The sequence below is a fragment of the Rathayibacter sp. AY1C7 genome, assembly GCF_002931865.1.
GTDB lineage: Bacteria > Actinomycetota > Actinomycetes > Actinomycetales > Microbacteriaceae > Rathayibacter.
Map to the genome: position 1 here is coordinate 1 of NZ_PSWB01000027.1, position 48,344 is coordinate 48,344.

Sequence of the window (48,344 nt, forward strand, 5' to 3'; positions counted from 1 at the left end):
CTACGCCAACAAGGCCGTCGCCGTGCTCCTCATCGTCATCGGCGTCCTCGTCATCACCGGGCTCTGGAACTCCGTGTCGCTGTGGATCGTGGACAACTCAAGCTGGTTCCCCACCCTCTGACCCTCGGGCGGGATCGCCACGCAGCAACGTATGAAGCAAGGCGCCGGCCCCTCCGGTGAGTACACGGCGAACACGCGACCACCTGTTTCAGGGTCTGATTTGTCGCGCACTGCGCGCATTCGCCCTTTGCAAGAAGAGCACCACTATGCAAAAAGACGACGGGGTGCCAATGATTAGCAAGAATGGTATTATCAGAAACCCAAAAGCGCTGGCAAGGGTTGCGGGAATTAAACAGACCCCAAATGCAACTAACGAAATAAGCCAAGCGTTTCTCGTGATACTCAGTGGTTGATGAGAACCCCCATTAGTGCTGCCACTAATAGACCTCGATATCTTCGCGGTCAAGGGCGACAGCGCGAGAAGAACTACAGCAACTAAAGCAAACGGCCACGCGTATTCAAAAACTGCATCTGCCAGCGTGTATTGCACTCCCGAGGCCGCTTCACGCATCGGTCCAGCAATCATAAGAGCAGATACCGTGTAAGAAACCCCTACAAGCAGGGCTATCCACGCGTGCGCAAGAAAACTTGCTCCTATTGTTGCCGAAGCGGAAAGGTCACTTGGTCGACTCGAAGGCACGAGTTGAACCTAGCCGAACCTATGACCGGCGACGGCGAGAGTTGTCCGGGCCTGCGTCGCGCGCGTTCGTCCTCAGACGCGCACTCGGGCTCGGTCCGCTACGGGCGACGGAGACCCCCGATCGGCGCCCTCAGCCGGCCGCCGCCATCCGCTGAACGATCCCCTACCGGACGCATGGTTGACGGTCCCATGGAGGGCGGCCGCCTCCACTAGACCTCTTTATCCGACTGGGGTAGCTACCCTCGAGCCCATGACCGACCAGCAGAACGATGCACGGTTGCGCGCGAGGCGGATCGCCGGTGCGACGGCGATTGTTCTCACCGTTGTCGCCGCGCTTCTCGTTCAGGCCGGCGCGAGCTTGCTGACCCTCGCCTCACCAGCCATGACGGACTGCCGGCCGCGCGAGATCCCGCTGAGCGCAGCAGCCTGGTACCTCGGCGCCCTGCTCGTTATCGGAGGATCCGTCTATGCGGCGGCGAAGACCGCGCGTGCGCTCACGTCGACCGCGCTCCCCTACGCCCTCCTCCTCACAGCGATCCTCGGAATCGTGACGTTCTCGGGACTAGCGATCCTCATCGCCGGGCTGATGGGCTTCGCGGAGATGGATGACCCTGGACCGCCTCCGACAGGCGGACCCGTCCTGCTCCTCATCGCCGCACTCAGCACACCTGCCTGGGCGCTCGGCGCATCCAGCATCCTCATGCTGTCCAAGAGACGCAGAGTGCCGTCTCGTCCGGCGGCGTCGCTCATCGCGTTCGCTGCCATCACTGCGACGAGCGTTGGTCTCCAGCTCGTCAGGTTCACCCTGACCTGCTGACGGTGATCACAGAGGTCCTCTACGAAAGGGGCAACGACGGTACCGCCACACGGCACCGATCATCGGCACCGCGGGACTCGAGAAGTTCCTGCTCAGCGACCCCCTTACGGGACGCCAGAAGCGATGGAAGCACGGCGGAGCGCGCGACGGCGTGGCGATGCGCTCGCTACGCTCACGGGATGTTCGGCCTCTCGCGTTGGCGCCCGCGAGCTGACGCGCGCCGTTCGCGCCGCGCTCGGTTCCGCTCCCTGCTCGCTGAGGCCTGTTGCGCGTGCTCTCACCCGTGGGTGGAGCACGTCGCGGATGCCGGACCGGCCGGCGGTCACGTCTGCTCGGAATGCGTCTACGAGCTCGAGCACGGGTTCAGCCACGGGCCGACCTGTCACCGACCGGTTCCGATCGACGTGTCGAGTCGCGCTGACGCCGCCGCCGCGACAGCAGCGCGGGGCGGCAGCGAGCGACTGGTCGGAGGAGGTCGGATGCGAGACGATGCAGAAGACCGTGATGACCCTTCGATCCCGACCCTGCGCGAAACGACAGCCGCTCTCTTCTTCGGGCTGGTCCAGCCCCGAGACGTGATCGCTCTGGCAGCGAATCTCGTCGCAGCAGGGAGTGACAGCGAGTCCCTTGTCGCTCTCGCGTCCCTCTACTCCAGCGCCACTCCCGCCGACGTCTTCGACCTCAGCTCGGCGGCACTCATCGAAGCGGGCGCGCGGCCATTGGATCGGGACGGTGAGGAGATCCCGCTTCTCGCGCTGCGCGTCGCATGCCGTCGTTTCCTCACCGGCGACTGGGATCTCCGCTCCTTCTCATCCTGGGTGCACGACCGGATCGGTCACGACGGACCGGCAGCTGCGCAGCCGCTTGTCGAGGTCGATGACGAGCTCGACGCGCGAGGCATCGGAGCCTGCGAGCGATACCGCCAGAAGGTCGCTCGACTCGCCGCCGCCTTCCTCGCTGACACAGAAGGGCCGGCGAGCGAGAACCCCAAACGAATCCGTCCGGTGCACGATCGGCTATCGAGACTGAAACTCCTACCGCCTTGGTACGCGACTGGTTCCCCCGCATCGACCGCGACGCCTGCTGACATGATCGTGGTCATGCCCTCAATTCGTTCGGCAAAGTTTCGGGCAGAGTCGTCGGTGGACGCTGTGCTCCTGCGGGTACTCGCCGGGCACGAGTCGAAATCGGTGCGCATCGCTGTTGCCGAGAACGCCGCTGCGGATGACCTGACGATCGGGCGTCTCCTCGCTGATGACGTCGACGCCGTGCGCCTCGCCGCCGCCACCAGCCTTCGTGAACGCCCGCAACTCCACGAGATCGCGGCGAAATCAACGGACAAGTGGGTCCGTGCGATCCTTGCCCACCTGTACGCGGACGACGACCAAAGGTCGCTCGCCCTTGCGATACAGAGAACACTCGCGGCGGATCCCTTCGGGGAGACTCGTGGCCGGACGGCTCAGACCACCGACGACTTGGAGATCTTCGAGTCGCTTCTCACCGACCCGTCACCGGTTGTCCGCGGCATGTGCGCGCGCAACCCCCGCATCTCCCTGACACAGATGGAGCGTCTCATCACCGACCGCGATCGCGCCGTCCGCGCCGGAGCCGCAGAGGGCGGACTCCAGTACCCCAATGACGAGCAGTTGCTCCGGCTGGCGCGCGACCGGTCGGTCGAGGTGCGCTGGGCAGTACTATTCCGCGCCGACCGACCCAGACGAGCAATCGAACTCATCGCAGAGGACAGCGACGAGATGAACCGACACCACGCGCGGATCGCCCTCCACGACGAACACGACATCATCGCGCCAGCGGTGACGCACCGTGCACGCGCAGAACGTCGACGGGCACAGCTTGTTCGCTCATTCGGTGAGTGAACGGCGGGGAGTGAAGCGCGCCTTGTACGGCACGCGGTCTCGTTAGCCGATCCCCATATGGGACGGAGCTGAGCGGGTAGCGTCACCGGCATGACCTCGGGTTCGCGTAACCGCATTCGAGTTGCTGCCGCACTCACAACCGGAGCGGCGCTGCTCACCGCCGCCGGCTGCGCGCCGGCGGTGCAGACGTCGGGATGCCCGGGCTGGGCGTATTTTGGATCCGCGGAAGCCCGCTACGAGGTCGCCGAAGCGGTCATCACGACCGCCTCCCCTCGCGCCTCGGGAACTCAGAGCGTCTTCAGCGTCGCAGCATCCGCATACATGGTCACCGTGGATGAGACAGAGAAGGGACCGTTCATTGCAGGAGAGACAATCCGCGTCGTGTCGATGCCTGATGCGTGCAGCGGCACCGACCTCTACCCGGACGGAGACCCGATGGACACCGACCAGCCCCTCCGCCTGTACCTCAGTTCCGGGAACGGATTCTGGGCGACGCTGACTCCGCTCGAGGGCGCTGAACCGATCGAGGAATAGCCCGCCAGTCGATCCTCTTACGGGACGTAACGCCTTCCGTGGGATGGCTCAGTCGGCAGATGCCGCGAGTGCCGGCGCTGCCAGGCCGAGTCCTTCGCAGAAGGGGCCAGTGGGCTGGCCCGCTCTGTTCGGGAAGACGCCGAGCCTGGTGTCCGCGAGGACGCAGACCGTCGGGTTAGGTACGTTGATGGGTCCGCTTCCCGGGTAGGGCTCGTCGGGGACGGCGCTCCAGCTCGCTTCGCATCGTTCGAGGGCGGCGGCGACCCGCTCGGACAGTGGAAGCAGCTCGAATGCGTTGCGGTCGTCGTCCACGAGGATGCTCGTGGTGTGGTCAGCGCGGACGTCGGCGACGGAGTAGCAGTCGAAGCTCGTGTTTGCTTCGTCGTTGCTGGCCTGCGTTACGGTGATCGCGGCGGCGCTGGTGCCGATCGCGACGACGGCCGCGAGGCCGAGCCCGACGAGGCGGCGGCGCTTGGTGGAGCGGTGGCGGGCAGCGATGTCGGTGAGGATGGTGGCGCGCATCCTGGTGAGCTGTTCCGTGGTGGGGCCGAGGTCGTGGGTCATCAGTTCTCCCTTTCGAAGGGGCGCAGGGTGGTGCGGAGCGTGATCCGCAGCCGGCTGAGCCGGTTGCGGATGGCGCCGTGGGTGGAGCCGAGTGCTTTCGCGGCGTCGGCGTAGCTGCTGCCCTGTTCGATGCACAGGTAGTACAACGCTTGATCGGTCTCGGAGAGCTCGGAGACGGCTTCCTCGATCGCCGCGGCGAGCTGGCGTCTCGTGACTTCCTCGTCAGGGGTGCCACGTCGATCCGGGTGCAGCGACAGGTCCGCGTCCTCGGTGCGGTTCCGTGCACGGGTCTTGGTTCGGAGGAGGTTCAGCGCGGTGAACCGGGCGGTGGTGAGCAGCCACGGGAGGGCGGACGCGTCCACGATCGCGACGTCGTTGATCCGCGTCCACGTGGTGAGGAACACGTCTTGCACGACGTCTTCGGCGTCGGTGGGCGTGCGGACGATGCTGAGGGCGTAGCGGTAGGTCGTCGCCGCGTGCCGGTCGTAGAGCCGGCCGAACGCAGCCCGGTCGCCTCGCCTCGCGCCGTCCATCAGGGCGGCGTCATCGGTGCGCGCCGCAGCGTCTCGCGCGAGTGCTGCTGCTTCCGGTGGCGTGCTCATGCCTAGTGGTGTCCGATCCGAGCCGATCGTCTCAGACGAGATCCGCTTTGCAACTCTCCGCTCGAGGATCCCCAAACGGGACTGGCTGACGTCTCCTCAACGCCCTGCCGGTTTCACGTCGAGTTGTATCACTTGAGTTTGATTTGGAACCAACTCGATCAAGCGGACACTTCTAGGCATGGGTGTGGAATGGGAGACGGATCGCGAGGTCTGGCGGCGCGCGACGGGGGCTGATCCGCGGGCATTCGCGCTGATCTTCGACCGGTATCACCTGCGCGTTCGGGCCTACTGCCGTCAACTGCTCGGGGAGTCCGTCGACGCGGAGGATGCCGCGGCCGTCGTGTTCCTTGAGGCGTGGCGTAAGCGCGCCGACGTCCGCTTCGTCAACGACTCGCTCGCCGCGTGGCTGCTCGTCGTCGCCCTGAACGTCACCCGGAACATCGGTCGCGGTCGACGCCGATACGAGCGGATGCTGCGCACTCTTCCACCTCCTGTCAACGCGCCCGATCCAGCAGTGACGGTGGCAGCCGCAGCGGCATCCGCCGAACGCAGCCGCACCATCAGAGCTGCACTGACGATGCTGCGGCCGGCGGATCAGCAGATCCTCGCGCTCTGCGTCATTGAGCAGCTCACCCTCGAGGAAGCAGCCGCCGTGCTGCGCATTCCGGTCGGGACGGTGAAGTCCCGACTGTCCCGCGCCCGAGGTCGCCTACGCGATGAGTTCACCCGCAGGCGGACACTTCCCCACACCTTCCGACCCGCGGAGTACTGACATGACAACACCAGAGCACGACCGCACCATCGCCCTCCGAACGGTGATCGCGCAGGCCGCAGAGAACGACCCAGGCAGCGGGCGCCACCGACGCCACCGGATCGCGATCGCCGCGATCCCCGCGGCAGTCATCCTCGCCGCGGTCTCGGGCGGACTCTTCTTCACCCAAGCGCCGGTGTCCGACACCATGACGGTCGCTTGCTTCGCGCGAGCAGAACGCAATGGGTCCGAGTTCCCCGGCACCACAGGAGCCCTCGCAACACCAGACGGAATACCCGGTAGCGGCGATCAGGTGCCGATCCCAGACGCGATCGCGTTCTGCTCCGACCTGTGGAGGCAGGGCGCACTTGACGTCGGCACGGCGAATGGCTCACCAGTCGACCTTCGACCAAGACAGATTCCTTCCGAACTGACCGTCTGCGTCATGCCCGACGGCATTGCAGCTGTCATTCCCGGTACCTCCGACGTCTGCGGGCAGCTCGGCCTCGCCAACCGCGTCAAGTGACTACCAGCGCACCCGATGAACCATCCCCTACCGGACGCCCGCTGGATAATCCTCCGATGAAATACCCGTGCGCCCTCTTCGGCACTGCTCTGGGAGGCGCCGAACTACAGCTAGGGAGAGACTTGAGGCATGTGGTTAGAGGGAATCGCGCTTGAGCGGCGGTTGCGCGAGCTGGACATCCCTGGGCCCGGCGATGAGCCGGTTGACTTCGACGGTCAGCGACTGGCGGCAAAGGTGGACGCCCTCGTCGCACTGCTCGATGAGAGCTTTCCCAGTGCTGTAACGGCGGATCGTCCCTGGGAATGGCAGGACTCCGCGACCTTCACGCACGTCACGGTCGACGGTGCAGCAAACCGCACTTCGGCGAACCTCGTCATCTGCATCAGCCGACACGGGGACCTTTGCTTCATTGCCCTCGAAGCCCAGGAAGCGTATACACGCGAGGAGTTCGATGCGCTGGTCGAACCAGAGGACTTGTCACCGATACTGGCAGCCCTCGACACCGTGAACTTCACAGTCACTGCCGAAGAAACGCTCTGGGCCCGATACGACGGACCGCGCGTGATGAGCAACTCGAGCTGGATCGAACGCTACTTCGGGTATCCGATTTGAGCGCGCCCGGCGAGCAGGTCCGCGCGCCGAAGCTGCGCTGACCGGTAACCCATCCCCGTACGGGACATGTCGAGCTACACCGCCCACTGCTTGGGTCCAACTCCACGCAGCTCATCAGGCGTGCCGGAAGAGCTAGGTTTTCCCACGACCAGAACTGCTGGCGGTGAGCGGGCGGCCGGCAACAGAATCGCCGCTTCGGGTTTCTCCTGTGGCGACGAGTGCGTTGTCCCTACGAGCAGAAGAGAAGTATAACCAATGGACGAACGATATATTCAACTAGTAGCAGGCATTATTTTCATTACCGCCGCAATATTGCTGACATGGAAAGGAAAGGCTTACGCGCGCTTCAACGCGAGGATGATACGGAGAATTTACGGGAACAGGGCGGAACGTGTCGCCAGGTCATCAACCCCGGCCACCGTATTATTTGTTTCTATAGCAATGCTTGTTCTCGGGATTTCTTTCTTAGTATCATCTATTGTTAAAATCAGCGCCTAGTCGAAGCGATGCTTAGACAGCAAATTCCGAACGACTCAACGGTGCGGATCCACCCCGACGACGCTGTACTGGACGATGCCACAGGAGACCGCTGGACGCAGCCCGGCAATACCCTGTCCTGCACCGACGCAGCCAGCGAGACCTCGCCAGAGATCACGATCCACCACTACAGGTGGGACGCCACCGCCCTCTTCACCGTAGCCGCCGCCCTCGCTCTCGCGGGAACCGTCGTCGCGCTCAGAGCCGAACGCAAGCAGGAGCTCATCACCGAGTCGCAGGAAGATCGAGCGAGGACATAGCGGAGAGCCCCTCTGCCGGTCAACGATCCCCTTACGGAACGGGGTGCGTTCGACGTCGCCTAGCTCGCTGGTGCCGTCCGTGACGAGCTCGTTCTCTGTGAGCAGTTCGCGGAGAGCTGTGCGGGCGCGTTGGTATCGTCCGCGGGCGGTGCTGGCGGAGAGGCCGAGGATGTTGCCGGCATCGATGACGGTGAATCCGTCCCAGAGCACGAGCTTGATGAGCTCCGCCTGGTCGGGAGCGATCGCGTCGAGCGCTCGTCGGACGTCGAGATGCTCCGCGGTGGGGTCCTCGAGTGGCATCGCCCGCAATGTCCCGGCGAATTTCATGGCCAGATCGGAGCGGCGGGCATTTCCCCGCTGAGCGTTGGCGAGGGTGCGGCGGGCGACGCCGAACAGCCACATTCGTGCTTGCTCGGGATCCGTTGGGATGGAGTCGACTTTGCGCCAAGCGACGAGGTAGGTGTCGCTGAGTAGATCCGCTGCATCCGCGACGGGCGAGACGCGTCGCTCGAAGTAGCTGAGCAGGTCGGAGGCGTTGGCGAGGTAGACGGCCTTCAAGACGGCGGTCCTCTTCGCCTTCACGGCGCCTGCTCCTCGGTAATGTTGCAGCCGCCAGCCGATTCAATGGACACGCCTTCGCCGTATCCGGCCTCTCTGAACTGCTCGATGATGCGGTCCGCGATCAGCCGGGTCACCGCGATCCCAGGATCCGCCGTGAAGCCACGGGTGTCTGCCTCTGTTTGCTCCTGCTCGATGACGGTACGTCTGGCTTCGGCGTCGACGCTCGCGATCGTCGGGTCCCAGTCGTGGGTACTGAGGAAGACGCGCGCTTCGCGCGCCTCACGCTCGACGTCTGCGCCCTGGCCGGCGGAGTAGTCCGGCTCGACGCGAATCGCGACCTGGCAGAGAACGTTGCCCTGCCCGTCTCCGAGGTCGAAGGAGCGCTGCACGGCTGCGTCGGGGGTGAAGCCTGCCCAGTCGAGGATCGCGGGGCCTGCCACCGCGCCCGTGATGCCTAGGCTCAGGCCGGCGACGCTCAGCGCGCCGACCAGCCACAGGTTGCGACGTCGCCGCGGACGACGGGTGCTGTCGCCGACCTCCTCGATCGTCAGGCGAGCAAGACGGTCCGCATCGCCGCGCAACGCGGGATACGACTGGCGGGTGGGTGGTGCGGCGCGGCGGATCAGGTCGTCGAGTGGGTCGGCCACGGGTGCTCCGTTTCGGGTGCTCATACCGAGTACATGTCCGGCACCAGCCCGAACGTAATGGGAGCCGTACGAAACGGCCCCATCCGCCCGGGTGGCAATCCCCTAACGGACACCACCCGGAGCAAGGCAGCGTGAATGAGCGACGACTCCTTGGCACGACCACGGACACAGGCTTGGATGAGCACATGCAGACGCTCATCCCTCTGTCAGGCCGCGAGCTGTGGACCACGACTCATGGCGCCGGCACCGATGAAGACACGACGATCGCGATCGATCGCGGACTGCACGTCGCGCGTTGCTCGGTCCGCACTATGGTGCGACCCGGGACTCGCGTCGGACCCCGCGGTCACGTACGCCATCAGGGGTGCAGGGTTGAGCCAAACTGGCTGAGTGTCAGCACTGCGCCATTGGGCGCCACTCCCCTTCGTCGCAGTCGCCATCGTCGCGACGGTGATCCTCACCGCTCTCCACCTGGTCGAGCTGTATGTGCTGACTACCCAGCAGCTCGCGCAGGACGGGACTGGGCAAAATTCCGCAGGAACAGTCGCGTTCTTCGCGGTCTACCTCATTCCGTCCGCCCTGATCGAAGGTGTGCTCATTGGGCTGGCCGCGTTCGCTGTCGCTCGGCTCCTGAAGCGCGGCCACCGAGTCTCGCAACGCGCGATCGCACCGCTCGTCGGCCTGGTCGCGGCGGTCGTCGCCCTCTGCCTGATGGTGGTGCCGTTGATCGGGTACGCCACAGGTGGGCTTCTCCAGCTGGGCGCCGGGATCGCGGCCCTCCTCTCGGGCGAAGCTGGAAGCGGACCGGCGAATCTGATCGCAGCCATCGCGCTCGCCCTCGTCCTCTAAGTCGGAGCCTTCACCCTGAGCGCACGCCGCCTCTTCAATACCGCTGCGGCCGGGGACCCTCACGCCCGCTGACATCTACAGCTCCTCGGATGATCCCGCTGGAAGATCCCCGGTTGGGACGACTGCGGATTATGCAGTCGGTGGAGATACTCCGTGACGCAGAGTATGTTTCGGGCATGGAAGAGATACGGGAGCCGCGGGTGTGGATCATGACGGTCCTGGCCAACGGACGAGCGCACGGCTACGGCATCGTGTCGGCGGTGCGCGAGCTCTCCGACGGCGCGATGACGATGAAGATCCCGACCCTCTACGCCGCCCTGGACCGTCTCGAGCGCCAGGGCCTTGTCGCCGCGGATGGTGACGAGGAGGTCAATGGGCGGCGGCGCCGATACTTCCGGCTGACCGACGCCGGTGCCGCTCGTCTCGCGGTCGACGCTGAACGCTTGGCGCAGCTCGAGCGCGCCGCGTCCAGCGCCGCACACCGCCTCGGCCGGATCGCGCCAGCATGAGCGGGTCCGGCCTCGACGGCTACCGGCGGGCGCTGCGCTGGTACCCGGCAGCATGGCGAGAAGCTAACGCTGAAAGCGTGGTCGGCGCTTTCCTTGACCGGGACGACGCGACCGGAGCAACCGGACCGACACCACGTGACCGGGCCGAGCTCGCCCGAGCCGGCATCCGCGAGACCCTGACCGCCACGAGTCGGCCCGGACGACGCGCAAGCAGCGCGATAGGCATCGCGTTTGTCCTCGCCGCCTGGTCCTACGGATCGGTTGTCATTGAGGTCGGCGGGCGGGTCATGACCCTCGCGAGCGGCGGCAACGTTGACGCGATGGGACGCAGCTACGGAGCCCCCGTCCTCCTCGCGGCGGCACTCGTCGCTCTGGCCTGGCTATGCACGGCTATCACCGCATCGCGGAGCGGCCGACCACTCCTCGCCGCCGTCATCGGACTCTGCGGTCTCGGAGCCGCATGGACCACCTTCCACCTGTCGTGGCCGAGCCTCGTCCCGCCGCTCGAGCTCGGATCACCCCTCCTCACGATGGGGGTACTCAGCGTCACGGCTCTAACGGCAGCAGTCCTCGCTACCGTCTCGGCAGTGCGCGCCGGACTCCTCCAGAAGCCTGCGTCTTGGATCATCGGCGTGGCCGCCGCAGTCCATGTCGCCGGCGCGGCGCTTCTTGCGGCGCTCGACCGCCCGCTCACCGTCCCGGAGGTCCTTCTCGTCGTCGTGTGCGCACTTCTGACGCCGGCATACCTCGCTGTCACCGGCGTCGGCTTCGTATTCCTGAGCACAGGCACCACTCGCCAGCAGCGAGCATCACGACAAAGCGCCCGCACTACTCCCTAAGCGGCGGGGTCGAGGCAACTGCTGTGTCCAGCGACCGGTGACCCATCCCCTTACGGAACACGACCGCGCTCTATTTCCGAGGCTCGGCTACCGACGTCGAAACGCTGCATACAGCGCGCCGGTGATGATCCGAACACCGATCCCAACGAGGACCCAGGTACGAGGATCCTCATGGACGCTGGTGCAGACGCCCGACGAGTTCACGTACTCCGCGCAGCTCCCCGACCGATCACCGGCAAGAAGGACCACCGCGACTAGAGCGACGAACGCAACCGCGAGCCACCACCACCGCACGCGACGCCGAACCAGTGCACCCATGACGAGACTGTACGACGGCAGCGCTTCGTCGCGGGGGCTGCCAGGTCTCGATCGTCGATCGATGTGATTGCCCGCCGCTCCCCCTCTCATCGGGGCCGACCGCCCCGATGCCAGCAGGCCAGAGGAGCGTCCGAGTGCCCCGGAGCGAGAGCGACCCGCTCAACCATCCCCATACGGAACGCTCCATCGACTCTCCCGTGGGTGCGAGACTCGGAAGAAGACCCATCGTTACAGTGCCAGCGCTCCTCTCCTTCGCAGCGCGGTACGTTGTGCTGACGAGGCACAGGGGGATGCGGTGGAATCGACAACGCGCCTGAGGTGGGTGACCGGAGCCGCAGTGATGGCGCTCACGACGACGCTCATGGCCGGGTGTTCCGGCCCCGACACCGAGGCCTACTCCGATTTCAAGCGGGCACAAGACGAGCGAGACGCTCTTCCCGACGTCGGCACTGTAGGAGACGGCTACGACCCCGCCTCGATCCGTTACGTCGGCTCAGCCGACGGATTGGACGTCTGGATCGGGTCGCAGATCACGACCGGAGGCCGGTGCGTGATCGTGGACGGAGAAGGCGACAACGAAGACGGAAGCGGCTGCGGGGATGAGTTGTCGCTGGGCGGAGCATGGGTCGTTCAGATACACACCGATGGCGCCGGTCCGGACGACGCTGATGGCCTCGACTGGACGAGCCTCGGTGAGAACGTCTCTATCCGCCGGTACTAACCACCCCGTTCCTCACGTCGACCGCGCGGACGAGCATGTGAGAACGACCCCTACCGGCCGTCCGGTCGACCATCCCTTAACGGGACGCTGATCAGTCAACCTTTCAACGATCTGATGACGTTCGCGGTTGTCAGTTCTCGAGGTCCTCTGCACAGATCTTCAAGGTCGTCTGCACAACTACCGGAGCCGTCTTTCGGAGCGTACGCCGACGTCGGCCAGCTGCGTCTAGGTGGTCTTCCGCCCGAGGACGCGGAGGCCGTCTGGTCGCACCTCACCCGTGGGCGAGACGTGGCGGTAGAGCGTCTGGCGGGAGATGCCGAGTTCTGTGCAGAGAGCCCCGATGTTCGTTTCCGGCTTGCCCATCGACGCCATTGCGAGTCGCACCTTGGCGGGCGTCATGGTGAACGGGCGCCCGCCGACCCGACCCCGTGCTCGAGCGGACGCGAGGCCCGCGATGGTTCGTTCGGAGATGAGCTCGCGCTCGAACTCGGCGAGGGCCGCGAAGATCCCGAAGACCAGCTTGCCGGCCGCGGTGGTCGTGTCGATCGCCGCCCCCTGACCCGTGAGCACTTTCAGCCCGATGCCGCGCGCGGTGAGGTCATGGACCGTGTTCACGAGGTGGTGAAGGTCGCGTCCGAGCCGGTCGAGCTTCCACACCACGAGCGTGTCGCCCTCGCGCAGTGCTTTCAGGCACGACAGCAGGCCCGGGCGATCATCCTTCCGGCCGGATGCGAGGTCGGAGTACAGCTGAGCATCCTCGACGCCGGCCGCGAGCAGCGCGTCGCGCTGCGGATCGGTGGTCTGCGTCCCGTCGGTCTTCGAGACGCGCATGTACCCGACGAGCACCGCTGACTCCTGTCACTTATACGGCCGAATACGTGACGTGATGCTGGCAGGATGGCGCGCCGAGTAAAGGTGTCACGTAACTGGTCACTCATTCTAGGTGTCGTGAACGGCTGGGATCACGTTCCGTGACGATGGGTAGTCGGGTACGCAGCCTGGGCGGCACGAGCCAGAGCGTCGTACGGTGGGCGCATGCACGCGCGACCTGACTTTGGCCGTGAAAGCCGACTTCGCTGGCGGGGTTCGCTCGCTCTTGCAGCCGTTGTGACCTCGCTCTGCGGTTGTGCCGCTGACGTTCCCGGCCCGTCACCAACCTCGCCGATGGTCGCGGCAGCGCGGCAAGACACGCGTCCGCTGTTTGACGAGGCGATGGCGGTGGAGGCCGTGCCGGGCGTGCGAGAGGTGGCACGGGCGACGGAGGACTGGTGCTTTGGCGAGGGAGGATCCGATCAGATCGGCGAGTCAGGGTCGGTGATCACGACGGTCTGCAGATTCGGCGGTGGAATCGTCTATGCGGTGGATGGCACCGATCAGCTCGCAGCGGCCGAAGCCGTCGACAGATTCCTCGCGACCAACGGAATACACGGCGCAGGAGGAAGAGTCGTTGATTCCCTGGTCGGCGTCGACTTACTGCAGAGCGGTGACATCTCCGGTGGTGGTGGTCGTGGTCTTCCCGGTGGAGGAGCCAACGAGACGGCTACCGTCCGGTGGACTCTCGTCGCCGCATCGAGACTTCAGGTCCATGACCTCCCGCTCCCTCAGGGCTTCAACCGCCAGTCCTACGAAGGGTCGATCACCGAGTCGACTCCCGCGGACGTCCGCGCAATGGATGCGTCCTTCGCCCTGACCGTCGCTTTCGGCTGGCGGTACTTCGCGGGCACCGGCAATGGATCCGTTTCCTCATCCTGACGGTAGTGGTGGTGCGCTCCGATCCGCGCTCTTTGAGCTTTCTACCTAGAACAAGTTTGTGCTAGCTTCCTCGCACAAGGCGAAGTCGTCGCCGCTGGTGTCCGCTGTGGAGGTCGCATGTCCCTGTTCATTCCTCGAGAGGTGTATCAACTCCTCTCGGCCGTCGCCGCTCCGGCGACCATCGGGCTCATCTGCTTCGTGCTGTCGTGGGCGTACCCGCGCCGGATTATCTCGCTGCCCGCCAGCGGACGTCGCGCGTCGACGCTGACGTGGGCGGGTGTAGCCGGCGCGCTCCTCGTGATCGTGGTGGCGGTCGTCGTCCACGTGAGCACGCCGGCGGATACCACCGGATTCGAGGGATGGTGGCGGCGGCCCGCTCACCTGCTCGTCGCAGCACTCGTCGTGACGGTGGCCATGCTCCTGGTGCGCCGCGAGCCTCTTCCTGCGCCTGGCGAGACAGCGGTCGCTCCTCAGCGTCGTTGGCACGAGTTCGCTTCTCGTCCGTTGCTGTGGATCGGAGCGGTCACCACCGCGCTGCTCGCACTCACCTCGATCTGGCAGACAGTGATCGCCACCACCGCACCAGAAGACGCCTTCTTCCTCGGCAACGTGCCCGAGCACACGACCCTGCCGATCTACATGCCCTTCAACGCGAACTACGGCTACATCGCCGGCGTCGGCTGGCCGAATTACCTCGCCACCCTGATCACCCTCGCCCTCGCCGTGGCCGCACTCGTCCTCGCGCTCCGCACGGACGCCAACCGGCCACTGCGCGCTCGATCGACCGCGACCAGCGTCCGCCCAGAACGTGAACTCACCGCCCGCCTCTTCACCCTGCTTCTGCTCGGCGGGCTGATCACAACGCTCGGCGCCGTCTGGATGCACGCAGGAGACATCGGAACGATCATCGTCGGAGTCGACGGACAGAGCACCGCAAGCGGAAACCTCGTCTACGTCGGCAGCGCCTACCGTGCCTTCGCGCAGCCCCTCCTCTACGCCGGATTCCTCGGCCAGGGCATCGGGGTCGCACTCCTACTCCGGGTCGCGACCGACACCCTCCGCTCCGCCGCCGCACTGCGGCGCGCACGCATGCCGCTCATCGAGACGCTCCCCTTTGACGGAGTGGCGCGGTGACCACACTGACGATCAAGACCGCGGAGGAAATCACCGAACGCTTCCGTGGAGCTATCCAGGCTGGACAGCTCGGTGACGGCGAACGCCTTCCGACCGTCCGCCAGACAGCCCGAGACTTCGGAGTCGCCCAAGCCACCGCCGCCAAGGCCTACAAGACCCTCGAACAAGACGGCCTCGTCGTCACCCGCACCGCAGCCGGCACCCGCGTCGCGCCAGGAGCATCACGCGCACCCCAACTCGTCGTAGAACACGCACGCGCCCTCGCGGACTCCGCAACTTCCGCCAACGTCTCCCTAGACGACGCGGTCGCCATACTTCGCGCAATCTGGGCCTGAAGCATGAAGCAACCGCGTAACGCTCGCGTCGGGAGCGCAGACAACCTCGAACAGGTCGCACGAGATCGAAGCGTTGAGAGATACACATCAGGGGCGAAGGGCGGCACCCTGACGACCCTGGCGACCTCATGCCAGGATCGGGCCATGGGGATCAGCAGAACCGGAATCACGTTCACCATTGCGGCCATAGCCTGCGTACTCGTACTGTCCGGCTGCACCGGGAACGAGAGCCCCGGCGACGGATCATCGACCAACGCTGTCGAATCATCAGGCGTCGATTCGGCTGGAGCGCCGGGGCCGGCCGCGTCTGATGACTCTCAGCTCAGTGCTTTCGAGCAGCAGCTCCCCCTAAGGGGCGACTTCGTTAGTCAGCAGACCGAGACGACAGGATCGGTCCTGATCGAGCGCCGCGCGGACGGGTCAACCTGGGCAGTCCTCACCGGGTTCTCGACCGGAGAAGCCTCCAGTCTGAGGCTGCACCTCATAGAGGGTGCGCTCGAGCAGGAAAGCTCGGGCGCATGGGTCGATACCGCGGGCTACTCGTTCGATATTGCTCCCCTGGATCCGGAACAGCCAAACCAGGAGATCGCGATACCCGGAGCCCACATCATGCCGGCCATCAAGACCCTTACCGCCATGAACTACGAAGGACCCGACTACCCGTCCTTCGGGTCCGTCGCCCTCGAGAGGTAGCCCATCAGACAGTGGCCACACGTGAACGCCCGCGATGCGCCAACGTTTGGATGAAGACTTCTTCTACGCGACAGGCTGACCCGCGCTCACGTCAGAAATGCAGACGACCCTGAGCGGCCAGATGCTCACGGTCGTCTGCACGAGTACCGCTGCGAAGCGGAGAGTTGTGCAAGGGAGCGTGAGGAACGACACTCGGTGTCGCGTCTGCGTGTACCGGTGAACGATCCCCATACGGGACCGTCGCTCGGTGGAGAGGGACCCCGCGCAACCGCTCGACCCACGCGCACGACTGCAGCGGAGCCACTGGTTGACTCATAGTGCGAGCGTTGGAGTATGGTTCAGATCATGGCCGGCGAGATGCGAGAGACGACGTTCTGGATCTTGACCACGTTGGCGACAGGTCGGCGCCACGGTTACGCGCTCCTCCAGGAGATCGAGGAGCAGTCCGAGGATCGCGTGCGCCTTCGAGTGACGACGCTCTACGCGGCACTTGAACGGCTCGATACGGAGGGTCTTATTTCTTCCGATGGAGACGAGCGGATCAACGGTCGAGTCCGTCGCTACTTCCGACTGACTGACGCCGGCCGTACTGCGCTCGGTGTCGAGGTCGATCGCATGGAAGCCAGCGCGCGCCGAGCGCGGGCGAACCTCGGACTCGTTCCCACCGCAGCGATCCGACCTGGCCACGCCCCCGATTGGAGAACGGCATGACGACGAACGATGACGCCTACCGAGCCGACCGCTTCCGACGCGCGTTGCGCTGGTACCCGCCCGTATGGAGGGCGGAGCACGGTGAGGTGCTGCTCGGCATCCTGTTGGACGAAGCCGACGACGCAGGCCGGTCCCGCCCCACGCTCGGACAGCGAGTCACTTTGATGGTCGGTGGGGTGCGTCACCACTTCCGTTCGCACGCTGGCCGATCGCCGGCCGCGATCATTCCGCTCGCTCTAGCCACGGCGTTCTTCATCTTCTACTTCACGATCAACTGGTCACCGGGGATCAACTATCCCGGCGCGATCGGACCGTTCACCAATCCCTCCGTCTTCGCGGGAGCCGCTTTCGTTGTCGCGCTCGGGCTCGCGATGGCCGGACGAACAGGTGCCGCCCGCGGCATGGCACTGGCGGCTTCTGCCGCGGAACTGATCATCGCTTTCGTGTCGGCGTCCGCAGGGTGGCTTGGTCCCGGCCTCTCGACAGCGGCGCCTATCGCAGCGCTCGGCCTGCTCACAGCGCTCCCCTGGCGCGGACGAGTCACCGCCGCGGTCTCGACGCTCGTACTCATCGGCCTGCCTGTCCTGCTGATCGGAATCGAGGCGCTCGGAGCAATGGTCTTCCCGATGTACCCAGCGCTGCCGGCTGGACTGCAACTCCCCATCGTGTGTGGCGTGTTGCTGGCGATCGGACTCGCCGCGAGCCGAGCAGCGCGACTCGAAAGGAAGCTGCCCGGCGCCCTAGACGCCTGACATGCTGAACGCGGGCTTCATCATTCGCAAACGGATCCGCAGCCGAGATCCCGGAGTGGAACAGAACATCAACTGGTCGAGCATCTGTAACAGCAGCCCGGCTGGCGACATGTCCCAGGTATGAGCCCATCACAGTCCGCCCGCGAGGCGAGCTTCTCCGAACTGTACGAACGCGAATACGTCAGCGTCGTCAGATTCCTGAGACGTCGCACTGACCCCGAGCGCGCCGCCGACCTCGCGCACGAGGCGTTCCTGATCGCCTGGCGCCGGCACGACACCGCGCCATCAGAGGACGAGGCCGCGCGGGCGTGGCTATTCACCATCGCCCGGAACTGTCTCCTCAACGACCTCCGCAGTCAGCAGCGCACCACCGCGCTCACGATCCGGGTCGCCGCCACCACCGACGCGGCCGCGCGGTCACCGGAGGACGCGATCGCGACCCGACTCGACCTCTACCAGGCGTGGCAGCAGCTCAAACCGCAGCACCAGGAAGCGATCGCGCTGACGGCCTGGGAAGGACTCGGCTCCCCCTCCGCGGCCGGAGTGCTCGGCATCACCGCCGTCGCCTTCCGACTCCGACTTCACCGAGCACGCACCGCACTTCGGGCACTGCTCGATCCCCCTTCGCACCAGCACCACGCCGACTCGCCCGCCTTGGAGGCATTATGACCACGCCCGAACTCCTCGCCACGAAAGACCTCGACCCGGCCGCCCACTACGAGCTCGACGGCCCGGCCCACGAAGCCGCCGCAGCGCGGCTCCAGATGATCCTCCACAGCGACCCGGTGGCCGCTCGAGAGCCCGCCGCTCGGCGCCCTCGGGGATGGCAGTTCATCCTTCCCGCAGGGCTCGCGGCCGCAGCACTGGGAGTCGCTCTCGCCGTCCTGCCGTCCGGTGTCGACTCCCGCGCGTACGCCTCGTGGACGTCGACCGCGGAGGTTGCCAGCACGTCCGACCTGACCGTCGCGGGCGCTGCGTGTGCGTCAGGTGACGCGGAGCAGCTCGGGCAGCCGGCAATCGGGGAACGGCGCGGCGATTGGGTGCTGCTCTCGTACACGACGCCCAGTCAGCGGGCGTGCCTCATCGAGATCCCGGCTGGGACGAGCGCTGCTGGGAGGTCGCTCATCAGTTCCACTGGAAGCGAGGGCGGCTTCACTCCGCTCGCTGACGAGTACACGCAGGGCGGCATCAGCCAGTTCGCCGGCGAGAACCTCCCGCCCGCCGCCTTCACCAGCGGCGACGTCGGCTCGGACGTGACCGGGCTCACCATCCGCACCGGCGACGGCACGAGCGTCATCGCCACGATCACAGACGGCCACTGGGCCGCGTGGTGGCCCGGAACCGGCCTCACCGAGGGAGGCGAGACGGGCCGCGGCGGACCGGAGCCGACCTTCGCCGTCACGCTCACCCTCCGCGACGGAAGCACCATCACCGACGCCAGAGAATCCTTCAACCAGCCCTAGCCGGCGCGTGAATCTCCGCGGCCGACGTTAAGAACGAGCCTCGGCCGGACACGTCGGTAGTGACGAGCAATCACCGAGGGGGAACGGGCATGGACGATCTGGACGATCTGGTGCGACGAGCTGCGCCGCCGGCGCTGGGCGAGGATCCGGCGGCCGCCGACGCCGCGCGCGGCATTGCCCGGGCAGTGGCCGAGAGGCGTCCGCCGCGACGTTCGTGGTTCCGCTCAGGAGTCGGAGCGACGGTTCTGGCGATCGGACTGGTCGGAGTCGGAACCACGGCCGCCGTCGCAGGGCCGTCGCTGCTGCAATGGGTCGGCTGGACTCCGGACGTCGCCGTGCAGCGCGCGTTCGAGCTCACCGAGGGTGCCGACATCGGGACCTGCGCAGTCGTCGCCCGCATCCAACCGGAGTACGGCGGCGGGCTCTCCGACGAGGAGACCGACGAGCTGACCGAGAGGGCTCGCGAGTTCCTCGCGCAGCACGACTGGGATCCGGTCATTGCCCGTGTCACTCCGGAGGCCATCGAGGCGGCCCTGGCGTCGAATCAGGCGGGGATCGATGAGGCGAACGCTGCGGCGGAAGCCGCCGGCCGCCCGGCAGACATTCCTGACGCGACCCCTGGGGTGATCGCCAGCTCTCTCATGGGCGACGAGATCCGGGATGTGCTCGAGGAGGCCGGCTACTTCACGACCAGCACCTCCATCGAGATGGCGGGACAGTGCGACAGCGATTCCCCCGGGACTACCGAGTGATCGCGCGACGACGCCGGTCCGACCAGGACGCGGCGCTCGAGAGCCTCCACGCCGCGAACGCAGCGGATCTGCTCAGCTACTTCGGCCGACGAGTCACCGTTCCCGCTGACGCCGCTGACCTTCTCAGTGAGACCTTCATCGTCGCTTGGCGACGCATCGAGCAGCTGCCCGCCGACCCCGAGCGAGCACGCATGTGGCTCTTCGGAGTCGCCCGCCGAGTCCACTCGAACGCTGCACGAGGAGCCATCCGACACGACGACCTCACGCAGAAACTCCGCCAGCACTTCGACGCCCACCGACCCGATCCCGTCGGCGCGGACACCCTCGACATCTGCACAGCCCTCGACGCCCTCCCGGAGAATCAATCCGAACTGATCCGGCTCATCCTCTGGGACGGCTTCACCCTCCCCGAAGCCGCGACAATCCTCGGGATCAGCGAATCGACAGCACGCGGCCGACACCAACGAGCCAAACTCCGACTTCAAGCCGTCCTCCGACCACGCGAACACCATCGAGGTCCCACCAATGACTGAGCAAGCAACGAACGTCGGTACCGGTTTGCGGGCGGCGACTCCAGCATCCGATGGATCTGTGAACGCGTTCATCGGCTGGACCGCTGCCGGCGTAGTCACGGTGGTCGCCGCCCTGGTTCTGATGTTCAGCAGCTTCATGGTGGCTCTGGGGGTCACGGACGCGGATCCATCCGAAGGGGCCATCGCGATCGGTGCCGGCGGAGTAGGCGTCGTCATCTGGATCGTCGTTGCCGCTGTCGGAGGCTACGTCGCTCCCCGGAGGCTTTCGCGTCGACCTGTTCTCGTCGCGTGGCTTCCAGCTGTGGTGAGTGCCCTCTGGTGCGGGATCGCTATCGGCCTGTTTCCCGTCCTGCTCGAGAACGTCGTCTTGCCGATGTCTTTGACCCCTGTGCCGATGAGCCAGCCGCTCCTTTTCCAAGCGATGATCCTCACGGCCGGAGCCATCCCGGCTGGAGCGGGGTTGCTGGTGATCAATCTCGTGTTGCGCGTGATCAGAGCCCGCCGCGGCCGAGTCGCGACGCACGCGAGAGGTGACGCGCCTGACGTCCGGAGTCAGCGCGCCTCGTGATCCACGGCAAGAGGGGACGAGACATCAACTAGATGAGGCACGGCGTCGGCTCAGCGCCCAGACGAGCGCGCCCGCGAGGAGCACCGCGCAGGTCAGCCCGGCGACGTGCAGGACGAGCGACGGCACTCCGTTCTCGGGGAGCAGGAACCCGTACGGCACCCACCCGTCGGTCGCTCCGCGGACGAGCACGACGACGACCCAGACGATCGGGTAGGGCAGGACCACCCACAGCCGGCGCCAGGAGAGCGGTCCGCGGTCGGCGACGACGATCCAGTCGAGGAGGACGAGCGCGGGGAGCACCACGTGCAGGACGGCGCTGACCCAGGGCGGAGCCGTCCCGGTACCGGGGACGAGGGTGTTGTAGATCACGGCGACGACGATCAGGTAGGCCGTCGCCGCGCCGCGGACGTAGCTCAGCCACACCGGCGTCGGACGGCGGGCGAGCGCGACCGATCCGGCGACGATGAGCACCGCGCTCGCGAGGAGGCTGGTCTGGTTCGTGAAGTAGCCGAAGTAGTCGAACGGATTCGACTCGCCGGCCACGATGCTCAGCGCGTAGGTGTGGAGGATCACCGCGACCGCGGCTGCACCGACGGCGATGCGCGCTACACCCACGAATGGGCGGGTCGGTGCCGGGGAACTCATCGGGTCAGCCTAGGAGCCGTTGGGCTTCCTGCTGGCCCGCGACAGACGTTCCCCTTTCCGAACCGTGCTGAGCATTTCAGGCCGAGACGCGACCACGAGGAAAGCGATGACGTCGCTTAGCCTGAGCCGGTGGGGACGTTCTCGAAAGTGCGCAACACGGTCGCGGTCGCGGCATGCCTGGCGGTCGTGACGGGATGCACCGCGCAGCCTGCACCGTCGGCCCCGCCTCTGGCGACGAACTCGGACGACGGCTTCACCTCCCCGCTGACCGGCGACCTAGGCGTAGCGACGTTCACCGGGAGCGACGGGACCACCGGCGCCGTCCAGTTGAGCGCGGCGGACGGCCGGCTGGCCCTGACATCCGACGAGCTCGTCATCCCCACCGCGTCTTCCGGTTCCGTAGCGGTCATGGGAGCGCTCGATCCGATCGACGCGGATACCACCTGTTTCGACGTCGATTTCCCGATGCGTCTCGCGGACGCGGAGTCAGGGAAGCCCTACAAAGCGTGGCGGAACCTCGCAGAGTTCCATGGCGACCCGACAGCGATCAATCAACTCGTTCTCACGACCCGCCCGCAGGACGACCCCGACTGCTCAACCAAAATCCTCGCCATCGCTGACGTCCAGTGGAACGTGGAGCCGCAGCGCAGCACCCTCGTGGCCCGGGACGCCGGCCCACGTGCAGCAGCGCGTGGCGAGGTGTCATCCGCGGACGGAGTGCCGACGTCGTACACGGTCGCTCGCAACGACCTCGCAGAGGACGTCGCGGCACGATTCGGCATGACGGCCGATGACCTGTTCTACCTCAACCCGTTCCGCTTCCCTTCGGACGAGATTCTGCGCGTCGGTGAAGAGCTGAACCTCACTGTCGCGGCGCGATGACCTCCCCCCGCGGGTACTCGATACCGGGCCTGGCGTTCCGGCTCTTGATCAATCCTTCGGAGTGCAGTGCATGATGTCCCGATGAACGTTGGAGAGCCCCCGCAACCGAGTGCAGCGACGCCCATCGTTCTCGCCTTGGTCTTCGGCGGTCTTGCAGCCGCCCTGGGAGCCGTAGCCTCCATTTACATGTGGGACCCGAGCGAGACGTGCAGGACCCGCGGCGGAGGCAGCCTGACGGGAGAGGGGTTCCTCTGGAACCCGCTGTGCTCAGATGGTTCAACCGTTCAGCCGATATGGATGACGTTGTCGACTGCTGCGGCGTTGATCGTGGCCGTGACATGCGTCGTCATTGCGGCCAGCCGTCAAGTTGAACGTGACGGACAGGAAATTGCGTCGCCCGACGTTCTGCACGACTACTCGCGCCAGACCCTGCCGGAGGACAACGGGCTCCGCAAGCTGGGCGATGAGTGGTGAGAGATGGCAACTCCGGGGGGGCACCCTCCCGATGAGCGTCAGACAGTCTCCTCGGCCGGATCACGCGATCCCCCTCGTTTTCGCCGTGATCTTCACCGTTTTCGCCGCCGCTCTCGGGTTGATGTCCTCTCTCTACATGTGGGATCCGGCAGAGGCGTGCGAGGTTCGTGGAAGCTACTCCAGCTCCGAGAGCTTCCTGTGGAATCCGCTGTGCGTGGACGGTTCGGCTGTCCAACCGCTGTGGATGACGGTGGCTGGCGCTGCCGCATTGATCGGTGCCGGCGTCTGCGTCGTCCTCGCGATCGCTTTTCGAGTGCTCAACCACGAGCGGGAAGTCCCGCCGCCCGTCGTCTCGCACTGGGAGTGAGCAGTCAAAGGTAGATTCGCCGGATGACGACGACTCGGACCTCCCACTCGACTCTCGCCCTGCTGCTCGCCGTTCCGGTGTTCGCGCTCGTCGGTTGCGCCGGTTCGACGGCGGGGGCTCCGGCATCGACGTCGGCCGCCGCGCCGGCGTCGACCGCGACCGCCGCCCCGACGTCCGCCCCCGCTACTCCGGCGGCGACCGCGACTGCGGGTGCGGCGGCGGCTGGTCCGGTGTGGCCGGCGGACCCATGCCGGGACACGCAGCTCACGGTCACGGTGGAGGACCGGCCCGAGCTTTCCGGGGCGGGCCAGGAAGGGTTCGCGATCGTGCTCACGAACGCCTCGGATCAGGCGTGCTCGTACTTCGGGTGGCCGGGCGTTCTGATGCTCGGCGCCGATGGGACGCAGCTCACCACCGCCGGCACGTCGGGTGCGGAAGCGTTCCCGGGGGCTCTCGCTCCGGGTGAGTCGGCGCAGGCGGAGGGCCAGCTCTCGGCGGTCGGCGCATACGACTGCACGCCGACGACCGCGACGACTGTCCGGGTGCTCGTCACCTCGGACGGCGCCGGACCGGGAATCGACACGCCCTCCGATTTCCAGGTCTGCGGCGGGGACGGTCGCAGTGACTTCACGACCGGGCCGCTCATGCCGGTGTCCTGACTCTTCTGAGTCCCGGCTGCAGTCATGGATGGGTTCGAGGGTGGAGACAGCTTCGTGCTGTTCCTGGTTCTAGGTGCCCTTCCCTTCCTCCTTCTGGTCGCCGTGGTTTCGGTCGTCACGATCGGCATCCTTCAATGGATCGGAGGGCGGGGGCGGCCCCGTCCGTAGACTGAGTGCAACCACCCCTTCGGCACGGCGCCGACCGGAACTCAAATGAGTAAATGAAGCAATGAGCACATGGGTGTGGAGTTGATCGCTTTGTGGCGGCAGTCTTTGATCGCTCCTTGACGTCGCGCTACGCGTGCGTCGGATCACCGACGATTTCAGCGAGTCAGGAATTTCGCGAGAAACGTGCGGTAAATCACTGTGAGCTGGTGCAGATCGCTTACCACGACGTGTTCGTCGATCTGATGGATTGTGCTGCTGATGAGGCCGAATTCGGCGACCTCGCCATAGTGGGCGATGAATCGCGCATCGGAAGTTCCTCCGCCGGTATCCAACGAGGGAGTTCGCCCGGTCACGGATGTCACCGCCTCGGATAACAGCGCGACGTGGCTCGATCCAGCAGTGATGAAGCGGTCGCCACTTACCTCGACTAAGAGGGTGAAGTCGGTTGCGAACTCTTCTGCCGCCCGGCGGATCAAGCCCTCGAGGCTCTCGGCTGAATGAAGGTCGTTAAAGCGAATGTTCAGATGCGCGGTTGCTTCGGCGGGCACCATGTTGTTCGCCGCATTGCCGACGTCGATCGTGGTGATCTGGAGACTCGACGGCTCGAAGCACTCGGACCCCTCGTCGAGTGGTGTTGTGGCGAGTCGGTTGAGAAGGCGGATGAGGCGGTGCACCGGGTTGTCGACGAGGTGGGGGTAGGCAACGTGCCCCTGGAACCCGCGCACCGTCAGGTTGGCGTTAAGGCTTCCGCGCCGTCCGATCTTGATCACGTCGCCGATCCGCTCCGGGTTCGTCGCTTCGCCGACAAGGGTGAAGTCCGGCATGTCGCCGCGATCGGCGAGCCACTCGAGCACACGCACGGTGCCACCCGTGGCCGGCCCCTCTTCGTCTCCGGTGATCAGGAGGCTGACCGACCCAAGGTCGAGCACTTCGGGCTGCGTCTGCGAGACCGCTGCGAGGAAAGCGGCGATGGCGCCCTTCATATCGCTGGCACCTCGACCGATGATCGTCCCGTCGCGGAGTGTCGCATCGAAGGGGTCGGAGCTCCACTCGTTAGAGCCTGGGGGAACGACATCGGTGTGACCGGCGAAGCACAGGTGCGGTCCGTCGATTCCTCGGCGGGCGTAGAGATTCGGGGTGCCATCGAAGTCCAGCCGATGAACGATGAAGCCAAGGCTCTCAAGTACGCCTGCCACGACATCGAGGGCTCCGTCGTCGCTCGGAGTGACCGAAGCACATCGGATCAAAGACTGCGTGAGCGCGACGGGGTCCACGGGAGCGAAACTATTCGGCACGGAGACACCGTACCTGCAACATCAACTGCATCTCGGAAAACAACAGCTTTCTAAGACGCCCGGTCGGCATCGCTGTCGCGGTGTCGGGTCCGCGCGATTCCGAGGTCGCAGATGTCTCGAAAATGCGTCTCAACAGAAACCGTCTCAGGGTCATGACTGCGAGGAGTTTGTGAGTCACACTGGTCGAGTGAGACTTCTTGGATACACCCGCGTGAGCACATCGAGTCAGGATGCGCAGTTGCAGCTCGACGCGCTGGTGGCTGTCGGCGTTCAAAAGCGCGACGTGTTCGCTGATGTCACCTCCGGGAGCAAGACCGCGATCGAGCGCCGAGGGATGAAGAAGCTCCTCGAGCATGCAGAGTCCGGTGACACCGTGGTCGTGTGGCGAGTTGATCGGCTTGGCCGCTCCTTGATGGACGTCCTGAACACGGTGAACCTGCTGCGTGACCGCGGCATCCACGTCCGGTCTATCTCTGATGGCATCGATCCGGCGACGTCGACGGGCCGGCTGATGCTCAACATGCTGGCCACCCTCGCCGAGTACGAGCGCGAACTGATCGTCGAGCGGGTGAATGCGGGGATCGCAGCGGCGCGGCAGAACGGCACACGCTTCGGCCGCCCACTGTCCGATCCTGCAGTAATCGCCGACAAGCTCGCCATCGCCTCCGATGCTCGAGCGAAGGGCCGCACCGCCGAAGACGCAGCACGACTCGTTGGCTGGAGTCGCGCCACCCTCTACCGTCACCAGCAAGCCCTCGCCGGCCGCGAGAGCACCGCCATGTAGCAAATGCCATAGACGGTGACGAGCGGTGGCGAATTCTCCGACTTCACGTCGAAGATCAGATACCCCTCGCCGCCCTCGCACGAGACATCGGCATCGGCCTCCGCACACTACAGCGCTGGCATCAGCTCTACCGAGAAAGCGGCGTCACTGCTCTCGATCCGCACCAGCGATCGGACGCTGGTGTACGTCGAACGCCGCCTGAGCTCGTGGCGTTCATCGAACGACTGGCTTTGAGCAGGCCGCGACCAGCGCTGACCACGCTGCACCGCCTAGCAAGCGCTGAAGCAGATCATCATGGCCTGTCGGCGCCGAGCTACGCCACCGTCAGGGAAATCGTGCAAGCTCTAGACCCGGCGCTCGTAACACTCGCGTTGGAAGGACCGGCCGCCTATCGAGACAAGCACGAGCTGGTGTTTCGCCGACGCGCCGAACGTCCCAACCACATGTCGCAGGCGGATCACACCGAACTCGACATCCTCATCATGGGCACCGGGGGCGCGCCCGATCGGCCGTGGCTGACGATCGTGATGGACGACTATTCGCGCGCGATCTGCGGCTACATCGTCTTCGCCGGGGCACCGTCCGCGATGAACACAGCACTTGCTCTCCGTCAGGCGATCTGGAGAAAGCCCGACCCGACGTGGGCTATGTGCGGGATACCTGACGTTCTCCACGTCGACCACGGCTCCGACTTCACCAGCCACCACCTCGAGCGCACCGCCATCGAGCTGCGCATCCGCATCATCCATTCCATCGTCGGCAGACCCCAGGGCCGCGGCAAGATCGAACGCTTCTTCCGCACCATCAACACCGAACTCCTCGCTACCCTCCCGGGGCACCTCGGGCCCGGCAGCAGAAGCCCCCACCCAGTACTTGATCTGGCGGCCCTCGACCAGGCGATCGGCGCCTTCGTCAGGACCTACAACGAGCGCCCGCATCGCGAGCTCGAAGCCTCTCCGCGAGACGCATGGGTTGCTGACGGCTGGCTCCCGCGTATGCCTGACAGCCTCGAACAGCTCGATGGGCTTCTTCTCACTGTTCCGAAGAATCGCGTCGTGCAGCGCGATGGCATTCACTTCCAGGGCCAGCGCTACCTCGCCCCGACGCTCGCACCCTTCGTCGGGCACACCGTCACGATTCGATATGACCCACGTGACGTCTCAGAGATCCGGGTCTACGACCGCGACACCTTCGTCTGTGTTGCCGTCGACGAAGCTCACCCCAACCTCCGACTCAGCCTCCGCGACATCGAAGCCGCCCGCCGCGCCCGCCGACGACAACTCCGGCACGTCATCAACGACCGCATTCCCACCGCCACCGTCCGGGAGGAGCCGCACAGCGTCGCGCCCGTTCCCCATCGGCGCCGGCTACGCACCTATGAAGAGGACGAGTGATGAACCAGGCCTTCATCGTGACCAAAGAGCACCGACGCTTCACCGAGTTCGCCAACGCCGTCCGCAAGGAACGAACCATCGGCATCTGTCACGGTGATGCTGGTGTCGGCAAGACCAACTCCGCCCGCCGCTATGCGAACTGGGACGCTCTCGAGCCCTACATCAACGAATGGGGCCCGCGAGGAGATCACGACGCCAAGCACTACGCCCTCGCCAACCGATCCCGCACCGTGTTCTACACACCCGAAGTACTCTGCCGACCCAAAGACCTCATGCACGACATCGACCATTGGCAAATCAAAGTCGGCCTCTGCGCCGACGAACATCTGCGCTCCCTCGAACCTGACCCGCCTTTCAAAGCACGACCAGTGGCTCACCTCGTCGAGCTACTCATCATCGACGAAGCCGAACGACTCACACCCACCGCACTCGAGCTGCTCCGCGACCGACACGACCGCGAACACCTCTCCATAATTCTGATCGGCATGCCCGGCATCGACCAACGCTTCCGCCACTACCCGCAGCTCTACAGCCGCCTCGGCTTCTCCCACCATTACCGCGCCCTCGGTCGCGACGAACTCCTCTTCGTCCTCGACCGCCACTGGAAGCGCCTCGGCCGCACCCTCGACCCCGACGACTTCACCGACGCCCAAGCCATCGCCTCCATCGAACGCATCACCCGCGGCAACTTTCGCCAACTCGAACGACTCTTTCCGCAGATAGCCCGCGTGCTCAAGATCAACGACCTCCAAACCATTACCGACGACGTCATCGAAGCCGCTGCCAGCATCCTCGTCATCGGCTACTAGCGCCACGCAACGATCAAGAGACGCCGCCACTTAGCGATCAACTGCACAAACGCGGCGCGCCGAGCAGTGTTGTCCTATAACTTGTCACTCATTCTACGACTCGTGAAAGGGTCGGGTTCGGGGTTCTGTGACGACCGATGCTAGGCGAGGGACGATGATCTCCGTGACTTCGCTGGTGCCATTACCGGGTTTTGATTCCCAGGCCCACGTCTCCTTCATTCGAAGCAGCCCAGTTGGGTCGAGAACAATCTCGGAGACGCAGGATCCCGTCGAGGTCTCGCCGTCCTCGTTGAGCTGGCAGTAGCGGAACGCCACCGTGTCACCGGTTCGAGTGCCGACAAGGAATCCCCGCCGGACTGCGCCGCCGGCGTAGGTGGCCCACACCTCGCCGTCCGCTTCGTGGTAGTCGAAGACAGTCTCAGGTCCTACTTCGCCGCCGACTGTGTCGCGGACAGCCGCGAAGCGGTAACCGTCAAGAGAGGGCAATGAGCTCGATGCGTTCATAGGAAAAGACTAGGGACGAAGTGACGGCAACTCCGGGGCAGGGGATCTACCGCGTCCAGTGCAACATCTCCGGCGAGGAAGATCATGCGCGAGCCGGCGGGAACTGTCGCGGCGTACGCATACTGCGCTGCGCCGGAGAGGCTGTTGGAGCGGATGAGGCTCACTACTGAAGTCAATGGCGTCACGCTCCGCTGTCGTCGGCCCAACGAGTCTTCCACGGCCGGGCACCAGATCGGCCCGGTGAACCATCCCGATACGGGACGGTGCCGGCCCCGCCTGCCGGTTGCAAGTAGACAAAGGCGCGGTCTTGAGTACGGTGGCGCCGTGAAACGAACAGGCGAGGGAATGGCGGGACGGCATTGCGCCGCTACGGCGCTCATTGCTGCTGGCGCACTGATGCTCGCCGCGTGCTCAGGTTCACCAGCTCCGGAGGGTGATCCGATCCGGGCAGCTCGCGCGTTGCGCGACGCGCCGCTGATCGTGCAGGAAGGCAACGCTGCCGACACCTGCGGAGAGTTCGTGCTTGATCACACCGAGCTCGTGCCCATCAACGCGGTCGCATGCCTCGACACGGCAGCAGCAGCGGGCGAGGAGGCGGAGCTCGCCTGGAGTTCTCTCACGGATGAAGGGGATCCCGTCGTCTCTTTCGCCTACACGGCACCCTGGAACGCAGGGATCGTCTTCTCTCTGACAAACGAATACAACTCCTACGCGGATGATCACGGTTGGACCACCGGCCTCTGCCCGGACGCAACCACCGCAACCTCCGATTTCAGCCCCGAGACGTGCCTCGGTCCTGTGGAGGGATGAGTCCACGCGGACGACGAAGATGGCCCGCTCAACCATCCCCTTACGGAACACATGATCGTGGAGTGCTGAACGTTCTGATTCATGGCGTGTTCACCGACGTGCCGGACCATGATGCTCATGGAAACACGAGAACTGGCATGGGGCATTCTGGCGTGGCCTGCCGTTGCGGTCCTTGCGCTGCTGCGAACTGTGGGCAGCTGGGATGTATCGGGCGGGTCCGCAGCAGGGATCCTCGCGGGCACGGCAGCTGCGTTCACTGTCGCGGGCGCACTCCTATGGCTTCCCTCGAGTCTCTGGCTCGACCGGCGGACACGCCGCACCCCGCGCGTCGGGCGGGCGGCCGCGTTCCTGGGTCTGGGACTCGTGATCGGCGCCGCCGCCTCCACCGCGCTGGTACTCGCGTCGGGAAACGCGACCTGGCCCTCCTCCGCGGGCCTCATCACGGAATACGCAGTCACGGCAGGAATCGCTTCCCTCCTCGGTTGGCTCCTCGCCGCCACCCTTCGTGCGAAGAAGCTGCCGATCGTTCAGACGGCGGCGAATCGCGTGAACCGCTGAATGATCCGGGTCGTCGATCGATCAGCGTGCCAGCAGCAGTCCGGCCAAGCCGATGACGACCGGCACCACGGCAAAGGCCAGGAAGAGGTAGGAGAGCACGAGTCCCACCGTCGACTCCCAGCGAGGACCGACGTGTCGTCGCGCCTGATGACCGACGAGGACGCCGGCCAGCGGGAGAAGGTACTGCAGCGTGGTCGCGACTCCGATGACCAGGGGATCGCCCACCCACAGGTGGGCCACCGCCAGGTATCCGACGGCGTAGGACACGACGGCGAGAACGCCCAGCACGAAAGCAGCCCGCGTCCACCCTCGTCCGCTCCGCCGCGCGGTACCCGTCTCCTTCATCACACTCATACCTCCACTGTACGAATCGCTCCTCGCGCACGCCCGCCCCTCGGAGCATGTGCCGGTCCTTCGCCCGACGTCTCGTTCGGTGACACGACCACGCCTCGGCGAGCTGCTGTCCAGCGTCAGCCGGCGAGCCGGCGTCCACAACGAGGACGCGACTCGGATTCGGAACATGTCCGATGGCTGCCTCGATAGCCTCAGCGCATGAAGATACGAGCCGGTTCGCCTGACGATCGCGGGCCCTGCATCGACCTCTGGCTGGAGGCACTCAGAGCACGAGACGGATGCAGTCAGGACGACGCGGTCGCCGAGAGGGCTCGAGCGAAGTTCCACCGGCCTCTCGTTCGGTTCGCCGTCATCGGCTCGGATCCCCTTGGGTTCGCTCTCACCGTCGACACGGGCGATGGTCCGGGCCGACACAGTGCGCTGCTCGAACTGCTCGCCGTCGCACCGAGCGAGACAGGGCGCGGGCTCGGCCGGACACTGCTCGACGACGCGGTCCAGTCCGCCTCTCAGCTCGGCTACCTCGTCCTGAAGCTGCACGTCCGCGCCGGAAACGATCGGGCGGAAGGGCTTTACAAGGCGTCCGGCTTCGAGCCTCACGGGGATCCCGCGCCGCATCCGCTCGGTGGTCATCCGATGATCGAGTACGCGCGGACTCTGACTCACGTCAGCAACTGAGGACCTCCGGCCACCGATCCCCGTACGGGCCACCTCGCGCGACCGGATCACATGCGCACTCAACGCTGGTCGAGCGGTCGGGTCATGGCAACCTCATCCCATGAGCGTGAGCGACGGGCAGGCCTGTGCCCCACGGGACCTCGACGTGCTCACCGACCGGCTCCGACTGTGCCGGCCCGCCGAGACCGACCTGGACGAGCTGTTCCGCCTATACACCGATCCGCGGATCGCGGAAGAGGATCCGCTCCTCCTCCATCTCTCCGCCGATCAGACCCGGGCCGTGATCGCGTATCGGAGGACCCAGTGGACACGGGACGGACTCAGCAGCTGGGTGATCCGCCGGCGCGACTCCCCCATCGACAGCCGTGATCTGATCGGAATGGGTGGATGCACTCTGCTCTCCGATGCAGCCTGGAATGTGGCGTTCACCCTCCACCCCGACCACTGGAGCAAGGGCTACGCGCAGGAGGTCGCCCTCGCCGGCATCGAACTCGCCCACCGCCTCCGACCGGAGCTGCCCATCACCGCGGTCGTCGCAGAACGCAACGCACGCTCCCGCCGCACCATCGAGCGACTCGGCCTCGCGCTCAGATGGGAGGGTCCGGACGCGCACAGCCCAGACCCGACCGCACGAGTCGTGCTCTTCGCCGACCGCCAGCTCTCCGCTGAACAGGTCCGCCGGCTCACCGGCTGAACCCGATCGCCGATCGGCTCATCCGCCAGCTCAGCGAGAGCTCCCCTCACGGGCAGCGAGTCGGCACCGCCGGTGAGCATGGCGATCCTCCGCTGCGGGAACTGCAAGCGAAGCCGACCTGTCGGTCCACCAGCCGACTCCTCCCCCTCCCCGCTCCTCGATCCCCGACCGCAGGGCAACAAGACCAGCAGCCAGGGATCGCCGATCGAGCGGTCACAGCCTAGATTTTCTAGACGGTCTAACTAAGTCCCCTTTCCGGGTGAGGTGGATCGTGCAGGCGATGCTGGTGCTTCGGCTGACCGCGGGCGCCGAGTTGGGAGCGGAGCGATCCGATTTCGAGGTCGATCACTCCTGGTACGGGTCGAAGCGGTGGGCGGGGCGGGGTGCGGTGGTCGTGGTGGTCATGGTCGGCCTTCCTGTGCAGCAGTGGGAGAAGAGGAGGAGGGGCGGGGACCGGCGCGAGCCGGTCCCCGCCGGGAGGGGCTAGCTGAGTCCTGCGGCGTCGGCGGGGGTGTTGTCGCCGGTGACGACCTGCTCGACCGGGGAGAGCGCGTATCCCCAGGCCGCGAGCTGGCGGAAGTGCTCGGCCGTGCGCTCGTCGCCGCGGCGCCAGGACTCCTTGCTCGTGTGCGCCTCTTGACCTCCGAGGACGACGGCCAGAGCGACCAGGCGGGCCTTCGCGGGGTTCGCCTCGACCAGCGCTGCGAGGGCGTCGGCGCGGTAGCCGGAGGGACGCTCGATGCGCAGCAGCGCGTGCGCGAGGTCGCTGCCGCCCGTCATCCCGGAGGACACCGCGAACCGGTGAGCGGTGAGACCGAGGGCGATGACGCGATCCGCGTCCTTCGGGAGGGTCTTGCGGGCGAGGAACGTCGCGATCCACTCGCGGCGCACCTTCTCGGCCGCGTTCCACGCCTTGTTGTTGGCGATGAGCACCTTCCGCTCCGCGGACTTCTCAGCCCGCTCCTCCTCGGCCTCCTCCTCGGTCTGCGGCTGCTCGGGGGCTCCGTAGGCGTAGGTGAATCCGGCGGCGGTCGGGTCCTGAACCAGGAGGGTGACCTCGACCTCGCCGCGCCAGCTGGTGTCGATGAGCACTCCGCGGCCGGGAGCGGCGGCGACCTGCTCGGGAGTGACGCTCTTGCCGTCCTCGCCGCGCAGCTGCCGCACCGGCGTCCACGTCGCCTGGTCGCCGTAGGCGTCGGAGCGGGTGAGGATCTGGAAGCCGTTGCCGGTGTACTCGGCGGCGGTCGCTGCGAGGAGCGCCTGGTGCGCGGCCTCGTCGCGGAGGGTCTGCGCGGTGTGCTCGAACTGGGCCGGGTCGTGGGTGGCGACCTCGATCAGGGTCGCGCGGGCGTCGGCGTCGTCCTCGAACTCCAACAGCACCGCCGCCTGGTCCAGGGTCAGCTCGTGCTCGTGCAGAACGGATGTGACGGTCGCGGACTCCGCGACCGCGAGGCCCTTCTTCACCGCATCGGTCTTGGTGCCGGTGCGCTTGGCGATCGCTGCGGCGGTGACGCCCTCGAACGCGAGCTGCGCCCACGCGGCGGTGCGGTCCGCGACGCTCAGCTCGGCGCGCTGGTCGTTCTCGATGATCTGCTGAACGATCCGGTACTTCCGGGCCGCCAGCAATCAGTCAGGTGGACGAGCCGGTCGTCGGCCCGGCCCCTATGCGCACCAGTCGCGCGAGCGCCCGTTGACGCTGCGCGCGGTGTCGCCGGTGCCGAGGTCGACGAGCACGGTCGAGGTCGCGCTGAAGCCCGGCTCGCCCGGGTAGTCGTCCGGCCGGCCCTCGACCGAGACGGTCTCGACGGCGAGGTACTGCCCGTTCGGCGAGAGGCAGACGCCGCGGATGCGCCCCGTCGGCGAGGTGCGGAACACCTCCGAGGTGCCGGACGCGTCGACGCGGACGACGGAGTACTGGGTCGCCCCTGTCTCCGGCGCGTACTCGGCCTCGAGCTCGACGTAGCTCCCGGAGTCGAGGAGCAGGATCTGCACGGGCGACGCGGTCGCGCTCACGTCCGCCGGGGGGAGGGCGAGCGTCTCGACCGAGCCGTCGGCCAGGTCGATCAGCGAGCCCGACTCCGGATCGGCGACCACGAGCCGGTTCGCGCCGGGCACGAATCCGCGCAGCTCCGCGTGCTGCCCGAGCGGGCTGATCGACCCGGGCGTCAGCAGGTCGAGCAGGAGCACCGTGTCGTCGAGCGAGTGGGTGACGACGGAGGTGGTGCCGGGCACGAACATCCAGTCGCGCGCCCGCAGCGGCCCGCCGTCTATCCCGAGCACGGGGACCGCCTCGGCCTTCTGGTCGGTGAGGTCGTAGGAGTAGAGGGCGCGGTCGAGCGGGCCCGACGGCGCCTGCCCGGTGAAGGTCCAGCCGAGCACGCCCTTCTCGGGCGAGGAGTGCAGCTCGCGCACAGTCCCGGGGCCGGGGAGCGGGATGACGCCCTCGGAGCCGGTGTCGAGCGTGACCGTGCGGAGGAGGTTCGTGTCGTCCGGCTCGATGGTCACGACGACCAGCACCGGGCCGACGACGGCGTAGTCCTGGATCCGGTCGGCCGTGACGAGGACCCGGGCGTCGCCTCCGGAGAGCGGGCGGACGCGGACGGCGTCGGGCTGCGAGGGGTCGTCGGCGGTGCGGTCGAGCGTGAAGAGGTCGGGGTCCTTCGTGGTGAAGGAGGCGGAGACGTCGGCGGCCGAGCCGGTCGCGGCGCTGCGGGCGTCGTCGATCCCGATCTCGTAGCGGGTGGCGTAGCGGAGGGTGTCGGTGAAGGTGACGGTGAGCACGCCGCCGTCGAGCTCGGCGGTGTGCGGGGCGTCCGGAGCGACGCGGACACGGTCGAGCGCGTCGGGCTCGAGAGCCTGGTCGAGGTGCAGGCGGGCTCGGGAGCCGTCGCGCTCGACCACGCCGTCGGTGCTGACCTCGAGGGACGCGACCCGGGGCCCCTTCGCGACGGTGGCGGCGGTCAGGCCTCCGACCGCGAGGACGAGCACCGCGACGACCGCCCAGAAGAGCCGCGGGAAGCGGGAGGCGCCTGCGGAGTCGAGGCCGGGAGACCGCCGCGCGCCGCCTCCGGCCCGTCGCCCGCTCTGCGCCGACGTGCCGCCGCCGGGAGACGCGCCGGGCTCGAGAGACGCGCCGCGCTCAGGATTCGCGCCGCGCTCAGGATTCGCGCCGCGCTCAGTAGACATACGGCATCGCCGGCTCGTCGATCGGAGTGAGCGCCTCCGGCTCCAGCACGACCGCCTCGGCGCTGGTGACGCTCGGGTTCGCGCCGAAGCCGCCGCTCGCCTCCAGCCACTGCCCCTCCGACCAGGTGTCGGCCCAGCCGGCCTGGTAGACCGGCACGCCCACCGGCTGCGCGTCCACCGCGCAGCAGGTGACGACGAAGCGGGCGATGTAGAAGACGTTCTCGGGGTCGGAGGCGTCGGGGGTCACGAATCCGCTCACCGTGGCCGTGCGGCCGGCGAGGAACTGCTCGCTCGCGCCCTGACGCAGCAGGGTCGCCCAGTCGCGCACGCTGAACGAGGCGGTGTCGCCGGTGGGCGCCGCGGCGGTCACGGAGGCGTCGACGGCGCTGGTGTTGACCTCGCGCTGCGTCGCGGTCGAGGCGGTGAGGGCGGCCGGCGGGAGCACGAGCAGGGCGACGGCGGCGGAGGCGATCACCGCGACTCCGGCCGCGACCGCGACCACCCGGCGCCAGGGGCGGGCGGGCACGGGGGCGTGGAGGTGCTCGACGTCGTCCTCGTGCTCGTGGGCGTCCTCCTCGGCGCCCGGCACGACCGCGAACGCCGCGATCAGCAGCACTCCGGCGATCACCGCGAGCACCACCGAGAACTCGAAGTAGCGGGGGTGGATGTAGAGGCCAAGTCGGCCGGTCGCCGCGAGCCACAAAGTCGAGACGACGCCGATCAGGCTGAGGACGACGCCCTTCCAGCGAGCGAGGAGGCGCTCAGAGCGCATAGTTCACCGCCAGTCCCAGCACGGCCGCGGCGAGGGCGACCAGCACGGTGACGCGCACCAGCGTCGCGGCCGAGAACGTGGTGCGCAGCAGCGCGAGCATCTTGACGTCGATCATCGGGCCGAAGACGAGGAACGCGATGATGCCTCCCGGCAGGAACGTGGAGCCGAACGAGAGCACGAAGAACGCGTCGACGTTCGAGCAGATCGAGATGACGAACGCGAGGACCATCAGCGCCAGCACCGACCAGAGCGGGTCGCCGCCGAGCGTGGTCAGCACGTCGCGCGAGACGCCGACCTGGATCAGCCCCGCGATGGCGGCGCCGACGAACAGCGCCGGCATCATCGCCCCGGTCTCCTCGGCGAACAGCAGCACGCTGCGCCGGGAGCGGTCGCGGAGGGAGCGGGAGGGCCGCTCGCCCGCCTCGCAGGCAGCGCGGAAGCGGTCGGTGAGCAGGCTCATCGGCTCGGAGTGGCGGCTGAAGATCCAGCCGACGAGGTTCGCGATCGCGAAGCCGCCGACGATGCGCCAGACGAGGATCCCGTCGGCCCAGCCGAAGGCCTGGTAGGTCGTGACGATGGTGATCGGATTCACGATCGGCGCGGCGAGCAGGAACGTCATCGACTCCGACACCGAGAGGCCCTTGACGATCAGCCCGCGCGCGAGCGGCACGTTGCCGCACTCGCAGACCGGGAGGAGCACGCCGAGCAGCGAGATCGCGAGGCGCCGCGGGAGCGCCCGCTTCGGCAGGATCCTCAGCAGCACGGCCTCGGGCACCCACAGCTGCACCGCGATCGAGAGGACGATGCCGAGGAAGACGAACGGCAGCGACTCGATGACGACGCTGATCGAGAGGGTGAGGAAGTCGCGCACCGCGTCCGAGAGGGCGTCGCCCGCCGCGTCCGGGGCGAGCAGGCGCGTCGCCACGAGGACGGCGACCAGGGCGAGCCCGAGGAGCGGCCCGCGCCGCGACCGCCGGGCGCCCGGGGACGCGCGGGTCGGGGCGGCGAGCGCGGATTCGGGGGACATCCCGACCCATCGTAGGCGGGGGCCCTGCGCGGGCCGGGGCGGGGCGCGGCTGCGACGTACCCGGCGAGTGTGAGCCCGGCCCCGCGAGGTCCGGCCGACCGCGAGTGTCCGATGGTCGTCGCGCTCGCGCTCGAGTGCGACGACGTCTGGACACTCGATGCGAGGGCGGGCGCCGAGGGTCGCGGGAGGCAGTCGCGGCACTCGCGCACCGGCCCTCCGGGTGCAGGATGAGCGCATGCCCGCCTCCCCCGCGCACCCCCTCCGCGTGCGGATGCAGCCGCGCGCGATCGACGAGGCGCACCGCGTCTCGAGTCCGCTCGAGCTGCTCGTCGACCTGACCTTCGTCGTCGCGATCGCGCAGATCGCCCAGCAGCTCGCCCACGCCACCGAGGAGGGGCACCTCGCCGAGGGGCTCCTCCCCTTCGGCATGGTGTTCTTCGCGATCTGGTGGGCGTGGATGAACTTCACCTGGTTCGCGTCCGGGTACGACACCGACGATGTGCCCTACCGGCTGCTGACCCTCGCCCAGATGGGCGGCGTCCTGGTGCTCGCGGCGGGAGTGCCGGCCGGCTTCGAGGACGGCGACTACCGGGCGATCACCATCGGCTACGCGATCATGCGGTTCGCGCTGGTGAGCCAGTGGATCCGCGTCGCCGTGTCCACTCCGGAGCACCGCACCTCCGCCGTGCGCAACGCCGTCGGCTTCTCGATCGTGCAGGTCGGCTGGCTGCTGCGGCTGCTCCTGCCCGAGGAGGTCGGGGTGGTGAGCTTCCTGCTCCTGGTCGCCTGCGAGCTGGCGGTGCCCCTCTGGGCGCAGCGGGCGGGGGACGCGAACTGGCATCCGCACCACGTCGCCGAGCGGTACGGGCTGTTCACGATCATCCTGCTCGGCGAGGGCGTCCTCGCGGCGGTGATGGGCGTGCAGCGGGCGGTGACGGAGGCGGGCGTCAGCACCTCGCTCGTGCTGGTCGCGGCCTGCGGGCTGGTGATCGTGTTCGCGCTGTGGTGGCTGTCGTTCTCGCATCCCTCCGGCGAGCTGCTGGAGCGGCGGCGCGGCCTCTCCTACCGCTGGGGCTACGCGCACTTCGCGGCGTTCGCGGCCCTCGCGGCGCTGGGGTCCGGGCTGGAGGCGGCCGTCGCTGCGACCGCGGGCCACCTCGAAGCGTCCGACACGGTGATCGGCGCGGCCGTCGCGGTGCCGGTCGCTGTCTTCGTCCTGACCCTGTGGGCGGTGCACGCGCGGCTCGGCGAGCACCAGCCGATGCCCGCGCGGCTGGCGCTCCCCGGTGTCGCGCTGGCGCTGGCGACTCCGCTCGTGGCGGGGGCGCTCGGCGTGGGCGGGGTGCTGGTCGCGCTGGCCGCGGTGTCGGCGGGGCTGGTCGCCGCGGTGGTCGGGCGCGGGCGCACCGCGGAGTGACGAGGTCGGCGGGCGAGGCGCGTCGCCGTCGCGAGAGGCGCGTCCGGCACCTCGAGACACCGCCCTCGTCGGCGAGACGCCGGCCTGGCGGCGGTGTCCCGGCGGGGGCGGAACGCCTCGGCGAGCGCACCGCGGCAGCGGCTACCCCCGGCGCGGCAGCGGCTCCGGGCGGCGGGGCACCCAGCAGCGGACGCGCGAGCGGTAGCGCTCGAAGTCGGCTCCGAAGCGGGCGGCGAGGTCCGCCTCCTCCAGCGGGCGCACGGCCTGGTTCCAGACGACGGCGCCGAGGAGCGCGTACAGCACGACCAGCCACGACGAGAGCAGCAGCCCGACCGCCGCTCCCTGCACGATGCCGGCGACCGCCATCGGGTTGCGGACCCAGCGGTAGGGGCCGGCGATCACCAGCCGGTTGGTCATCGCGATCGGCAGCGGCGTGCCGTCGCCGAGGAGCGACATCGTGAGCCCCGACCAGATCCCGAGCGCGCTCGCCGCGACCAGCAGCAGGACGCCGACGCCGACGACCGCGGGCGGCGCCGCTCCGAGGCCCACGCCCCAGCGCTCCTCCAGCGCGGCGATCACCAGCGGGACGACGACCAGCGCGCCTCCCCAGAACACCGCGATCTGCCCGAGGGTCGCGGCGAGGTGCGATCCGGGCCGGCGGCCGGCGGTTGCGACGCGGAAGGTGAAGGGACCGGAGGCGATCCAGCGCGTGGGCACCCGGCCGAGCAGGAGCAGGCACGCCGCGACGACGGAGCCGCCCGCCGCGGCGAGCATCGCGACGACGCCCCAGCCCGCCTCCCCCGTCAGGGTGGCCCAGACGGCCAGGGCGACCGCGACGAGGAGCGTCCAGGCCGTCGCGGTGACGGCCGCCCAGCGGATGCCCGTGGCGGCCAGAGCGGAGGCGCCGACGAACAGCGGGAGGTCGAGAGCCGCGACAGGGACGGGATCGAGGCTGCCGAGCGTCGCGATCCGCACCGCGGGGACGAGCGCCACGGCGACCCACCAGGCCGCTCCGCCGAGCGCCTGCACGGCGAAGTAGAGGCGTCCCCAGGGCATGGCTGCACGGTACTTCATAGCTGAACCCAAGGAACGACCCAGGGCGTTGACGGGCTCGGCGCCCTAGGCTCGGAACCAGTTCCCGCCGCCTCCACGAGAGGCGGCCCACCACGACGCCAAGGACGACGCCGATGAACCGCACGACCGTGATCACCGCACTCGCCTGCGGGCTCCTCCTCACCGCCGCCGCAGCCACTCCCGCTGTCGCCGCGACCTCGGACACCGCCGAGGACTCCACCCGCTCCGTCGACGAATTCGGCGTTCTCGCCGCGACCGACGGCGACACGCTGCTGATCAACGGGCGCGCCTTCCTCCTCGAGTAGGTCCTCCCCGCCGGGCATGGCCGCGAGGACGCCACTCGCGACGCCGGCCTCCTGATCCGCCACTGCGTCGACGTCGACGCCGCCGCGGCCGTATTCCTGGTGACGACGGTGCACGGCTTCTCCGGGCCCGAGATCCTGCCCGCCTACCGCGAGGCGCTGCGGCACCCGCGCACCGAGCACCTGGTGTCGATCTCGGACAGCGACCGCTCCCCCGAGCTCGACTACGCGGCGACGGTGCACCACGGGATCGACGTGGACGGCTTCCCCGCCGGATCCGGAGGAGAGGACCTCGTGATCCTCGGCCGGATCCACCCCGACAAGGGCACGGCGGAGGCGGTCCGGATCGCCGCCGCGGCCGGGCGGCGACTCCTCCTCTGCGGCATCGTGCAGGACGAGCGCTACTGGCGCGAGGAGGTCGAGCCGCTCGTCGACGGGACTCGCGTCGTCTACCGCGGCTCGGTCGGGCCGGAGGAGCGCGCCCTCGTGCTCGGCGGGGCGCTCGCGCTCCTGCATCCGATCGGCTTCGACGGGCCGTTCGGCCTCTCCGTCGTCGAGGCGATGGCGTGCGGGACGCCGGTGATCGCGTACCGCCGCGGATCCATGGCCGAGATCATCGACGAGGGCGTCACCGGGTTCGCGGTGTGCTCCCTGTCGGAGGCGGTCGCCGCGGTCGAGCGGGTCGGACTCCTCGACCGCGCAGCCGTGCGGGCGACCGCGCGCCGCCGCTTCGCCGTGGACCGGATGGTCGACGAGTACCTGGCGGTGTACGCGGGAGTGCTGGGGCGCTGACGCCGGCGTCACATCGGCATCGGATGCTCGCGTGACTCCCGGCCGTCTGCACCGAGTCGCCCGGGAGGGCTCGTTCTCGACGCGGAGAACGAGCCCTCCCGGGCGACTGAGCGATGCTGATAGGAAGAGGCCGTGCCTCGACCTCATCTCTTCGTCACCCGCGGAAGCCTCCTCCACTTCGCCTGCGACGCGTGGCTCCTGCCGACGGACCGCTTCCTCTCGTTCACCGACTTCTGGCGCGGGGTCCCGCAGCTGGAGGATCGCGCACGCGCCGTACTGACTCCGGAGTTCTCGGACGGCCGACAGGCGGCACTGCCGCTCGCGCCGCGCGACGGCGAGCCCACTCCAGTCCTCACCGCCGTCCCCGATCGCGCCGTGCACGACGCCGAGGACAGCGAAGGACTCGCCGACATCGCCCGCCGCCTCCGAACCTTCGTCGAGGTCGCCGCGCGGACGGCGACGAGAGATCGGCGCACGAGGCGGCCGCTGCCGCTCCTGGCCGTGCCGCTCTTCGCGACGGCGGGAGGAGGATCAGGGACGCTCCGCGACGCCGTGCTCGCCCAGCAGCTCCGCGTGCTGCGGGAGGCCGCCGAGGCGTTCCAGGTCGACATCGCGATCGTCACCCTCCGCGCCGACGTCCACGCCTTCGCCCAGTCCAGGCGGCGACTCGATCCCGCGACGTCCTGGCCCGAGCTGGAGGCTCCGGCCCTCGAGGAGGCGCAGAGCCTCGCCGAGCGCGCCCGTCGCCGCCGGCTCGTGCCCTTCCTCGGCGCCGGGACCAGCGTCAGCGCCGGCGGCCCCTCCTGGGACGGACTGCTCGAGGAGCTCGGCCGCGAGATCGGACTCGACTCCGAGACGTCCGCGGTCCTCAGCGGGAAGAACGTGCTCGACCAGGCGTCCTACCTCGCGACGCTCTTCGACGAGGAGAAGCCCGGACGGTTCGCCGAGGCCGTCGCCCGTGAGATCGGCTCCCTCGAGCGGTACGGTCTCGCGCCGGCGCTCCTCACCGCGATCGACTCCGAGCAGGCCATCACGCTCAACTACGACCGCCTCTTCGAGACGGCGTCCGAGGACGCGGGCGTCCCCCGCGCCGTCATCCCCGGCGACCACGAGGGCGACCACGAGCGCTGGCTGCTGAAGCTCCACGGCACCGTCGACGACCCGTCCTCGATCGTCCTCACCCGCGACGACTACCTCGGCTTCGACTCCTCCCGCCGCGCCCTCTCCTCGATCGTGAAGGCCACCCTCGCGACCCGGCACCTGCTCTTCGTCGGCTTCGGCCTCACCGACGACCACTTCCACGAGATCGTCCACGACGTCCGCCGCGCGTTCCCCTCCTCCGCCTCGGGAACGCTCGCGACCGCGCTCACCCTCTTCGCCGATCCGCTCGACGAGCGCCTCTGGCAGGGGAGGCTGCGGCTCGTGCCGATGCTGCCGGTGCCCCGCGATCCGTCCCGCGTCGGCGAGGCCGCCCGCGCCCTCGAGATCTTCCTCGACGCCCTGGCCGCCTTCGCGACGGACGCCCACTCGTACCTCCTCGCGCGAGGGCACGAGAGCGCGATGACGGCCGCAGAGCTGCGGCTGCGGGAGCGGTTGACCGGGCTGCTCCGGGAGGCGACGGCGGAGGAACGGGCGACCGGGGCGTGGCAGGAGGTCGCGAGGATGAGTGTGCGGTTGGGTGGGGAAGGGCGCTAGCTCGGACAGCGCTCGTCGCTCGAGGGCCGAACGGCCGAGCCGGCGGTCGTCGGCGAGTCCTGCGCGAATGGACGAAGGACCAGCGGATCGACTGATCGCGGGCGAGAGGTCACCGACCTCCCGCCCGGCACCGCTCAGACGGCGTCGTGGAGCTCGACGTTGTCCTGATACTCGAAGTGCGTCTGGACACGATCCGAGACGTCGATGTTCTGCATCTTGCTGGACGCGGGGATGAAGCCCACCAGACCAGCTGCCGTCTCACCGGCCTGAGCCGTCCGGTAGACGAACTTGAGGATCGCGTCGTTGCGGGAGTAGTAGCCGTAGACCGCCTCGTCGACCGAGGCGGTCAACGAGTCCCAGTTGCTCTTCGCTCCGATCGCGGTGCCGAGGAGATGTGCGGCCTGGATCCGCGGCCCTCCGGGCTTCGTGCCCATGGACTGCGCGGCGACGACCATCGCCCTCGCTCCCAGACTGTGACCGATGAGCACGTACGACTCCGCGTTCGTGCGTGCAAGCAGATCACCGATGATCACGCCCGTCTTGTCGGCGCGATTCTTCGCGACGTGCCAGGGGTTCCTCGCGAGGTCCGAGGCGATCATCGCCGGCCCGGCGACGCCTCCGAGAAGCTTCGCCCCCGCCTTGTGCCCGAGCGCCGCCGCTCCTCTGAGCAGCCCCATGGCGACGCCCTTGCCTGCTGCGCCGACGGCGAGCTCCCCCAGATCCCGCAACTCCTTCGACCCCCATCGGACGCGGTAGACGGGCGAGTCCGGGTAGCGGGAGTCGACGATCGACTTCCACTTGCCCCACCGCTCTCCCTCACCGTCGGTGAGGAACCCGTTAGCGACGACCACGGGGACGCCGCCCGTTCCCGGACGGAGCAGCTCGATCTGGAACGACTTGTCCTCGCTCAGGTAGGCGTTCGCGACCGATGCCCCGAGGACACCTCCCACCGCCGCTCCGACGGCCGTCACGACCGCCGTGCCGCCGGCCATGCCGAGCCCGCCCGCTGCGAGGGTGCCGCCGCCGAGCAGCGCGAGTCCGTGTGAGCTCGCCGCTGCGCCGGTGAATCCGCCGAAGACGCCGAGCGAGCCGATCGCGCCGCCGATGGCGGGAGCGGCGAGGAGAGCGACCGGCGCCGCCATCGCGAGGACAGCGATGCCGCCCACGATGATCTTCGAGGTCGCGTCGAGGTCGGGCTTCTCGTACTCGAGGAAGGCCTCGTAGTCGTGCAGCTCGCCGAAGCTCCCCTGGGCCTTCTCGAAGCCCGGGATCTCGTGCTTGTGCTCGGCGCAGAACTGGGGGACGCGCAGAGCGCCGCGCTCGCGCACCGCCATGTTGCCGCAGCCCACAGCCACGCACGGGAGCGTCGCGGATCCGCAGCCCTGGCAGACGTAGACGGGAAGCTGCCCCGCGGGACGGTTCGACTTCCGGTGCTCGGTGTTGAAGAAGCACGACGAGCACCATCCGTGCTGGACGTCCAGCAGCGAGACGTCGTCTGCGACGTCCGCGATCCACTGCGCCGTCTTCGCGTACGTCTCGGCCACCTTCTGTGCGGTCCGCCGCTCCTGCTCCACCTGCTGGAGAGCTGCCTTCTGCTCGGCCGGATCCGAATGCGCGAGAGCCTCGGCATTGGACGTCATCCGGGCGCGGTACCAGGTCTTGGCGTACGCCCACATGTTGCTGCGCAGTGCAGGATTGCTCTCGAGAACGCCACCGCTCTCCGTCACCGGCTCGAGATCGGTAAACTCCCCCGCAAGGGAGAGAGTCGCCCCCTGATCCGAGACCACATCCACTCGGAGACGGGTTCCTTCGACGACATAGGCGTGCAGTGAGCCGGGCATGGGTTGATCGTGCCATACCGGTCGAGGTCCGGTTCGCTGCGGAAGGGCTGTCGCTTCCTTCTCGATCGGTCGCCGTCCCGTCGGATTCTCCGCGCTCATCGCGTCGGACTCTCCCCCATACCAAGACCGGAGCAGACGGACTCGAAGACGGTCAGTGACACCCCCTCTTCTCCCGGCGCGAAAAGGGAGCCGATGCGGTGAAAGTCGGTACCGTCCGACAGACTCACCGGAACGACGAAGGGGACGAAGTGCAGTTCACGATCAACGGCGCCACCTACGAACTCACACGGGAACAAGTCGAGAGCACCCTCGCCCGTACCGCGCCGGCCGAGGTGAGCACGTACTCCGTCGAGGTGAGCGGCAGCCGCTTCCCCGTGAAACAGGTGATCTCCGAGGTCACCGGTCTGCAGAGGAGCGAGTTCACCTCCGGCCAGGCACAGCGGGTCCTCACAGGGCTCGGATTCCTGGTGCTCAGCACTGCTCCGGGAGCTCGAGGGCGCATCTCCGGTTCCACGCGGTCCTTCGACGGCGTCGAGTGGGGGCTCGCCGCATCCGAGCACGGTTACGAGGAAGCGTCCTCGGGCAAGCTGCATCTCCCAGGATGTGCTCACGGCGTGACGACTCCGATCCGCATCTGGGCTCAGGACGAAGTGCTGAAGGCCTGGGGTGCTGCGCCGGATGTCGATCTCAGGACGCTGACGCGACCGGGATGGTGCTCGGACTGCGCGGCCATAAGAGGAACGACCGACCCCGGCGTTCCAGCGGAGCAACCGGAGACGTCCGGACGGACGGGCCGGGCGGAGCGGACGGCGATCGCGCAGGCCGCCCGGGTCGTCCTCGACGGTGGTCTCCGACGCCAGGCCTCCGCGTTCGACGGCCGGACGGTGACCTGGACCGCTGATACTGCGGCGGCACTCCGGCGAGCGATCGAGACACCCGGGTCGACCGGCACTTTCCGTGAGCGGATCGCCGAGCAGATGACGGATCAGCCGAGGGCGGTCGTCCTGCTCGCCGCTGAGCTCTGCTTCCTGCAGCGCCTCCCCCTCATCAACATCCGGGCGCAGACGAAGCTCGCTCTTCTGCAGGAGATCCTCGACGTGCTGCCCGATCGCCCCCGGGTCCCTGATGTGATCGTCGACGCCCTCGACACTCGCGGCGTCTTCAACGGCGGTCAGGGGTTCAACCAGCAGATCGCACAGCATCTCCTCTGGTTGTGCGATTTCGTCCGGCAGTGGGACGCCCTCGCGTCCGATCATCGCGAAGCCGCGCTCGGCGATCCCTGGCTCTTCCGCGACCGCACGCTCGACGTACAGGGTGATGCTCCACCGATCCGGAGCTCTCTGCTCGCTCTGGCCTGGCCGAGCTGCTTCGAAGCAATCGTCTCCGTCGCGCAGAAGCACGCGATCCGCGACGCCTTCGCGGGAGCGCTCCCGACGGTGACGGACGACGTCGACCGCGATCTGCTCGCTCTGCGGGACAGCCTCGACCCGAGCGGCGAGCTCGACATCGCCTGGTACTCGCCACCGTGGGACGCGGAATGGTGGCTTGCGGCACCGCAGACCGAGCATCGCGGCTGGGCCGTACCCTCGGCCGCTCCCGGCGCGCCACTCGCCCTCCCAGGCCTCCACGTCACGCTCCCGCCGGATGGCGGTCGAAGCGGCATCCGCGACGAAGCGCTCCGTTCATGGAGAGACTGGCCGACGTCCGGGGCCGGTCCGCGACCGCCCATCACCGATCTCCTCACCGAGGTGGATTCGGCTGCGCAGTTCCTCGTGACGATGGCGGCCGGCGACCAGGTCTTCGTCGACGGCTCCGACGACGTGCACTGGGGCGTCATCGGAGAACTCGATTCCCGAGGACGACGCGGCGTCGACTGGCGAACGCCGGTCTCGAGGTCGGAGATACCGAACGCCGTCCTCGACGTCCTGTCCGGCAGCGCTCCGATCACCGACGTCGGCTTCCTGATATCGCCGCCGATCGCACCGACGCCCGCACCTCCGCTGTCCGGCCCCCTCCGCCTCCCCCGCAGCACGCCCGAACTCGCGGGTCGCCTGCATTACGACTCACTGTGGCTGAACGAGGTGCTGGGTCTCCTCGAGGAGCGTCGCCAAGCGATCTTCTTCGGGCCTCCCGGAACGGGCAAGACCTATCTCGCCCGTGCTCTCGCCGACTTCATCGCGCCGAAGGGCGCGGTCCGCATCGTCCAGTTCCACCCCTCCTACTCCTATGAGGACTTCTTCGAGGGGTTCCGGCCGACGGTCGATGAGAAGGGGTCCGCGAGTTTCCGACTCGCACCGGGGCCGGTACGTCTTCTCGCTGCTGCGGCGGCGGCGAACCCGACAGTGCCGCATGTGCTGATCATCGACGAGATCAACCGGGCGAACATCGCGAAGGTGTTCGGCGAGCTCTACCTGCTCCTCGAATACCGCGACGCCGGGGTCTCACTGCAGTACTCGCCGGAGGAGGACTTCCGTCTGCCCGAGAATCTCTTCGTCATCGGAACGATGAACACGGCAGACCGCTCGATCTCCCTGGTGGACGCGGCGATCAGGAGGCGGTTCTCGTTCGTCGAGCTGCACCCCGCAGAGGAGCCGGTACTCGGCCTGATCGAGCGATGGTCGAAGGCGCAGCACCATGAGATCAGCCGAAGTGCTCTGCTGAGGCAGCTCAACGAGCGGATCGGCGACCTCGACCGCGATTTCCAGATCGGCCCGTCCTACCTCATGGGCGCTTCTGCCCGCACGGACTCCGGATTGGCGAGGATCTGGGAGTACGACATCCTTCCGCTGCTCGACGAGCACTACTACGGACGCTTGTCTCGCGCGGAGGTCCGGGCGACGTTCGGTCTCAGCGCTCTCGAGCCCGGTGCTGTCGCGGATCCGGACGAAGCGGTCGACGACGCTCCGGCCGGATGACCCGCGTCGAGTTCGACGAGAACGGCGGCTGGACGGCGGTCTCGTTCGACCCTGAGGTCATCGGTCGCGTATGCAGCGCAGGGCTGCTCGAATCCCGCATGACAGCGTCAGGCGCCGAGGTGAAGCCTCAGCTCAACAGGATCGGGGCGATTCGGATCGATGGCGACGAGGTCGTCGTCCGTCCGAAGGCCGCCTTCTCCTCGGTGCTCTTCATGCTGGGGTACGCGGCGGACCCGGGCTTCCGACCGGAAGAGGTCTCCGGCGACGGCAGGGAGATCTTCCCCGCGGTCGCCGAGACGTACGCGCGCATCGCGGAACGTGCACTCGGGCACGGCCTCCTGCAGGGGTACCGACGGTACGACGAGAGCGCCATGACGGTGCGCGGGCGGGTCCGGTTCTCCGACCAGATGTCGCGCCGCGGCGGACGACTCCTCCCGATCGAGCTGACGGTCGACGACTACTCGGCCGACATCGTCGAGAACCGGATCCTGCGTGCGGCCGGCCGGCTGCTGCTCGCCGTGCCCCGCGTGTCGCCGGACGTCCGGCGGCGCCTGGCGCACCTCGACTCGAGACTGTCGGAGGCAGCCCTCCTGCGGCCAGGGACGATGACACCGTCGTGGCAGCCGTCGCGGCTGAACCAGCGCTATCAGCCCGCCCTGCGCTTCGCCGAACTCGTGCTCGCACGCATCACGCCCACCACGACGAACGGCGGCCACACCGTCGCCTCCTTCGTCGTCAATATGGCGGAGGCGTTCGAGGCATTCGTGACCACGACTCTGAGCAGCGCTCTCTCAGGGGTCTCGCGTGGCGTCAGTATCGGTCAGTTCCCCGCTCATCTCGATCTCGAACGACGCCAGCCGATCCGACCCGACTTCGTCCACGTCGCCGGCGGCCGACCAGTGGTCGTCATCGATGCCAAGTACAAACTCGGGCCACCGAGGGTCGAGGACCTCTACCAGATGCTGGCCTACTGCACAGTGCTCGGGCTGGCTGAAGGGACGCTCGTCTACGTCTCGAGCGCCGGAGACCCGAGTGATCGGACAGCGACGGTGAAAGGCTCCGGTGTCGTGGTTCGGACGGTGCGGATCGACGTCACGAGGCCGCCCGCCGAGATGCTCGCTCAGCTGGACGACATCGGTCGAGCGGCTGCCAGGCGGGCAGGGATCAATACTTCTTCCGGCCTCTGAACTCCGCGCCTCGTCGTAGGGCCGCCTGCTCCATCGGACGACTCAGCCGAGACGGCTGCCACGACGGTGTCATCGTCCCTGGCCGCAGGAGGGCTGCCTCCGACAGTCTCGAGTCGAGGTGCGCCAGGCGCCGCCGGACGTCCGGCG

The 48,344-nt window shown here is 67.6% G+C and carries 53 protein-coding genes; 38 read left to right on the forward strand and 15 right to left on the reverse strand.

Features of this window, described 5'->3' with window-relative positions:
- The first annotated feature begins 950 nt into the window (after positions 1 to 950).
- The 3 genes from C5C69_RS13610 to C5C69_RS13620 all read left to right on the forward strand — a co-directional run bounded on the left by C5C69_RS13610 (position 951) and on the right by C5C69_RS13620 (position 3,928).
- Positions 951 to 1,517: a hypothetical protein gene (locus C5C69_RS13610; RefSeq protein ID WP_104223345.1), complete on the forward strand. Its 567-nt coding sequence runs from the start codon at positions 951 to 953 to the stop codon at positions 1,515 to 1,517.
- Positions 1,518 to 1,996: 479 nt separating this feature from the next.
- Positions 1,997 to 3,394 (forward strand): hypothetical protein, encoded by a 1,398-nt coding sequence (locus C5C69_RS13615; protein ID WP_104258114.1) that lies wholly within the window; start codon positions 1,997 to 1,999, stop codon positions 3,392 to 3,394.
- Between the two features lie 90 nt (positions 3,395 to 3,484).
- Positions 3,485 to 3,928 carry a hypothetical protein gene (locus C5C69_RS13620; RefSeq protein ID WP_146083634.1) on the forward strand — a complete coding sequence of 148 codons (444 nt, stop codon included), beginning with the start codon at positions 3,485 to 3,487 and terminating at the stop codon, positions 3,926 to 3,928.
- A 48-nt stretch (positions 3,929 to 3,976) separates the two neighbouring features.
- On the opposite strand, the gene C5C69_RS13625 is transcribed toward C5C69_RS13620, so the two are convergent.
- Together C5C69_RS13625 and C5C69_RS13630 are read right to left on the reverse strand one after the other, a co-directional pair.
- A complete protein-coding gene (locus C5C69_RS13625; protein ID WP_104258115.1) occupies positions 3,977 to 4,492 on the reverse strand; it encodes a hypothetical protein in 516 nt (171 codons plus the stop codon).
- Positions 4,492 to 5,094: an RNA polymerase sigma factor gene (locus tag C5C69_RS13630; protein WP_104258116.1), complete on the reverse strand. Its 603-nt coding sequence runs from the start codon at positions 5,092 to 5,094 to the stop codon at positions 4,492 to 4,494. The genes C5C69_RS13625 and C5C69_RS13630 overlap by 1 nt, the downstream gene beginning before the upstream one ends.
- A gap of 178 nt (positions 5,095 to 5,272) precedes the next feature.
- On the opposite strand from C5C69_RS13630, the gene C5C69_RS13635 reads away from it, so the two are divergent.
- From C5C69_RS13635 to C5C69_RS13645, 3 genes are all read left to right on the forward strand, one after another.
- Positions 5,273 to 5,866: an RNA polymerase sigma factor gene (locus tag C5C69_RS13635; RefSeq protein ID WP_104226387.1), complete on the forward strand. Its 594-nt coding sequence runs from the start codon at positions 5,273 to 5,275 to the stop codon at positions 5,864 to 5,866.
- 1 nt (position 5,867) lies between these two features.
- Entirely contained in the window at positions 5,868 to 6,371 is a 504-nt protein-coding gene (locus C5C69_RS13640) for a hypothetical protein (RefSeq protein ID WP_104258117.1), read from the forward strand.
- Between the two features lie 129 nt (positions 6,372 to 6,500).
- Positions 6,501 to 6,983, forward strand: coding sequence for a hypothetical protein (locus C5C69_RS13645; protein WP_104258118.1), 483 nt, complete (start codon positions 6,501 to 6,503; stop codon positions 6,981 to 6,983).
- A 533-nt stretch (positions 6,984 to 7,516) separates the two neighbouring features.
- Here C5C69_RS13645 and C5C69_RS13650 read toward each other — a convergent pair.
- Together C5C69_RS13650 and C5C69_RS13655 are read right to left on the reverse strand one after the other, a co-directional pair.
- Complete coding sequence (locus C5C69_RS13650) at positions 7,517 to 8,362, reverse strand: RNA polymerase sigma factor (RefSeq protein ID WP_104258119.1); 846 nt, start codon at positions 8,360 to 8,362, stop codon at positions 7,517 to 7,519.
- A complete protein-coding gene (locus C5C69_RS13655; RefSeq protein WP_104258120.1) occupies positions 8,359 to 8,988 on the reverse strand; it encodes a hypothetical protein in 630 nt (209 codons plus the stop codon). Before C5C69_RS13655 ends, C5C69_RS13650 begins: the two co-directional genes overlap by 4 nt.
- Before the next feature lie 390 nt (positions 8,989 to 9,378).
- On the opposite strand from C5C69_RS13655, the gene C5C69_RS13660 reads away from it, so the two are divergent.
- The 4 genes from C5C69_RS13660 (at position 9,379) to C5C69_RS13675 (ending at position 12,224) form a co-directional block, all read left to right on the forward strand.
- The gene (locus C5C69_RS13660) at positions 9,379 to 9,837 is read left to right on the forward strand and encodes a hypothetical protein (protein ID WP_104258121.1); all 459 of its coding nucleotides are present in this window, start codon (positions 9,379 to 9,381) and stop codon (positions 9,835 to 9,837) included.
- Between the two features lie 89 nt (positions 9,838 to 9,926).
- Positions 9,927 to 10,346: a PadR family transcriptional regulator gene (locus tag C5C69_RS13665; protein ID WP_219812380.1), complete on the forward strand. Its 420-nt coding sequence runs from the start codon at positions 9,927 to 9,929 to the stop codon at positions 10,344 to 10,346.
- Between the two features lie 77 nt (positions 10,347 to 10,423).
- Positions 10,424 to 11,185, forward strand: a complete 762-nt coding sequence (locus C5C69_RS13670) for a hypothetical protein (RefSeq protein ID WP_146083635.1) — start codon at positions 10,424 to 10,426, stop codon at positions 11,183 to 11,185.
- Positions 11,186 to 11,798: 613 nt separating this feature from the next.
- Positions 11,799 to 12,224 carry a hypothetical protein gene (locus C5C69_RS13675; protein ID WP_146083636.1) on the forward strand — a complete coding sequence of 142 codons (426 nt, stop codon included), beginning with the start codon at positions 11,799 to 11,801 and terminating at the stop codon, positions 12,222 to 12,224.
- Positions 12,225 to 12,449: 225 nt separating this feature from the next.
- Here C5C69_RS13675 and C5C69_RS13680 read toward each other — a convergent pair whose 3' ends face one another.
- Positions 12,450 to 13,070, reverse strand: coding sequence for a recombinase family protein (locus tag C5C69_RS13680; protein WP_104258124.1), 621 nt, complete (start codon positions 13,068 to 13,070; stop codon positions 12,450 to 12,452).
- A gap of 372 nt (positions 13,071 to 13,442) precedes the next feature.
- Here C5C69_RS13680 and C5C69_RS13685 point away from each other — a divergent pair, with 372 nt between their 5' ends.
- The 11 genes from C5C69_RS13685 (at position 13,443) to C5C69_RS13740 (ending at position 20,917) form a co-directional block, all read left to right on the forward strand.
- Positions 13,443 to 13,976 (forward strand): hypothetical protein, encoded by a 534-nt coding sequence (locus tag C5C69_RS13685; RefSeq protein ID WP_146078879.1) that lies wholly within the window; start codon positions 13,443 to 13,445, stop codon positions 13,974 to 13,976.
- 117 nt (positions 13,977 to 14,093) lie between these two features.
- Entirely contained in the window at positions 14,094 to 15,110 is a 1,017-nt protein-coding gene (locus C5C69_RS16725; protein WP_146083637.1) for a hypothetical protein, read from the forward strand.
- Positions 15,107 to 15,445 (forward strand): GntR family transcriptional regulator, encoded by a 339-nt coding sequence (locus C5C69_RS13700; RefSeq protein ID WP_104258128.1) that lies wholly within the window; start codon positions 15,107 to 15,109, stop codon positions 15,443 to 15,445. Before C5C69_RS16725 ends, C5C69_RS13700 begins: the two co-directional genes overlap by 4 nt.
- Before the next feature lie 144 nt (positions 15,446 to 15,589).
- A complete protein-coding gene (locus C5C69_RS13705; RefSeq protein WP_104258129.1) occupies positions 15,590 to 16,138 on the forward strand; it encodes a hypothetical protein in 549 nt (182 codons plus the stop codon).
- 333 nt (positions 16,139 to 16,471) lie between these two features.
- Positions 16,472 to 16,849 carry a PadR family transcriptional regulator gene (locus C5C69_RS13710; RefSeq protein ID WP_219812216.1) on the forward strand — a complete coding sequence of 126 codons (378 nt, stop codon included), beginning with the start codon at positions 16,472 to 16,474 and terminating at the stop codon, positions 16,847 to 16,849.
- A complete protein-coding gene (locus C5C69_RS13715; protein ID WP_104258130.1) occupies positions 16,846 to 17,601 on the forward strand; it encodes a hypothetical protein in 756 nt (251 codons plus the stop codon). Before C5C69_RS13710 ends, C5C69_RS13715 begins: the two co-directional genes overlap by 4 nt.
- 120 nt (positions 17,602 to 17,721) lie before the next feature.
- Positions 17,722 to 18,270 carry an RNA polymerase sigma factor gene (locus tag C5C69_RS13720; protein ID WP_104258131.1) on the forward strand — a complete coding sequence of 183 codons (549 nt, stop codon included), beginning with the start codon at positions 17,722 to 17,724 and terminating at the stop codon, positions 18,268 to 18,270.
- Complete coding sequence (locus C5C69_RS13725; protein ID WP_104258132.1) at positions 18,267 to 19,064, forward strand: hypothetical protein; 798 nt, start codon at positions 18,267 to 18,269, stop codon at positions 19,062 to 19,064. Before C5C69_RS13720 ends, C5C69_RS13725 begins: the two co-directional genes overlap by 4 nt.
- 89 nt (positions 19,065 to 19,153) lie before the next feature.
- A complete protein-coding gene (locus tag C5C69_RS16730; RefSeq protein WP_146083638.1) occupies positions 19,154 to 19,816 on the forward strand; it encodes a hypothetical protein in 663 nt (220 codons plus the stop codon).
- A complete protein-coding gene (locus C5C69_RS17470; protein ID WP_181127067.1) occupies positions 19,813 to 20,349 on the forward strand; it encodes a sigma-70 family RNA polymerase sigma factor in 537 nt (178 codons plus the stop codon). The genes C5C69_RS16730 and C5C69_RS17470 overlap by 4 nt, the downstream gene beginning before the upstream one ends.
- Positions 20,350 to 20,407: 58 nt before the next feature.
- Positions 20,408 to 20,917 (forward strand): hypothetical protein, encoded by a 510-nt coding sequence (locus C5C69_RS13740; protein ID WP_104258135.1) that lies wholly within the window; start codon positions 20,408 to 20,410, stop codon positions 20,915 to 20,917.
- A 24-nt stretch (positions 20,918 to 20,941) separates the two neighbouring features.
- Here C5C69_RS13740 and C5C69_RS13745 read toward each other — a convergent pair whose 3' ends face one another.
- Positions 20,942 to 21,562 carry a Pr6Pr family membrane protein gene (locus tag C5C69_RS13745; protein WP_104258136.1) on the reverse strand — a complete coding sequence of 207 codons (621 nt, stop codon included), beginning with the start codon at positions 21,560 to 21,562 and terminating at the stop codon, positions 20,942 to 20,944.
- Between the two features lie 129 nt (positions 21,563 to 21,691).
- On the opposite strand from C5C69_RS13745, the gene C5C69_RS13750 reads away from it, so the two are divergent.
- The 4 genes from C5C69_RS13750 (at position 21,692) to C5C69_RS17305 (ending at position 23,944) form a co-directional block, all read left to right on the forward strand.
- Positions 21,692 to 22,444: a LysM domain-containing protein gene (locus tag C5C69_RS13750; protein ID WP_104258137.1), complete on the forward strand. Its 753-nt coding sequence runs from the start codon at positions 21,692 to 21,694 to the stop codon at positions 22,442 to 22,444.
- Between the two features lie 297 nt (positions 22,445 to 22,741).
- On the forward strand, positions 22,742 to 22,918 hold the full coding sequence (locus tag C5C69_RS17055) for a hypothetical protein (protein ID WP_181027276.1): 177 nt from the start codon (positions 22,742 to 22,744) through the stop codon (positions 22,916 to 22,918).
- Positions 22,919 to 23,003: 85 nt separating this feature from the next.
- On the forward strand, positions 23,004 to 23,285 hold the full coding sequence (locus C5C69_RS13760) for a hypothetical protein (protein WP_104223367.1): 282 nt from the start codon (positions 23,004 to 23,006) through the stop codon (positions 23,283 to 23,285).
- A 23-nt stretch (positions 23,286 to 23,308) separates the two neighbouring features.
- Positions 23,309 to 23,944, forward strand: coding sequence for a DUF4232 domain-containing protein (locus C5C69_RS17305; protein ID WP_104223368.1), 636 nt, complete (start codon positions 23,309 to 23,311; stop codon positions 23,942 to 23,944).
- Positions 23,945 to 24,267: 323 nt separating this feature from the next.
- Here the strand turns inward: C5C69_RS17305 and dapE are convergent, their stop codons facing one another.
- The gene (dapE, locus tag C5C69_RS13770; RefSeq protein WP_219812381.1) at positions 24,268 to 25,386 is read right to left on the reverse strand and encodes a succinyl-diaminopimelate desuccinylase; all 1,119 of its coding nucleotides are present in this window, start codon (positions 25,384 to 25,386) and stop codon (positions 24,268 to 24,270) included.
- Positions 25,387 to 25,594: 208 nt separating this feature from the next.
- Here dapE and C5C69_RS13775 point away from each other — a divergent pair, with 208 nt between their 5' ends.
- From C5C69_RS13775 to C5C69_RS13785, 3 genes are read left to right on the forward strand one after another with little or no spacing between them, the layout of a single operon-like run.
- On the forward strand, positions 25,595 to 26,191 hold the full coding sequence (locus C5C69_RS13775; RefSeq protein WP_104223370.1) for a recombinase family protein: 597 nt from the start codon (positions 25,595 to 25,597) through the stop codon (positions 26,189 to 26,191).
- An 8-nt stretch (positions 26,192 to 26,199) separates the two neighbouring features.
- On the forward strand, positions 26,200 to 27,585 hold the full coding sequence (locus C5C69_RS13780) for a Mu transposase C-terminal domain-containing protein (RefSeq protein ID WP_104258140.1): 1,386 nt from the start codon (positions 26,200 to 26,202) through the stop codon (positions 27,583 to 27,585).
- Complete coding sequence (locus C5C69_RS13785; protein ID WP_104258141.1) at positions 27,585 to 28,394, forward strand: AAA family ATPase; 810 nt, start codon at positions 27,585 to 27,587, stop codon at positions 28,392 to 28,394. The genes C5C69_RS13780 and C5C69_RS13785 overlap by 1 nt, the downstream gene beginning before the upstream one ends.
- A 93-nt stretch (positions 28,395 to 28,487) precedes the next feature.
- On the opposite strand, the gene C5C69_RS13790 is transcribed toward C5C69_RS13785, so the two are convergent.
- The gene (locus C5C69_RS13790; RefSeq protein WP_104223373.1) at positions 28,488 to 28,898 is read right to left on the reverse strand and encodes a hypothetical protein; all 411 of its coding nucleotides are present in this window, start codon (positions 28,896 to 28,898) and stop codon (positions 28,488 to 28,490) included.
- 324 nt (positions 28,899 to 29,222) lie between these two features.
- On the opposite strand from C5C69_RS13790, the gene C5C69_RS13800 reads away from it, so the two are divergent.
- Positions 29,223 to 29,708: a hypothetical protein gene (locus C5C69_RS13800; RefSeq protein ID WP_146080945.1), complete on the forward strand. Its 486-nt coding sequence runs from the start codon at positions 29,223 to 29,225 to the stop codon at positions 29,706 to 29,708.
- Between the two features lie 117 nt (positions 29,709 to 29,825).
- Positions 29,826 to 30,266: a hypothetical protein gene (locus tag C5C69_RS16735; RefSeq protein ID WP_146080946.1), complete on the forward strand. Its 441-nt coding sequence runs from the start codon at positions 29,826 to 29,828 to the stop codon at positions 30,264 to 30,266.
- Positions 30,267 to 30,287: 21 nt separating this feature from the next.
- Here the strand turns inward: C5C69_RS16735 and C5C69_RS13805 are convergent, their stop codons facing one another.
- Complete coding sequence (locus tag C5C69_RS13805; RefSeq protein ID WP_104226378.1) at positions 30,288 to 30,620, reverse strand: hypothetical protein; 333 nt, start codon at positions 30,618 to 30,620, stop codon at positions 30,288 to 30,290.
- Between the two features lie 198 nt (positions 30,621 to 30,818).
- On the opposite strand from C5C69_RS13805, the gene C5C69_RS13810 reads away from it, so the two are divergent.
- Together C5C69_RS13810 and C5C69_RS13815 are read left to right on the forward strand one after the other, a co-directional pair.
- A complete protein-coding gene (locus C5C69_RS13810; protein WP_104223376.1) occupies positions 30,819 to 31,295 on the forward strand; it encodes a GNAT family N-acetyltransferase in 477 nt (158 codons plus the stop codon).
- Between the two features lie 100 nt (positions 31,296 to 31,395).
- Entirely contained in the window at positions 31,396 to 31,989 is a 594-nt protein-coding gene (locus tag C5C69_RS13815; protein WP_104247869.1) for a GNAT family N-acetyltransferase, read from the forward strand.
- 483 nt (positions 31,990 to 32,472) lie between these two features.
- Here the strand turns inward: C5C69_RS13815 and C5C69_RS13825 are convergent, their stop codons facing one another.
- The 4 genes from C5C69_RS13825 to C5C69_RS13840 are packed head-to-tail and all read right to left on the reverse strand — an operon-like array spanning position 32,473 to position 36,974.
- Complete coding sequence (locus C5C69_RS13825; RefSeq protein ID WP_104258143.1) at positions 32,473 to 33,615, reverse strand: hypothetical protein; 1,143 nt, start codon at positions 33,613 to 33,615, stop codon at positions 32,473 to 32,475.
- 36 nt (positions 33,616 to 33,651) lie between these two features.
- A complete protein-coding gene (locus C5C69_RS13830; protein WP_104258144.1) occupies positions 33,652 to 35,175 on the reverse strand; it encodes a hypothetical protein in 1,524 nt (507 codons plus the stop codon).
- A complete protein-coding gene (locus C5C69_RS13835) occupies positions 35,165 to 35,947 on the reverse strand; it encodes a TIGR03943 family putative permease subunit (protein ID WP_104226373.1) in 783 nt (260 codons plus the stop codon). Before C5C69_RS13835 ends, C5C69_RS13830 begins: the two co-directional genes overlap by 11 nt.
- On the reverse strand, positions 35,937 to 36,974 hold the full coding sequence (locus C5C69_RS13840) for a permease (protein WP_104258145.1): 1,038 nt from the start codon (positions 36,972 to 36,974) through the stop codon (positions 35,937 to 35,939). Before C5C69_RS13840 ends, C5C69_RS13835 begins: the two co-directional genes overlap by 11 nt.
- 235 nt (positions 36,975 to 37,209) lie before the next feature.
- On the opposite strand from C5C69_RS13840, the gene C5C69_RS13845 reads away from it, so the two are divergent.
- Positions 37,210 to 38,391, forward strand: coding sequence for a low temperature requirement protein A (locus C5C69_RS13845; protein WP_219812382.1), 1,182 nt, complete (start codon positions 37,210 to 37,212; stop codon positions 38,389 to 38,391).
- A 141-nt stretch (positions 38,392 to 38,532) separates the two neighbouring features.
- Here the strand turns inward: C5C69_RS13845 and C5C69_RS13850 are convergent, their stop codons facing one another.
- Positions 38,533 to 39,447 carry an isoprenylcysteine carboxylmethyltransferase family protein gene (locus C5C69_RS13850; protein ID WP_104258146.1) on the reverse strand — a complete coding sequence of 305 codons (915 nt, stop codon included), beginning with the start codon at positions 39,445 to 39,447 and terminating at the stop codon, positions 38,533 to 38,535.
- Between the two features lie 131 nt (positions 39,448 to 39,578).
- Here C5C69_RS13850 and C5C69_RS13855 point away from each other — a divergent pair, with 131 nt between their 5' ends.
- From C5C69_RS13855 to C5C69_RS13865, 3 genes are all read left to right on the forward strand, one after another.
- Positions 39,579 to 39,770, forward strand: coding sequence for a hypothetical protein (locus tag C5C69_RS13855; protein WP_104258147.1), 192 nt, complete (start codon positions 39,579 to 39,581; stop codon positions 39,768 to 39,770).
- A 99-nt stretch (positions 39,771 to 39,869) separates the two neighbouring features.
- Positions 39,870 to 40,559, forward strand: a complete 690-nt coding sequence (locus tag C5C69_RS13860; protein WP_219812383.1) for a glycosyltransferase — start codon at positions 39,870 to 39,872, stop codon at positions 40,557 to 40,559.
- Positions 40,560 to 40,691: 132 nt separating this feature from the next.
- Positions 40,692 to 42,254, forward strand: a complete 1,563-nt coding sequence (locus C5C69_RS13865; protein WP_104258149.1) for an SIR2 family protein — start codon at positions 40,692 to 40,694, stop codon at positions 42,252 to 42,254.
- Between the two features lie 134 nt (positions 42,255 to 42,388).
- Here C5C69_RS13865 and C5C69_RS13870 read toward each other — a convergent pair whose 3' ends face one another.
- Positions 42,389 to 43,981: a DUF726 domain-containing protein gene (locus C5C69_RS13870; RefSeq protein WP_219812384.1), complete on the reverse strand. Its 1,593-nt coding sequence runs from the start codon at positions 43,979 to 43,981 to the stop codon at positions 42,389 to 42,391.
- 362 nt (positions 43,982 to 44,343) lie between these two features.
- Here C5C69_RS13870 and C5C69_RS13875 point away from each other — a divergent pair, with 362 nt between their 5' ends.
- The gene (locus tag C5C69_RS13875; RefSeq protein ID WP_104234075.1) at positions 44,344 to 47,010 is read left to right on the forward strand and encodes an AAA family ATPase; all 2,667 of its coding nucleotides are present in this window, start codon (positions 44,344 to 44,346) and stop codon (positions 47,008 to 47,010) included.
- Positions 47,007 to 48,197, forward strand: a complete 1,191-nt coding sequence (locus C5C69_RS13880) for an McrC family protein (RefSeq protein WP_104234076.1) — start codon at positions 47,007 to 47,009, stop codon at positions 48,195 to 48,197. Before C5C69_RS13875 ends, C5C69_RS13880 begins: the two co-directional genes overlap by 4 nt.
- Positions 48,198 to 48,344: the final 147 nt, after the last annotated feature.

Coding starts and splice junctions, on each gene's coding strand:
- C5C69_RS13610 (WP_104223345.1), top strand. CDS start 951: ATGACCGACCAGCAGAACGATGCACGGTTGCGCGCGAGGCGGATCGCC.
- C5C69_RS13615 (WP_104258114.1), top strand. CDS start 1,997: ATGCGAGACGATGCAGAAGACCGTGATGACCCTTCGATCCCGACCCTG.
- C5C69_RS13620 (WP_146083634.1), top strand. CDS start 3,485: ATGACCTCGGGTTCGCGTAACCGCATTCGAGTTGCTGCCGCACTCACA.
- C5C69_RS13625 (WP_104258115.1), bottom strand. CDS start 4,492: ATGACCCACGACCTCGGCCCCACCACGGAACAGCTCACCAGGATGCGC.
- C5C69_RS13630 (WP_104258116.1), bottom strand. CDS start 5,094: ATGAGCACGCCACCGGAAGCAGCAGCACTCGCGCGAGACGCTGCGGCG.
- C5C69_RS13635 (WP_104226387.1), top strand. CDS start 5,273: ATGGGTGTGGAATGGGAGACGGATCGCGAGGTCTGGCGGCGCGCGACG.
- C5C69_RS13640 (WP_104258117.1), top strand. CDS start 5,868: ATGACAACACCAGAGCACGACCGCACCATCGCCCTCCGAACGGTGATC.
- C5C69_RS13645 (WP_104258118.1), top strand. CDS start 6,501: ATGTGGTTAGAGGGAATCGCGCTTGAGCGGCGGTTGCGCGAGCTGGAC.
- C5C69_RS13665 (WP_219812380.1), top strand. CDS start 9,927: ATGATCCCGCTGGAAGATCCCCGGTTGGGACGACTGCGGATTATGCAG.
- C5C69_RS16725 (WP_146083637.1), top strand. CDS start 14,094: ATGTCCCTGTTCATTCCTCGAGAGGTGTATCAACTCCTCTCGGCCGTC.
- C5C69_RS13705 (WP_104258129.1), top strand. CDS start 15,590: ATGGGGATCAGCAGAACCGGAATCACGTTCACCATTGCGGCCATAGCC.
- C5C69_RS13710 (WP_219812216.1), top strand. CDS start 16,472: ATGGTTCAGATCATGGCCGGCGAGATGCGAGAGACGACGTTCTGGATC.
- C5C69_RS13715 (WP_104258130.1), top strand. CDS start 16,846: ATGACGACGAACGATGACGCCTACCGAGCCGACCGCTTCCGACGCGCG.
- C5C69_RS13720 (WP_104258131.1), top strand. CDS start 17,722: ATGAGCCCATCACAGTCCGCCCGCGAGGCGAGCTTCTCCGAACTGTAC.
- C5C69_RS13725 (WP_104258132.1), top strand. CDS start 18,267: ATGACCACGCCCGAACTCCTCGCCACGAAAGACCTCGACCCGGCCGCC.
- C5C69_RS16730 (WP_146083638.1), top strand. CDS start 19,154: ATGGACGATCTGGACGATCTGGTGCGACGAGCTGCGCCGCCGGCGCTG.
- C5C69_RS13745 (WP_104258136.1), bottom strand. CDS start 21,562: ATGAGTTCCCCGGCACCGACCCGCCCATTCGTGGGTGTAGCGCGCATC.
- C5C69_RS17055 (WP_181027276.1), top strand. CDS start 22,742: ATGACGTTGTCGACTGCTGCGGCGTTGATCGTGGCCGTGACATGCGTC.
- C5C69_RS17305 (WP_104223368.1), top strand. CDS start 23,309: ATGACGACGACTCGGACCTCCCACTCGACTCTCGCCCTGCTGCTCGCC.
- C5C69_RS13785 (WP_104258141.1), top strand. CDS start 27,585: ATGAACCAGGCCTTCATCGTGACCAAAGAGCACCGACGCTTCACCGAG.
- C5C69_RS13790 (WP_104223373.1), bottom strand. CDS start 28,898: ATGAACGCATCGAGCTCATTGCCCTCTCTTGACGGTTACCGCTTCGCG.
- C5C69_RS16735 (WP_146080946.1), top strand. CDS start 29,826: ATGGAAACACGAGAACTGGCATGGGGCATTCTGGCGTGGCCTGCCGTT.
- C5C69_RS13805 (WP_104226378.1), bottom strand. CDS start 30,620: ATGAGTGTGATGAAGGAGACGGGTACCGCGCGGCGGAGCGGACGAGGG.
- C5C69_RS13810 (WP_104223376.1), top strand. CDS start 30,819: ATGAAGATACGAGCCGGTTCGCCTGACGATCGCGGGCCCTGCATCGAC.
- C5C69_RS13815 (WP_104247869.1), top strand. CDS start 31,396: ATGAGCGTGAGCGACGGGCAGGCCTGTGCCCCACGGGACCTCGACGTG.
- C5C69_RS13830 (WP_104258144.1), bottom strand. CDS start 35,175: ATGTCTACTGAGCGCGGCGCGAATCCTGAGCGCGGCGCGAATCCTGAG.
- C5C69_RS13835 (WP_104226373.1), bottom strand. CDS start 35,947: ATGCGCTCTGAGCGCCTCCTCGCTCGCTGGAAGGGCGTCGTCCTCAGC.
- C5C69_RS13840 (WP_104258145.1), bottom strand. CDS start 36,974: ATGTCCCCCGAATCCGCGCTCGCCGCCCCGACCCGCGCGTCCCCGGGC.
- C5C69_RS13845 (WP_219812382.1), top strand. CDS start 37,210: ATGCCCGCCTCCCCCGCGCACCCCCTCCGCGTGCGGATGCAGCCGCGC.
- C5C69_RS13850 (WP_104258146.1), bottom strand. CDS start 39,447: ATGCCCTGGGGACGCCTCTACTTCGCCGTGCAGGCGCTCGGCGGAGCG.
- C5C69_RS13855 (WP_104258147.1), top strand. CDS start 39,579: ATGAACCGCACGACCGTGATCACCGCACTCGCCTGCGGGCTCCTCCTC.
- C5C69_RS13880 (WP_104234076.1), top strand. CDS start 47,007: ATGACCCGCGTCGAGTTCGACGAGAACGGCGGCTGGACGGCGGTCTCG.